The organism is Variovorax sp. YR752 (assembly GCF_943372545.1).
Genome location: NZ_CALRZC010000001.1, coordinates 1 through 56,003 on the forward strand (window position 1 = coordinate 1; position 56,003 = coordinate 56,003).

The following is a 56,003-nucleotide window of genomic DNA, read 5'->3' on the forward strand; positions in this document are numbered from 1 at the left end:
TTCGTGGTCGTGGTGGGTTTGTCGTCGGGCCTGCAGGCCGTGCAGACCATCAAGGAACTGGGCCTGACCATCTTCGGCGTCGGCGTGGTGGTCACGCTCGTGCCGATGATCCTCACGATGCTGTTCGGTCGCTACGTGCTGCGCTACGACAACACGGCCGTCTTCGCCGGTGCCCTGAGCGGCTCGCGCAGCGCCAACCCGGCCTTCGGCGAAGTGCTGGGCAAGGCCGAGAACGCGATTCCCACCGTGCCCTTTGCCATCACCTACGCGCTGGCCAACGTGTTCCTCACGCTGCTCGGCCCGCTGATCGTGGCGCTGGTCTGAGCACGGCTTCCTTTTTTCCTTTCTTCTTTTTTCTCAACCAAGGAGTACTCCATGGATTTCGGCGACGTGAAAAAACTGGGTGGGCTGAGCCCGTTCGAACTGAAGGATGCGCTGATCCAGGTCGCACGACAGAGTGACCGCCTCATGCTCAACGCCGGTCGCGGCAACCCGAACTTTTTGGCCACCACCCCGCGCCATGGCTTCTTCCAGTTCGGCCTGTTCGCCATGACCGAGGCCGAGCGCTCGTACATCTACATGGCCGACGTGGGCGGCTTTCCGCAGCGCGAGGGCATCGAGTCGCGCTTCGAGATCTTCGCCAAGTCGCACGCGGGCGAGCCGGGCGTGCGCTTCATCGAGGCCGCCGTGTCGTACGTGCGCGACCAGCTGGGCTTGTCGGCCGGCGACTTCATCTACGAGATGTGCGAGGCCATCCTGGGCTGCAACTACCCGGTGCCCGACCGCATGCTGCGCCTGTCCGAGATCATCGTGGGCCAGTACATCCACAAGGAGATGATCAACACCCATCCCTTCGTGGGCCGGTTCGACATGTACGCAGTGGAAGGCGGCACCGCCGCCATGACCTACCTGTTCAACAGCCTGCGCGAGAACCACTTGCTGTCGCCCGGCGACACCATCGCGCTGGGCATGCCGATCTTCACGCCCTACATCGAGATCCCGCACCTGAACGACTACCAGCTCATCGAGGCGCTGATCGATGCGCCGGCCGAGAACAACTGGCAGTTCACCAAGAAGGAGCTGCAGAAGCTGCTCGACCCGAAGGTCAAGGCCTTCTTCCTGTGCAACCCGAGCAACCCGCCCTCGGTGAAGATCAGCGACGAGGTGCTGGGCTACATCGCCGACATCGTGAAACAGCGGCCCGACCTCATCATCCTCACGGACGACGTGTACGGCACCTTCGCCGACAACTTCACTTCGCTGTTCGCGATGTGCCCGCACAACACCATCCTGGTGTATTCGTTCTCGAAGTACTTCGGCGCCACCGGCTGGCGCATGGGCGTGGTCGCCACGCACGAGGACAACATCCTCGACCGCAAGATCGCCGCCCTGCCCGAGGCCAAGCGCCGGGAACTCGACGCGCGCTACAGCTCCATCACCACCGAGCCGCGCCAACTGAAGTTCATCGACCGCCTGGTGGCCGACAGCCGCACCGTGGCACTGAACCACACGGCCGGCCTTTCGACGCCGGTGCAGGCGCAGATGGTGATGTTCTCGCTGTTCTGCCTCATGGACGAGGGCGAGACCTACAAGAAGTCGATGAAGCACATCGTCTCGCGGCGCAAGGAAGCGCTGTACCGCGAGCTCGGCCTGCCGCTGCCGCCCGACCCGAACTCGGTGAGCTACTACCACCTGCTCGACCTGCAGGACATCGCCACGCAGATGCACGGCGAGCGCTTCGGCAAATGGATTCTGACCAAGCTGCAGCCGAACGAGGCGCTGTTCCGCATCGCCTCCGAAACCAGCATCGTGCTGCTGCCGGGCCGCGGCTTCGGCGGCAAGCACCCCTCGGGGCGCGTGTCGCTGGCCAACCTCAACGAGTACGACTACGCGAACATCGGGCGCTCGCTGCGCAAGATGGCTTCGGAGTACTTTGCGATGTTCGAGAAGGAAACGGGGAGCGGCAAGGGGGAAAAGACGAAGACCGCTGTCGTCAAGCCCGTGAAGGCCGCGAAGAAGAAGTAGCAGACCCCGCGCCGCACCTGCTGGGCGCGCCGGCCGCCGGCGCGCTCAGCTTCTGCTGGCGCGCCCCGGCGGTTCGAGCACCACCATCCGCCACGCGCACAGCGTGCCCGCCACCGCCAGCACCGCCGCCAGCGCGAACATGACGCGGTAGCCCAGCTCCTGCGCCACCGCGCCGCCGAGCAGCACGCCCAGCACACCGCCGAAGCCGTAGCCGATCACCGTGAACAGCGCCTGTCCGCGCCCGCGCAAGTGGCCGGGGAAACGGCGCGACACCACGGCGATGCAGGCCGTGTGGTGCGCCGCGAAGCTCAGTGCATGCAGCCATTGCGCGACGACCAGCGCCGCGATGAAACCGCCCAACCCGGCCGTGAGCCCGAGCCGCGCCACGCCGGCGATGCCGCACACCAGCATCCAGCGCGGCATCGGCAACAGGCCGATGAGGCGGCCCTGCAAAAAGAACCAGACGATCTCGGCCACCACCGACAGCGCCCACAAGAGGCCGATGGTGCTCTTGCCGTAGCCGATCGAATCGAGGTACAGCGAGAAGAACGCGTACACCGAGAAGTGCGACATCACCTGGAAGAACAGCGAGGCGAAAAACCAGCGCACGGCGGGGATGCGCAGCACGGGGCCGATGGGTTCCTTCACGGCGTCGTGCGCGGCGGGCGGCTCGCGCACGTCGGGCAGCTTCATCGTGGCGATCAGCACGACGGCCAGCGTGCCGGCGGCCCAGTACGGAAAGTGCTTCATGCCGAAGCGCTCGAACCATTCGCCCGCAACGAACACGGTGACCAAAAAGCCGGCCGAGCCACACAGGCGGATGCGCCCGTAGCGCCCCCAGTCGCCCGCGACGATCTGCGCCATGGCCGCTTCGGTGAGCGACATCATCGAGCTGGTGTGCGTGAACATCACGAGCAGCACGAGCGCAAGCCACCAGGCGCCGCCGTGCCACCACAGCCCGAAGGAACTGGCCAGCGCCACGGCGGCGCTGAAGCGCAACAGCTTCACGCGCTGGCCGGTGTGATCGCTGAGCGCGCCCCAGGCATAGGGCGCAAAGACGCGCGTGATCGATTGCACCGAGGCCAGCAGGCTGATCGTGAAGATCGGCAGGCCCAGGTCCTTGAGCCACAACGGCAGATACGGATTGAAGAAACCGATGTGCGCGAAATAGCTGGCCGACAGGCCAGCAAATGCCAACAGGTGGCCGCGTCCGGCGGCCACAGGTGGCGGCGTCGACACTACAGGAAGGACGACTGCGGCGACGCAGCTTCGGTCTTCTCTGCGGGCGGGTTCACGTCGCCGCACTGCGCGCGGTTGCGCAGCACGTGTTCCATCACCACCAGCGCGAGCATCGCTTCGGCAATGGGCGTGGCGCGGATGCCGACGCAAGGGTCGTGACGGCCCTTGGTGATGACTTCGACGGGGTTGTTGTTCACGTCGATGGACTGGCGAGGGCTGATGATCGAGCTGGTGGGCTTGATCGCGATGCTCACCTCGAGGTCTTGCCCCGAGCTGATGCCACCCAGAATGCCACCGGCGTTGTTGCTGAGGAAACCGGTCGGCGTGATCGAGTCGCCGTGAGTGGTGCCGCGCTGCGTGATGCTGTCGAAGCCGGCGCCGATTTCCACGGCCTTCACGGCATTGATGCCCATCATGGCGTAGGCGATCTCGGCGTCGAGCTTGTCGAACAGCGGCTCGCCCAGGCCCACCGGCACGTTCGTGGCGGTGACGCGGATGCGCGCGCCGCACGAGTCGCCGGCTTTGCGCAGGCGGTCCATATAGTCCTCCAGCGCGCCCACGTCGGCGATGGGGGCGAAGAAGGGGTTGTTCGGGACGTGGTCCCAGCTCTCGAAGGGAATGGCGATCTCGCCGATCTGCGTCATGCAGCCGCGGAACACCATCCCGTATTTTTCGGCCAGCCACTTCTTGGCGACGGCACCGGCCGCGACCATGGGCGCGGTGAGGCGTGCCGAAGAACGCCCGCCGCCGCGCGGATCGCGGATGCCGTATTTCTTCCAGTAGGTGAAGTCGGCGTGGCCGGGGCGGAACTGCTGGGCGATCTGCCCGTAGTCCTTGCTGCGCTGGTCGGTGTTCTGGATCAGCAGCGCGATGGGCGTGCCGGTGGTCTTGCCTTCGTACACGCCGGACAGGATCTGCACCGCGTCGGGCTCGTTGCGCTGGGTGACGTGGCGGCTGGTGCCGGGGCGGCGACGGTCGAGGTCGCCCTGGATGTCGGCCTCGCTCAGGGCCATGCCCGGGGGGCAGCCGTCGATCACGCAGCCGATGGCCGGGCCGTGCGACTCGCCGAAATTGGTGACCGCGAAGAGAGTTCCGAAGGTGTTGCCGCTCATGCGGGGGATTATCCCCACAAAGCAGCAGCCGACTCAGTCGGTGGTGTTTTCCATGCGCTTGGCCAGCACCCCGAGCTGCAGCTCGATGCTGAACAGCCGCTCGTTCAGCACCGCTGTCTGCAGGCGGATCGCCTCGACGATGGCCTTGGTCTGCGGGTCGGAGGTGCTGTCGGACAGTTCCGCCAGGTCATGCAGCTTCTTGCGCAGTTCGTTGCTCATGGGGCCTCCGTTCGGTCGTGGGGATGCGTCGTGGAAGCCCCAGTATGGAGGCTCGTCAACGCTCCGGCAATGCGGCGCCGCCCGGGGGTACGGCGCCCTCCTGTGCATGCGACGCGCCCACGCCGCGCAAGCGCACCGCTACCAGCACGCCGACGAACAGCAGCACCACCGCGCACAAGCCGGCCACCAGCCGCAGGGCGCGCAGCAGCGCCTCGCGCCCGGTGTCGAGCAGTGCGGCGCCGGTGGTACCGGGCAGTTCCCCGGCCAGCGCGACCGCCCCGCCCAGCGTGCTGCGGGCGGCTTCGACCGCGGCCGCACCGGCCAGGCCGGCCGGCACGGCATCGGCCATGGCCGCGCGGTAGATCGCTGCGCCGACGCTGCCGAGAATCGCGATGCCCAGCGCGCCGCCGAACTCGGAACTCGTCTCCGAGATCGCCGAGGCCACGCCCGCGCGCTCGGGCGGCGCGCTGCCCACGACCAGGTCGGTGGCCAGCGTGAACACCGGTGCCAGGCCGAGCGAAGAGATGATCGCGCTCGTCACCATCCAGGCCAGCCCGCCCTGCGCGGGCAGCAGCACCAGCATGCCGAAGCCCAGCGCCGCCACACCCAGCCCGCCGCCCATGACATAGGCCGGGCACAGGCGCCGCGTGAGCGCGGGCACGATCATCGAACCGACGATGAAGGCGCCGGCGCTCGGCATGCTCCACAGGCCCGCCTCCAGTGGCGACAGGCCGAGCACCAGTTGCAGGTACTGGGCGTTGTAGAGAAAGAGCCCGAACATCACGAAGCAGGCCAGCATGTAGGCCCCGAGCGAGACGCTGAAAGCCGGCAGCCTGAACAAGCGCAGGTCGATCATCGGATTCGCAAGCCGCCCCTGCCGGCGCGCGAACAGCCAGCCGAGCAGCGCACCGACCGCGATGGCCAGCAGCGACACCGCGTCGGGGCCATGCTCGGCCACCTGCTTGATGCCGTAGATGGCGGCCAGCACGGCGCCCAGCGAGAGCGCCACGCTGACCAGGTCGAGCGCGCCCGCGTCGGGGTCGCGGTACTCGGGCAAGAGCCACGGGCCGAGCGCCAGCAGCAGCACCATCACCGGCACGCCGATGAGGAACACCGAGCCCCACGGAAAGAACTGCAGCAGCACGCCGCCCAGCACCGGGCCGATGACCGCGCCGGCCGAGTAGCTCGAGATCCACACGCCGATGGCCACGGTGCGCTGCGCCGGGTCGAGGAACATGTTGCGGATCAGCGAGAGCGTGGACGGCGCCAGCGTCGCCCCCGCCACGCCCAGCAGCGCGCGCGTGGCGATCAGCATGTTGGCGCTGGTCGAGAAGGCCGCGAGCACCGACGCCACGCCGAACGCCACCGCGCCGATCAGCAGCAGCCGGCGCCGCCCGATGCGGTCGCCCAGCGTGCCCATGGTGACCAGCAGGCCGGCCACGAAGAAGCCGTAGATGTCGACGATCCACAGCAGCTGCGACGCCGTGGGCTTGAGGTCTTCGCTGATCGACGGGATCGCCAGGTTCAGCACCGTGAGGTCCATCGAATAGAGCATGCACGGCAGCGCGATGACCGCGAGGCCGGTCCATTCGCGCGCCGTGGCGCGGGCGGGCGTCGCCCGGTTCGTGGCGCCGCTCATGGGCCGGCCCCCTGGTTGCCGCTGTCGCTGCTAGAGAAAGCCTTGCGCACCTCGACGCTGCTGAAGCGCGCCGAGGGAATGCCGGCCGCGAGTTGCAGCGCTTCTTCTTCGCTGTCGGCCTTGACGAGGTAGAAGCCGCCCAGCTGCTCGCTGGTTTCGGCGAACGGCCCGTCGGTGACCGAGAGTTTGTCGTTGCGCATGCGCACCGTGACCGCCGTGCCGGCCGGCTGCAAAGCCTCGGCCACGACGAGCTTGCCGAGCGCCTGCAGATGGGCGTCGTAGTCGATGTGTTCGTTGATGTAGTGGTCCATGTCCTGCGCCGAGAAGTGGCTCGTCTGCGCGTCGGTTCCGTAGATCAGGCAAAGGTATCTCATGCAACATTCCCCTTCGGGTTTTCGATCATTTCCATGGCATCGATGGGACGCACTTCGATGGCGCCGTAGCGCGCCATCGGAATGCGGCCCGCCAGCTGGATCGCGGCGTTCAGGTCGCGCGCCTCGACCAGGATGAAGCCGCACAGCTGCTCGCGCGCTTCGGCGTACGGGCCGTCGACGTGCGAGCGCTGGCCCTGGCGCACCTGCACGACCTTGGCGGCGCTCACCGAGGTCAGCGCTTCGGCGGCGATGAAATGGCCGGCGGCTTCGAGCAGGCGGTCGTAGGCCATCGAATCGGCGCTGAGCGCGCGGCGCTCGTCGGGCGACAGTGCGCGAAGCACCGCTTCGTCGCAATGAACGAGGCAGAGGTATTTCATGCGGAATCTCCTTGCAGATTTGAGTGAGGACACCACTGGTCGAACGGCGACGGCCGAAATCGACACGAGGCGTCAAAAATTTTTCGCGCCCGGCAACGACGCCAGTTGCCGTTCCAGGAACTGCCGCTCGGGTTGCTGGCGGACCAGCGACAGCGCCTGCAGATAAGCCTCACGCGCATCGTCGGTGCGGCCCAGGCGTCGGCACAGCTCGGCACGCGCGCCGTGCGCCAGGTGGTACTGAGCCAGCTCGCCGCGCGCGAGCAACGCGTCGATCAGCGCCAGCCCTGCCGTCGGCCCGTCGCGCATCGCCACGGCCGCCGCGCGGTTGAGCTCTGCCACGGGCGAAGGGTCGAGCCGCAGCAGCACGTCGTACAGGCCGACGATCTGCGGCCAGTCGGTGACGGCGGCCTCGGGTGCTTCGGCATGCACCGCGGCAATGGCGGCCTGCAAGGTGTACGGGCCGAAGCGGCGCGACAGCAGCGCGCGCTCGACCAGCGCCGCGCCCTCCCCGATCTGCCCGCGGTGCCACAGGCTGCGGTCCTGCGCGTCGAGCAGCACGAGCTCGCCCTGTGCCGAGGTGCGCGCGGTGCGGCGCGCGTCGTGCAACAGCATCAGCGCGAGCAGGCCCAGCGCCTCGGGGTCGGGCAGCAGCTCGGCCACAAGCCGCCCGAGCCGGATCGCCTCGGCTGAGAGGTCGGCGCGCGTCACGCGCTCGCCCGACGAAGCCGCATAGCCTTCGTTGAACACCAGGTACACCACGCGCAGAACGGCATCGAGCCGTTCGGGCAGCTCGGCCAGGCCCGGCACCTGGTACGGAATGCCCGCGTCGCGGATGCGCGCCTTGGCCCGCACGATGCGCTGCGCGATGGTCGGCGCAGGCACGAGAAAGGCGCGCGCGATCTCCTCGGTCGCCAGCCCGCAGACCTCGCGCAGCGTGAGCGCCACCTGGGCGTCGGGCGCGAGCGCGGGGTGGCAGCAAGTGAAGACCAGGCGCACGCGGTCGTCCTCGAGCGCGTCGGCATCGGGGTCGGCCTCGTGCCAGGCGGGCGCGGGGTCGGCCAGCGTGTCGGTGTGCGCGGTGGCCTCGTCCCACGCGGTGAAGCGCGCCTGCCGGCGGATGCCGTCGATCGACTTGAAGCGCCCCGCCGACACCAGCCAGGCGCGCGGGTTGGCCGGCACGCCTTCGTGCGGCCATTGCTCGAGCGCAGCGCGAAAGGCGTCGTGCAGGGCTTCTTCGGCCCGGTCGAAGTCGCCGAGCAGGCGCACGAGCGTGGCGAAGATGCGGCGCGACTCGGTGCGGTAGATCGCGTCCAGCGCGTCGGCAATGGCGGTAGTTTTTTCGGTCACCCGGTGTCGCCGCCGACCAGCCAACTCTCGAGCTTGACGAGCGAGCCCGTCCAGCCGTGGGTGTGGCCCTCACGCGCCGCTTCGTCGAAGAACTGCTGGTGCATGAGCACGAGCTCGCAACCGCCTGCATCGGGCTCGAGTTGCACCGTGACGCGCGACTCGCGCTCGGGCGTGCTGCGCCAGGCCCAGCTGAAGACCAGCCGGCGCTCGGGCACGACCTCCAGGTAAGTGCCGCTCACGTCGTGCGTCTCGCCGTCGGCCGCCACCATGGTCACGCGAAAGCGCCCGCCCACGCGCAGGTCGACCTCGGCCAGCGGCACGTCGACGATTTCCTCGGGGCCGAACCAGTGCTTCAGCGCTTGCGGGTCGGTCCACGCGCGCCAGACTTTGGCGGGGCTGACGCGGAAGTGCCGGCGGAGCGTGAGCGAGGGGCGATCGGGGGTGGAGCTGGTGGTGGGGCCGGGGGAAGGTTTCGCCATTCGGTGTCCTCCTGGTGATAGAGAAAGCGCGCCAGTGCGTCGAGGCGGCCGGTCCAGAACTTCTCATAGCGCGAGAGCCACACGGCAGCCTCCTGCATCGGGCCCGCCGACAGCTCGCAGCGCACGACGCGGCCCGCCTTCGTGCGCGAGATGAGGCCGGCGCCTTCGAGCACGCGCAGGTGCTTCATGAAGCCGGTCAGCGACATGCCGTGCGGTTCGGCCAGTTCAGTCACGCTGAGGCTGCCCTCGCCCAGCGCTTCGAGCACGCTGCGACGCGTCGGGTCGGACAGGGCCGCAAACACGGCGTCCAGGGCATCTGAGTGAACCATGCGGTTGAGTATCTGGAGCGGCCTGCGGGCCGTCAAGCAATGGGCCCCGCGCAGGAACGGTTTATGCATGCTGCATCGCAGCATCATCCCCCGCGAAGGAGCGCCCATGCTGGACCGAACCGCCACCCAGTTCTCTCACGTCAAGCCCGGTGACACCGACTACGTCTCGGGCGGGTTGCGAGACTTCTTCCTGTACCGCGACCTCGGCATTGCGGCCGCCACTCACGGCAAGGTGATCGCGCACCTGGTCAAGGCCAACATGGCACCCGAAACGGGCACCGGCTGGCACCGCCACGAGGCGGACTTCCAGATCGTGATCATGCTCAAGGGCTGGGCGCGCTTCATGTACGAAGATAAGGAAACCCGCGTCGAAGCCGGCGACGTGGTGCACCAGCGCCCCGGCATCCGCCACTTTCTGTTCGACTACTCGCCCGACATGGAGTACCTGGAAATCGTCTCGCCGGCCGACTTCAAGAGCATCGACGTCGAGCCGGTGTGCGAGATTCCGCCGCCCACGCCCTGGCCCTGAAACCCGCTGCCAGCGCGGCTTCGCGCGCCGATAAACTCCTCGCGTCTCACCAGAAACGACAACAACCGAGGAGAGAGAACTTGCGTATTCATACTGCCCGCCTGACGGCCGGCTTGCTGTTCGCGTGCGCCTTGACGGCCACCCATCTCAGCAACGCCGCATCACCCACCACCGCTTCCACCACCTCTGCCGCGAGCTCGCTCGAAGCCGAGCAGGAAGCCGCCTTCAAGGCCGCCAAGGCCGTCCAAAAAGCCGGCCCCGCCGACATCGCCCTGCGCGACCAGGCCCACCTGCACCTGCCCGCCGGCTACGTCTGGGTGCCGACACCCGCCGCCGCGCAGCTCATGCGCAGCATGGGCAACCGCACCGACGACACCTTCATCGGCGCGATCTTCCCCGCCGACGACGGCGACTGGATGGCGGTCGTGAAGTTCGTGAAAGAGGGCTACATCAAGGACGACGACGCCAAGGACTGGAACGCCGACGAACTGCTCACCAGCCTGAAGGAAGGCACCGAGGCCGCGAACGAGGAACGCGCCAAGCGCGGCATCCCGGCGATCGAGGTCACGGGCTGGGCGCAGAAGCCGCAGTACGAAGCCTCGACGCACCGGCTGGTGTGGTCGGCGCTGTCGAAGAAAAAGGGCAGCGACGGCGGCAACCCCGGCGTCAACTACAACACCTATGCGCTGGGCCGCGAGGGCTACGTCAGCCTGAACCTCATCACCAACGCGAACGACCTCGAGAAGTACAAGCCCGACGCCACCAAGCTGCTCGGCGCGCTGCAGTACGACGACGGCAAGAAGTACGCGGACTTCAACGCATCGACCGACAAGGTCGCGGCCTACGGCCTGGCCGCACTGGTGGCCGGTGCAGCCGCAAAGAAGCTCGGCCTCTTCGCAATCGCCCTCGCCTTCCTGGCCAAGTTCGCGAAGGTCGCCGTGGTGGCGGGCGGTGCCGCGCTCTGGGGCCTCACGAAGCTCTTCAAGAAGAAGAGCTGAGCCGTAACTCCGGACTCAGCGCCCTGCGAAGCGCGGCGCGCGCTTTGCGATGAAGGCCGCCACGCCTTCGCGCGCATCCGCGCTGCCCGATCGCTCACGCAGCAGGCGGTGCTCCATCTCGAAGTGTTCTTCGATCGGGCGCGCCGTCGCACCACCGCACAGTGCCTTGATGCCCGCGAACGATGCGGTCGCACCGTTTGCCAGCCGCGTCACCAATGCTTCCGCAGCGGCTGCTAGTTCTGCGTCCGGGTACAACGCATCGACCGCACCCGCCGCCAGGCAGCGCGCACTGTCGATCGGGTCGCTGAGCATCAGCCACTGCTGCGCGCGCACCGGCCCGATGCGACGCGACAGGAAATACGAACTCCCCGCGTCCGGCGACAGCCCGATGGCCGCGTAGCCGGTGCGCAGCTTCATCGACTCGGCCGCGAGCACGAAGTCGCCGCACAGCGCCAGCCCCACGCCCGCACCGCCGACCGTGCCGTTCACCGCCACCACCAAGGGTGCCGGGTTTTGCGCCAGCCGCAGAAGCGCGGGATGCAGCCGATCGAGGATGGCGTCGACCAGCTCGGGCAGCTTGTCGCCCGCTGCCACGAAGCTGTCGATGTCGCCGCCCGCGCAGAACACGCGCCCCTCGCCGGTCAGCAGGATGGCGCGCGGTGCTGCGTCGATCACCTCGTCGATGGCGCGCGACAGCGCATGGCTGCTCGCCAGCGACACCGAATTCGCGCGCTCGGGCCGCTTCAGCACGATGCGGCCGATGCCGTCCTGCACGCCCCAGGCGATGCCTTCCTCGAACTGCATCTCAGATCCCCGTGAGCCCGCCGGTGCACATGAGCGTCTGGCCGCTCACGTAGTCCGACTCGGGCGCGCACAGCAGGTACACCGCGCCGGCGGCTTCTTCGGGCGTGCCGCCGCGGCCCAGCGGGATCGACTGTTCCATCATCGCCAGCAGCCCGGGGTTGACGCCGACCTTGATCTCGCGCCCCTCGATGTTCGCGGTGGTGGCCTCGGCCGTGCTGGCCGTGAGCCGCGTCTGGATGAAGCCGAAGGCCACGCAGTTCACCGTGACGTTCATGCGGCCCCACTCCTTGGCCAGCGTCTGCGTCATGCCGACGATGCCGGCCTTCGCGGTCGAGTAGTTGGCCTGGCCCGCATTGCCGAAGAGCCCGGCCACCGACGAGATGTTGACCACCTTGCGCACCACGCGCCGGCCGGCTTCGGTCTCTGCCTTGCCGAGCGCGCGGATCACCGGCTGCGCGGCACGCAGGATGCGAAACGGCGCCGTCAGGTGCACGTCGATCATGGCGTACCACTGCTCGTCGGTCATCTTCTGCACCACGCTGTCCCACGTGTAGCCGGCGTTGTTGACGATGATGTCCAGGCCCTTGAATTCGCTCACCGCCGTACCGACGAAGCGCTCTGCAAAGTCCGGTGCCGACACGCTGCCGACGCAGGCCACGGCCTGCCCGCCTGCGGCGCGGATGGCCTGCACGGTTTCTTCGGCCGGTTCGGCATCGAGGTCGTTGACGACGATGCGGGCGCCTTCCGACGCGAGCTTGAGCGCGATCGCACGGCCGATGCCGCGGCCCGAGCCGGTGATGAGGGCGACCTTGCCTTCGAGTTTGGGTGTCATGTCTTCTCTCTTCTTTCGTTCAGGGGATTCAGCGCAGCGCCACGAGCGCTTCGCCCGCGATGCGGGCCTGGCCGTACTGGTTGGCGCTGAGCACTTCCACGCGCACGCAGCGCTCGCCGTTGTGCTCCAGCTTCTCGACCACGCGGCCGGTGCAGCGCACGGCATGGCCCAGGTGCGTGATGCCCTGGAAGCGCACGTCGAAACGGCGCAGCTGCGACTGCGGCGCCCACTGCGTGAGCAAGCGGCCGAGCCAGGCCATGCCCAGCATGCCCTGCGCAAACACGTCGGGCATGCCGGCCTTGCGCGCGAAGTCGGTGTCGATGTGGATCGGGTTGTGGTCTCCCGAGGCGCCCGCGAAGAGCGCGAGCGTGGTGCGGTTGACCGGCGCAAGCTGCAGCGCGGGCAGTTCGTCGCCGATCTGGATGCTGTCGTAGGTGATGGAGGTCATGGATGCAGCTTCTTTCAGTGGCGGCACACGATCACCGTGCGCAGCTCGGCCACGAGTTCGTCGCGCTGGTTGGTGGCGCGCGAGGTCTTCACGACGAATTCGAGCGCACCGTTCTTCTTGTCGTAGATGTCGCTGATGGTGGAGCGCACCGTCACCGTGTCGCCCACGCAGGCCGGCCGGTGGTATTCGAAGCTCTGCTCACCGTGCAGCAGCTTCGACAGCGGAATCTGCAGGTCGTCGAGCATCTGGCCCGACGCGCCCGAGTCCAGCTCGGCCGCGAACAGGAAGGTCGGCGGCGCGGGCAGGTCGGGGTAGCCGGCATCGCGCGCGGCGGCGGCATCGGTGTAGACCGGGTCGGTCTCGCCGATGGCCTTGGCGAAGAACTGCAGCCGGGTGCGCTCGATGGGCAGCACCGACGCAGGCAGCTCGTGGCCGATCCATTTCTTGTCGATCATGTTCTGCCTTTTCTCAGACGCGTTCGTACAACGTGACCACGCAGGCGCCGCCCAAACCCAGGTTGTGCTGCAGCGCCATGCGCGCGCCTTCGACCTGCCGTTTGTCGGCTGTGCCGCGCAGCTGCTGGACCAGCTCCGTGCATTGCGCAAGACCCGTGGCGCCCAGCGGGTGCCCCTTCGACAGCAGGCCGCCCGACGGGTTCGTCACGACCTTGCCGCCGTAGGTGTTGTCACCATCGACCACGAACTTCTCGGCGCCGCCGACCGGGCACAGGCCCAGCGCTTCGTAGCTGATGAGTTCGTTGTGCGCAAAGCAGTCGTGCAGCTCGACCACGTCGATGTCCTGCGGGCCGACACCGGCTGCGTCGTACACCTTCTGCGCGGCCTCCTGCGCCATGCTGAAGCCGACCACCTCGCGCATGTCGCGGCTCTCGAAGGTGACGGCGCGGTCGGTGGTCATGGCCTGTGCCTTGATGCGCACGCTGCGATCGAGCCCGTGCCGTTCGGCGAAACGCGGCGAACACACGATGGCGGCCGCCGCACCGCAGGTCGGCGGGCAGGCCATGAGCCGCGTCATCACACCGGGCCACATGACGGGCGCGGCCATCACTTCGTCTTCGGTGACGACGGTGCGGAACAGCGCCACCGGGTTGTTCGACGCATGGCGGCTGGCCTTGGCGCGGATCTTCGCGAAGGTCGACATCTGCGTGCCGTACTGCTGCATGTGCGCCAACCCCGCGCCGCCGAAGTAGCGCAGCGCGAGCGGCACCTGCTCGTTGCCGACCAGCTCGTCGGTGATCGACTCGAAATGATCGAACGGACTCGGGCGGTCGTTGAACACCGCACCCAGCGCGCCGGGGCTCATGTGCTCGAAGCCGAGCGCCAGCACGCAGTCGGCCGCGCCGCTGGCCACGGCCTGGCGCGCGAGGAACAGCGCGGTCGAGCCGGTGGAGCAGTTGTTGTTGACGTTGACGACCGGAATGCCGGTCATGCCCACTTCATAGAGCGCGCGCTGGCCGGCGGTCGAGTCGCCGTACACGTAGCCGACGTAGGCCTGCTGCACCAGCTCGTAGCCGATGCCGGCGTCTTTCAGCGCGGCGTTGGTGGCGTGCGCCGCCATCTGCGGGTAGGGCTGGTTCGCGCCCGGCTTGGTGAAGGGGATCATGCCGACACCGACTACATAGACATCCTGGCTCATGAGCGTCTCCTGAAATGAAGTGAATGAAGAAGAAAAAAAATGGTGGGCGGCGCTCAGGCTACGCTTCGTTGACGGTCTTGCCAAAAGGGTTCGCGCAGCCGGGTCTTGAGCACCTTGCCCGCGCCCGACAGCGGCAGCGCCTCGACCACCGCCACGCTGCGCGGGCACTTGTAGTTCGCGATCAGCGCCTTGCAATGCGCGATGAGCGCATCGGCCGCCAGCTGCTGGCCCGGCTTGAGCACGAGCACCGCATGCACGGCTTCGCCCCACTCCTCGCTCGGGATGCCGATGACGGCGCAGGCCGCCACGGCCGGATGCTGGTTGATGGCGTTCTCGACCTCGGCCGAATAGATGTTCTCTCCGCCGCTGATGATCATGTCCTTCATGCGGTCGACCACGAAGATGTAGCCGTCGTCGTCCATGTACGCGCCGTCGCCGGTGTGCATCCAGCCGCCGCGCACGGCCGCGGCCGTTTGCGCCGGCTGGTTCCAGTAGCCCTGCATCACGTTGGGGCCGCGCACCGCGATCTCGCCCACGGTGCCGCGCGGCACCTCGACGCCCCCGCCGTCGACGATGCGCACCTCGGTGCAGTAGCTCGCGCGGCCGGCCGAGCGCAGCTTGCCCCGGCGCTGGCCTTCGGCCGTGTGGTTGCGCGCCGGGTTGATGGTGGCCAGCGGCGACAGCTCGGTCATGCCGTAGGCCTGCACGAAGTCCACGCCCGGGAAGGCGGCCATCGCGCGGTTCAGCACCGCCTCCGCGATCGGCGAAGCGCCGTAGGTGATGCACTTCAGGCTGGACAGGTCGCGCGGCTCGCGCATGGCGGGATGGTCCACCAGCATCTGGATCATGGTGGGCACCAGCAGCACGTGCGTGACGCGGTCTTTCTCGATGGTGTTCAGCACCGCCTCGGGGCTGAAGGCCGGAATGATCGCGTGCGTGTTGCCCTCGAGCCAGTGCGGTGCGGAGATGCCCATGTCGGCCAGGTGGAACATCGGCGCGGCATGCAGGTAGCAGCCGTCGGGCGCGGCCAGGCCTTCGGCATGCAGGGCCAGCCCCGAGCTGCCCATGTTGGTGTGGCTCAGCATCACGCCCTTGGGAAAGCCCGTGGTGCCGCCGGTGTAGAAGATGCCGGCCAGGTCTTCGCCGCGGCGGCCCACATCGGGCACGGGCGAGGCGGCCTCCAGCAGCGCCTCGTAGCCGTGCATGCCGGGCGGCGTGGGGCCGTCGCCGCAGTAGATCACCTCGCGCAGGCTGGTCGCCTGCCCGCGCATCTGCTCGACCACCGCGCGGAAGGTGTCGTCCACCAGCAGCAGCGAGGAGCCGGAGTCTTCGAGCGAATACAAAATTTCGGCCGCCGACCAGCGGATGTTGCAGGGGTTGAGCACGCCGCCGCCCCAGGGCACGGCCATCTGGTATTCGAGGTAGCGCGCCGAGTTGAGCGCCAGCATGGCGACGCGGTCGCCCGCCTGCATGCCGAGCCCCTGCAGGGCGCCCGCGAGGCGGGCGACGCGCTCGGCATACGCGCGAAAGCTCAGGGTGCGGCCGGCGGCGCGCACGGCGATCCGGTCGGGGTGCTGCTGCACGCTGCGGTGCAGCGACTGGGTCTGGTACATGGCGGTTGTCTCCGTTCGGTTCTTGTGTGAACGCATGGTAGAAACCGCGCCGTGCCGCGGCGATTGCGCTTCGCATCGCCCGCATGGCAGAAAACCTCAATCGACACCCGCGCCGCCGTCGGGTCTGATCCGCACACGCATGCTGCAACCGCCCGTCACCATCCCGATCGTGTTCGTCCAGGGCATGCTCTCGGGCGTGCGCGCGCGCGGCGACAACGCGCCGATCTGCATCGACACCGCGCTGCAGGACGCCGGCATCGCCCCCGCGCTGCTCGACGCACCGGGCGCACGCGTCACGGCCGAGCAGTACGTCGCACTGTTCGCGCTGCTGATGGAGCGGCTGGACGACGAGGCCCTGTGCTTCCTGTCGCGCCGCCTGCGCTGCGGCAGCTTCGCGCTCATGACCCGCGCCACGATGGGCGCGCCCACGCTCGAAGTGGCGCTGCGCCGCGTGGCCCGCACCTTCAGCCTGCTGCAGGACGACCTCGAGATGGTGGTGCTGCGCGAGGGGCCGCTCGCGGGCTTCGGCCTGCGGGTGCAGGGCATGCCGAGCGCGCCGCTGAACTTTTTGCACGAGCTGATGCTGCGCGTGTACTGGCGGCTCTTCGCCTGGCTGCACGGCGGCCGGTTGACGGCCCGCCGCTTCGACTTCGGCTTCGAGCAGCCGCCCTACGCGGCGCGCTACAACAAGGTGTTTCCCGCGCCGCTGCAGTTCGGCCAGCCGCTGTCGGCCGTGTGGTTCGACGCCAGCGCGCTGGCCACGCCGATCCACCGCGACGCGCGGGCCATGCGCGACTTCCTGGCCGCCGCACCGGCCCACGTGATCCTGCCGCCGCTGGGCGAGCTGGCCGTGAGCGTGCGTGTGCGCACCGTGCTGCAGCAGCACCGCCCGGCCTGGACCGACCTGGCCACGACCGCGCGCAGCCTGCACATGTCGGTGAGCACGCTGCAGCGCCACCTGGGAACCGAGGGCACTTCGTTCCAGTCGCTCAAGGACCAGCTGCGGCGCGACGTGGCCATCGTGCGCCTGAACACCAGCACCGTGCCGCTGGCGGCGCTGGCCGAGGAGCTGGGCTTTTCGGACAGCGCGGCGTTCCAGCGCGCCTTCAAGACCTGGACTGGCGGGGCACCGGGGTCGTACCGGCGGCGCCCCGGGCCAGACCCTGAGGCCTGAAGCTACCCGCCTACCACTTCACCCGCACGCCGAGCGAGCCGTTGATCCCGCTCTTCACCTTGGCATCGCCGCCCGACGACCACAGCTTGCCGACTTCGCCATACAGGCTGGTCGTCTGGTTCAGGGCCAGCGTGAAGCCACCCGCCAGTTCGGTGCTGGTGCCGCCGGTTGGCGCCGCGATGTCGGTCGTGGTTGCGCCGTTCACGAAGCGTGCGATGTCGGTGCCGCTCGACGTCCTGTAGACGTTGACGCGACCGTACGGCTGCAACACGCCCATGCCGGTGTCGACCTGCCCCTTGACCCGTACGCCCGCGCGGGCGATCCAGCCGCTGTCGGCCTGTGGCTGCGCGATGGCACCAACGATGGCCGAGTTGCCCAGGTCCATGTGGTGCTGGATCAGCTGCAGCTGCGGCTCGACGCTCCAGCCACTGCCACCGATCGCGAAGGACTGCCCCACTTCGATCGAGCCCAGCAGGCTGTTCCCCTTGCCGCCCACACCCGCACTGAGCATCGGCTCGACCGTGTAGCGGTGGCGGCCCGACTGCACGACGGCATCGGCGTAGAAGCCGCTGTCCGCGGTGTAGGTGCCGTACACGCCGACGTACTGGCTGCGCAGGTCGTTGCGGCCCACCGCGAGGTTGCGGATGCCGCTGGCGAAGCCGCTCACGCGCGCATCGCCATCGAGCTGGCCGACGTACAGGCCGGCGCGCCAGTTCGGCGTCGCGAGCAGGTCGGTGCCCGCCTGGAAACCGGTGAGGCGGCCCTTGCTGGTGGGCGAGACGGTGCCGCCCTGCTGGATGTCGATGTCGGTGGAGAGCACGCGGGCCCAGGCGCGGCGGTCGGAGCCGGTCGGTGTGCTCGTGGTGCCCTTCACATCGTCGTCACCCACGCGCTTGCGCACATCGCCGAGCATCGCGAGGTTGCCCTGGCGCAGCTGGCTCGGCAGTGCGGCGTACAGCGCAGCTTCCGCTCGGTAGGTGACGACGGGCAGGCCGACCGGTTGGCCCGGCGCCACCGTGTCGGTGGTGGAGCGCAGGTACCAGTTCTCGCCCGCGCCCTTCGCGTCGGCGGCGTGCAGGCGGTACTCGTAGGCGCCTGCGTCGACGTGGCCGCCGGCCAGCGAGAAGGCCTCTTTGGTGGTCTGCGCGGTGGTGGTCGCGCCGTTCTGTGCGGTGATGACCTCGATGCCGTTGCCGCTGGTCAGTGCGCCCAGGCCGCCGAGGTTGCTGATCTGCACCTGGGTCTTGCCGCTGGCGATGGCCGTGGGGCCGTCGAGCACGAGGCGGTCCGAGGGGCCGGTGCCGTTGAGTGTCGTGCTCAGCTTGAGCACGCCGTTGGTGCCGACGTAGGCGCCCTTGACCGTGAGCGTCGTGCCTGCGGTCGCACCGGCCAGCGACACCGTGCCGCCGTTGGCCAATGACGCGACGGTCTGGTTGAAGCCCGCCAGGTCGAGCGTGGCGCTTGCGGCCACGCTGTGTGCCGAGGCTGCGCTCAGCGTGTTCACCGCGCCGGCCTTCAACGTGCCCTGCGCCACGTTCGTCGCACCGGTGTAGGTGTTGGCACCCGACAGCGTCAGCGTGCCCGTGCCCTGCTTGGTGATGAAGCCACCACCGCTGATCGCACCACTCAGCGTGCCGCTGAACGCACCGGTGTCGATGACCGGGTCGTTGTTGCCCGTCAGCTTGATGGTGTTGGCAATCGTCAAGCCGTTCGCGCTGAAGCCCAGCGTGGTGTCGTCGTCCATCGACAGCGTGCCGGTGCCCAGTGCCTGGTTGTGGCCCACGTTCAGGCGGCCCTGGCGCAGCGCCGTGCCGCCGGTGTGCGTGTTCTCGCCTGACAACGTGAGCGCACCCGTGCCCACCTTGATGAGCGAGCCGCCCACGCCCGAGATCTCGCCCGAGATTTCGGTGTCGGTGTTGAGCGCGCCCGTCGTCAGCGCCTTGGCCCCAAGCAGCACGCGTCCCGCACCTTCCAATGCGCCGATGCTCGTACCAGCAGCCGCGAGCCGGCCGATGCGAACCGTGCCGCCCGCCTTGTTCACCACGCGCGCCTGAGCGGCCGTCGCGTCGTTCTGCATGTCCAACGTGCCGTTGCTCTCATTGACGATCGTCGCCTGTCCGGCCGATCCGTTGTCCCACAGGTTGGTCCAGCCGCCGGCGAAGTTGGTGATGTGGGCCTTGCCCGCGCTGGCGTCGAACGAGACGGTGACTTCGCCGCCGCGGTTCTCGATGGTGGCGTTGCCGGCCGTCGCGTTGCCACGGAAGTCGATCGCGCCGGTGGCGCCTGCGACGAGCGTCGCGCTGCCGGCCGAGGCGTTGTCCTGGAACTGGACGAAGCCGCCGCTGGCCTGCGGAACATCGCCCGCCGTGATCTGCAGGCTTTCCGCCTGCGCACTGCCGCTGAAGAACAAGCCAGCGCCGCCACTCACCGACACCGGGCCGGTTCCGACCGCGCCGGTGACGCCCACGTTCAAGCTGCCGCCGTCGACCTGCGTGCCGCCCTTGTAGGTGTTGGCCGCAGTGAGCAGCAGCTCGCCGCCACCAATCTTGCGCAGGCGGCCCGAGCCGCTCATCGTGCCCGCGAAGCTGCCGCTGGCCACCTGGTCGAAGGCCACCTGGGCGTTGTTGACGATGGGGCCTCGCAGACTGGTCGTGTCGCCCTGCAGCGTGCCGGCGCGCACGAGCGTCCCGCCCATGTAGGTGTTGGCGCCCTTGAGGATCAGCGTGCCCAGGTCGTCCTTCGTGAGGCCGCCCGCGCCGCTGAGCACCGACGCGATGGTCGCGCTCATCTGCGCCCCCGAGGCCGTGCCGTCGCCGACCTTGATGACCGTGTTGGCGTTGCCCAGCGTCAGCGCGTCGCCGGTGACGACATAGCCGCTGGTGGAGAACTGCGCGCCGTCGATGCTGATGGCGCCGCCGGTGTTGTCCACCCGGACCGTGCCGGCCGCGCCGCCGAACAGCGCGAACTGGTTCTGCTTCCAGCCGGTGTTGGTTTTGCCGTTGGCGCCGGTCCAGCTGTCGGACGGATCGTTGAGGGTGGAGTTGCCGATGCGCCAGGTGCCGGAGCCGCCGCCGATCGTGCCGTCGTTGTAGGTGGAAGCGTCGCCGCCCGCGCCGTCCCAGAAACCGAGCGAGACGCCCTTGCTGTTGATCAGGTTGATCTCGCCGCGCACCGACGATTGCACGTGCAGGTCGCCGGCTGTCGTGCCCGCGGGCGCTGTGCCGATGTTCAGGCCGTTGTCGATCAGCGACCCGGTGTAGCTGATCAGGCGGTACAGGCCGGGCCCGAAGGCGCCGCCGGGTGCCTCCGCCACGTTGAGCGTGCCGTCGAGTACGAGGCCGCCGTTGACCTTCACGAGGTCGTTGAGCGGGCCGCCCACCGTGCCGGCTTGGCCCAGTTCGTAGCTCAGGAAGGCGCCCGGGTCGAAGCGCAGCATGCCCGTGTTCAGCGTGCCGAGGTTGCTGCCCGGTGCCAGCGTCGCGCCGTTGGCGATGGTGACCTGGCCCGAGAGGGTGCCGCCGCCGCTGAGCGTGGCACCGTTCTTGACCTGCACCGTGCTCGTGCCCGTGGCGCTGCCGATGGTGTTGTTCACGCGCAGCGTGCCGGCGTTGACTTCGGTTGCGCCGCTGTAGGTGCTGGCGCCCGTCAGTTCCAGCACACCCGTGCCGTTCTTGGACAGGGTGCCGGTGCCGCTGATGACGCCTGCGTAGCTCAGCTCGCCCGCACGGTCGAAGACCAGGTCGCCGTCGTTGCTGATGTTCCCCGTGATGCTGCCGGTGGTGCCGCCCGCGCCGATCTGCAGGATGTTGCCGGCCACGACGGTGGTGGTGCCGGTGAAGGTGTTGTCACCGGTCAGGGTCAGCTTGCGCGCGCCCTTCTGCAGCAGGCTGCCGGTGCCGCTGATGTTGCCGGCGAAGGTGGTGTCGGCACTGCGGTTGAACACCAGCGCGGCGTTGTTGGCGATGTTGCCGACGATGCTGCCGCTGTCGCGGATCTCCAGGGTGCCGCCGTTGAGGGTCGTGCCGCCGGTGTAGGTATTGGCAACCTCAAGGCTCAGCGTGCCCGCGCCCTCCTTGACCAGGGTTCCTCCACCCGTGATTTCCGCGCGCACCGCCAGCGTGGCGGCCTGGGCGTCGAACACGTTGTTGCCAGCACCCAGGCCGATCTTGTAGCCCGCGCCAGGCGTGAGGGTCAGCTGGCTGCCGCTCGCACCACCGCGGTAAGTGACACCGGCAACGGTGACGTTGTCGCCCAAGGTCACGGTGTAGCTGCCAGTGGCATCGCTGCCCGCCGCGAACACGGCGCTCGAGCCGTCGATCCACGCCACGGTCGGGCCCATTCCGCCCGCGTCGACGTTCCAGAAGCGTTGCGCGTTCGTACGGCCCCACACGCCCGATGGCGCGCTGCCGCCCGCGCCAGCCGATGTGCCTTCCAGGTCCCAGTGGTAGGTGCCGGCAGCCAAGGTTACCGGCGTCAGGCGCAGGGTCGTGTTGCCATCAGACGGGAGGCCACTCGAGTACCCAGCCACGTACGACGTGTAGCCCCCGAGCGCGCTCGCCAGGCTTCCGCCCCAGGCGACTTGGCCGCCTTGCCCCGCCAGGATGGCGGCCAAGCCTGCGTCATTGAGCGCCACGGTCAGCGTGCTGGAATTCGGCGTCGACGGCGACACCTCGGCCTGGCCGATGGTGAGGCCGTTTCCCAATTCGTCGAACCTCGCGAGGTCGACGCCGGGAGAGGAGAGCCCTGGAATGTCGCCCGTGTACCGATGGAATCGCAGCACCGTGCCTGTGGCCGGTATACCACCCAGGCTGAAGGCATTGAACTGAAACGCCGCAGTGATCACCTGGTCCGGCGCCAGAGACAGGTTCGGTACGTTAAAGACAAAGTACGACCGGTAATTTTTGCAGGCAGAAGGGCAATCCGAGCCCGTGGCGTAGTTGTAGTTCCCCACCAGATGAGGGTCAACATCGCTCTGCCACCCCCTGTCGGACGTGTTGAGCACGATGTCAGGCGCTGCGGCTGCGGCGCCCACCCCGGCCAGCAGTCCCGCCGCCGCCAGCACAACGCTGCCCGCGAGCTTGCCGCGTGCGCGCGTGAGTTCGGAAACAGCCACCCAGGCCCCCAACGACGAGTTCCAGAGGCTGCGATGTGCTTTGTTCATGGGGAGAAAAACCTTGAAAAGAGAGGCCGGATGCACCAGAAATGGTCAAATCGTCAGGAAACGTTTATTTTTGTAAATAAATTGTTTCCGAGCTATCACCAGAACTGGTTATTCATGCACCCCGTCGCCTTGCCGGGTTTTCGGAAACTTCCGAACGTCCAGCAATCCGGCGCGACAATCCGCCGCATGGCTTCTGCACCCGAACTCCCTCCCCTCAACCGCCAGTTCGTCGCCCACTTCGGCGAGATGGGCAGCAAGTGGGGCATCAACCGCACCGTCGGGCAGATCTACGCGCTGATCTTCTTGTCGGAGCGCGCGCTCAATGCCGACGAGATCGCCGAGCTGCTGGAGTTCTCGCGCTCCAACGTGAGCATGGGCTTGAAGGAGTTGCAGGCCTGGCGCCTCGTGCACCTGCGCCACCACGCGGGCGACCGCCGCGAATACTTCGAGGCGCCCAAGGACGTGTGGGAAATCTTCCGCGTGCTGGCCGAGGAGCGCCGCCGCCGCGAGATCGAGCCCACGCTCTCGATGCTGCGCAACGCGCTGCTCGAATCGCCCACGAGCGACGCCGAGCGCCACGCGCAGGCCCGCATGCGCGAGATGCACGACCTGATCGACCGGCTGATGAAGTGGTTCGACGACGTGCAGCGCCTGGCGCCCGAGACTGCGATGCAGCTCATGGGCATGGGCGCGACGGTGACAAAGGTACTGACGCTGAAAGACCGCCTCACGGGCGGTGCGTCGAAGAAGAGCAAGGGCCCCGCGGGCGAAGACTGAGTCGCCGCGGAGCCGAACGGAAAGCTATCCGTTCTTCACAGCCGCTCCTGCCCTTGCGGGGCTTCCGGCATGCCGAGCTTTTCCTTGCGGATGGCCTCGTCGTCCATGAGTTCATACCACATGGCGTTGAGCACGGCGAAGGCGGCTGCCAGCGGCAGGCCGAGTATCCAGGCGAAGTACCACATCTCTTTTTCCTTCCCGTTTCAGTAGGCGTGTCCGCTGTCGTCGCGGATGGCTTGCTCGTCGACCTTGCCCCACAGCACGTGATAGACCCAGGTGGTGTAGGCAATGATGATCGGGATGAAGATCACGGTGACCACCAGCATGATGAACAGCGTCAGGTGGCTCGACGACGAATCCCACACCGTGAGGCTCGCGCGCGGGTCGATCGACGAGGGCAGGATGAACGGGAACATCGAGGCGCCCACGCTGAGGATGATGCCGGCGATGCCCAGCGCCGCCGTGAGCAGCGCCAACACCGGCCGGCGCAGCACCAACCCGAGCAGCGCGCCCAGCGTGCCGACAAAGCCCGCCACCGGCGCGGCGATGGTCCAGGGGTGCGCCGCGTAGTTCCCCATCCAGGCGCCGGCATGCAGCTCGACGGTCTTGAGCATCGGGTTCGACGGACCCACGGTGTCGACCACGCTGCTGATGCGAAAGCCACCGATGCCCATCGCCAGCCACACGCCGGCCAGCGCGTAGAACACGAGCGTGAGCACCGCCGCGACCATGCCGTAGCTGCGCGCACGCTCGGCCACCGGGCCGGCGGTCTTGAGCAGCAGCCAGGCCGCGCCGTGCATCACCAGCATCGCCACCGACACCAGCCCGCAGAGGATGGCGAAGGGGTTCAGCAGGCCGAAGAAGCTGCCGTCGTAGAAGATGTGCATGTCGGTGCCGAAGCGGAACGGCACGCCCTGCAGCACGTTGCCCACCGCCACGCCGCTGATCAGCGCAGGCACGAAGCCGCTGAAGAACAGCACGCCGTCCCAGCGCGCGCGCCACTGCGGCGACTCGCGCTTGCTGCGGAACTTGAAGGCCACCGGCCGCAGGATGAGCGCCGACAGAATCACGAACATCGCCAGGTAGAAGCCCGAGAACGACACGGCGTACAGCTGCGGCCAGGCCGCGAAGACGGCGCCGCCGCCCAGGATCAGCCAGACCTGGTTGCCCTCCCACACCGGGCCCACGCTGTTGATGACCACGCGGCGCTCGATGTCGTTGCGCGCCGCAAACGGCAGCAGCATGCCTGCGCCCAGGTCGAAGCCGTCGGTCACCGCGAAGCCGACCAGCAGCACGCCGATGAGCAGCCACCAGATGAAGCGCAAGGTGTCGTAGTCGAGGAGTGTGTGGAGGATCATGCGGCGCTCCCGGTCGAGGCAGAAGAGGACGGCGTGGCGGCACGCGCCGGTGGAATGTGCGAACGGGCATCGCCTTCAGTGGGCGCATGCTCGACCTCGGGGCCCTTGCGGATGGCCTTGAGCATCAGCTTCATCTCGATGATGAGCAGCGTCGTGTAGATCGCGATGAAGCCCGCGAGCGTGATCAGCAAGGTCGTCACGCCCAGGTTCGACACGGCCACCGCGGTCGGCAGCACGCCTTCGATCACCCAGGGCTGCCGGCCGTACTCGGCCACCAGCCAGCCGGATTCAATGGCGATCCACGGCAGCGGAATCGCCCACACCGCGACCTTGAGCAACCAGCGATGGCGGTCGAGCGCGCGGCGCGCCGATAGCACGAAGAAGGTGCCGGTCAGCAGGATCAGCAGCATGCCGATGCCCACCATCACGCGGAACAGCCAGAACAGCGGCGCCACCTGCGGCACGGTGTCCCATGCGGCCTTGGCGATCTGCTCGTCGGTGGCCTGGCGCGGGTCGTCCACGTAGCGCTTGAGCAGCAGCGCGTAGCCCATGTTGATGCCGTTCTCTTCGAAGTCGCCGCGCACGCCCTGCGTGACCTTGTCGGTGCCGCCGGCCTCGCGGATCTTCTGCAGCGCGTCGTAGGCCTTCAGGCCCTCGCGGATGCGGGCCTCGGCGCGCTTCACGAGTTCGTCGATGCCGGGCATCACGGTGTTGAGCGAGCGCGTGCCGATGAGGCCCATCACCGCCGGGATGTGAATGGCGTAGTGCGTCTCGCGCGCCTTCTGGTCGGGGAAACCGATCACGGTGAAGGCGGCGGGTGCGGGTTGCGTTTCCCACATGCCTTCGATGGCGGCCAGCTTCATCTTCTGGTGTTCGCCCGAGAGGTAGCCGCTCTCGTCGCCGAGCACCGCCACCGACAGCGCGGCGGCCAGGCCGAACGATGCGGCCACGGTCATCGAACGCTTCGCCAGTTCGATGTGCCGGCCCTTGAGCAGGTACCACGCCGACACGCCGAGCACGAACACCGCGGCGCACACATAACCGGCCGACACGGTGTGCACGAACTTGGCCTGCGCCACGGGGTTGGTCAGCACGGCGGCGAAGTCGGTCACTTCCATGCGCATGGTCGCGGGGTTGAAGGCCGCGCCCACGGGGTTCTGCATCCAGCCGTTGGCAATGAGAATCCACAGTGCCGAGAAGTTGGAGCCGATGGCCACGGCCCACGTTGCCGTGAGGTGGCCCACCTTCGAGAGCTTGTCCCAGCCGAAGAAGAACAGGCCGACGAAGGTCGCTTCCATGAAGAAGGCCATGAGCCCTTCGATGGCCAGCGGCGCGCCGAAGATGTCGCCGACATAGTGGCTGTAGTAGCTCCAGTTCATGCCGAACTGGAACTCCATCACGATGCCCGTGGCCACGCCCATCGCGAAGTTGATGCCGAACAGCACACCCCAGAACTTGGTCATGTCGCGCCAGATGACGCGCCCGGTCATCACGTAGACCGTCTCCATGATGGCCAGGATGATCGACAGTCCGAGCGTCAATGGCACGAACAGGAAGTGGTACAGCGCCGTCACGGCGAACTGCAGGCGCGAGAGCGCGACGATGTCAAGGTCCATGGGGCTTCCTTTGTGTGTTCTGTGTTCGGTCGGTATCGGCTCGGGTCAATCGGGTCGCAGGCCGCGCAGCGCGGCCTCGAACGCGTCGGTGCCACGGCGCAGGTCGGCCACGATGCGGCCCCGCGCCATGCACACGAGGCGGTCGGCCAGCGCGGCTTCGCGGCGCAGGTGCGTGGCGATCAGCAGCGTGCGCGGGCCGGCCTGCTGCGCCAGGCGCTGCAGCACGTCGTGCGCGGTGGCGGCGTCGAGCGCTTCGGTCGGTTCGTCGAGCAGCCACAGCGGCACGGGCCGCAGCAGCAGACGCGCGAGCGCGAGCCGGCGCGACTGCCCGCCCGAGAGGCCGAGGCCGCCTTCGCCCAGGCGCGTGTCGAGCCCGGTGGCCAGTGCACGCACATCAGCATCGAGGCCGGCGGCGTGCAGCACGGTCCAGAGGCGCTCATCGCTGGCTTGCGGATCGGCAAGGCGGAGGTTGTCGCGCAGGCTGTCCTGGAAAAGTTCGGTGCGCTGGGTCAGCAGGCAGGCCGGTTGCGCCTGCACCTGGCCGGCGCGCGGTGTGAGGTCGCCGGCGATCACGGAGAGCAGCGTGGACTTGCCTGCGCCGCTGGCGCCAACCAGCGCGACACGCTCGCCCGCATTCAGATGCAGCGACACGCCGCTGAGCACTTCGACAAGGCTGCCGGGGTGCATGACGGTGAGTTGATCGACCTGCACCGCTGCCGTCCGCTCGGCGTGGGACGGGCACGCGCCCTCTTCCACCGACGGGTCGAGCCGCGGTGCCAGCCGGCGCACCGCCAGCCAGGTGCGCCCTGCGTCGAGCGCGCCACGCCGCAGCGCCGCAAACGGTTCGGTGGCGGTCAGTGCGATCAGCAAGGCAAGCGCTGCGCCGGGGGCGCCGATGACGCCTTCGCTCACCAACGCGCCCACGGCCAGCAACACGCCGACCAGTGTCAGGGCGCCGGCGCTGCCGTAGGCCAAACCAGCAGCAGCTTCGAGCTTGTTCAGCGCAAGGTCGGCCTGCGCGAGGTGCGCGTCGGCATTCATCAGCGCGGCGCGCTGGGCGTCGAGCCGGCCGGCCATCGCGAGGTCGGCCTGGCCTGCGACCAGATCGACGGCCCGCGCGCGCAGCGCCTCCACGGCATGCGCGCGTTGCTGCGCCGGCTGCCGCGCACGCCGCGCGATGAGGAACGCCAGCCCCCAGCCGATGGCGCAGAGCCAGAGCGCAATCGCCACGCCCATCCCCACATGCATGAAGCCGAGCACGATGCCGGCCAGCAGCGCGGCGCCCAACGCCGCAGCGGCGGGCACGAACAGGCGCAGGTACAGCGACTCGAGTGCATCGATGTCGGACGTGAGGCGGAACAGCAGCCGCGCCGGCCGCATCAGCAGGTCGCGCGCAGCCTCGGGGCGGGCCCAGCCGCGGAACAGTCGCACGCGCAGTTCGGCGAGCACGGCGAAGGTGGCGTCGTGCGTGACGAGCCGCTCGCCGTAGCGCGACCCCGTGCGCCCGAGCGCCAGCAGCCGGATGCCGGCCGACGGCATGAAGACATCGAAAGTGAAAGCCGTGGCCGCGTGCAGGCCGGCGAGTGCGGTCGCGGTGATGAACCAGCCAGAGAGGCCCAGCAGCGCCATGCCCGCCAGCACGGTGACAGCAGCCAGCAGACAGCCCAGCAGCAAGGCACGCGGCTGCGTCGCGAGGAAGGGGCGCAGCACGAGGCGAAGGTCTCGCCAACGAGGGGAATGGGTCGCGCTGCTGCTCATGCGGCCTTCTCCACCAGCGATTGCGGCCCGAGGCTCACGGTGCGGTCCATGCGCGCGGCCAGCACCGGGTCGTGGGTCGAGACGATCAATGTCCGGCCACGGGCGAGCGTCATCAGCGCATCCGCCACGCGCGCGGCGGTGGCGGTGTCGAGGTGGGCCGTGGGCTCATCGGCCAGGATCAGGTCGGCGTGCGGATGCACCGCGACGCGCGCCAGCGCCAGCCGCACGGCCTCGCCGCCCGACAGGCCGCTGCCGCCCTCGCCCAGCGCGGTGCCGGGATGGGCCTGCGCCACGTCGTCGAGCGCCGCGAAGCGCATCGCCTCGGCCACTTCGGACGCACCGATGTCGGCACGGCCCAGTGCCACGTTGGCTTCGACCGAGCCGGCGAAGACGTGCGGCTTCTGCCCCATCCACGCCGTGCGCTGGCGCAGCGCGGCGGCCGTGTGCTCGGTGAGCGGCACGCCGCCGATGGCGATCTCGCCATGCGTGGCCGGCATCAGTCCCGCGAGCAGTGAGAGCAGCGCGGTCTTGCCTGATCCGCTGGGGCCGGTCAGCGCGACATGCTCGCCCGCGCCGATGCGCAGTTCGTAGCCGTCGAAGAGCGCGGTCGACTCGCCGGGCCAGGAGAAATGCAGCGCGTGGACCGTCACCGCAGGCGCGGCGCCCGCACCGGCGGCACCGGTGGCTGCGCGCGTGACCGCGACGCCCGCGCCGGGTAACGGCAGCGCGCCGCGTTGCAGGTCGTCGAGCGCCTTCAGCGCCGCCTCACCCGCTGCGCGGTCGTGCCAGACCGCCGACAGCTCGCGCAGCGGTTCGAAGAACGCCGGCGCCAGCAGCAACACGAACAGGCCTTCGCCCAGGCTGAGCTGCTGGCCCCACGCGCCGAAGCCGAGCGAACCCAGCAGATGGAAGCCGATGTAGACCGCGACCAGCGCCACGCCCAGCGCGGAGAACAGCTCGAGCACCGCGGATGACAGGAACGCGATGCGCAACACCGCCATCGTGCGCTGGCGCAGCGACTGCGCGGACGCACCGAGCCGGTCGACCGTGGCATCGACCGCGTCGAGCGCGCGCAGCGTGGCCAGGCCGCGCAGGCGGTCGAGCAGGAAGGCGTTCATGCCGCCCATCTCGACCATCTGCGCCTCGCTGGCCGCCTTGGCGCGCCAGCCGACGATGGCCATGAAGATCGGGATCAGCGGCGCCGCCACCAGCAGCACCAGCGCGGCGGCCCACGAGAACCAGGCCACGGCCGCAAGCAGGAAGAGCGGCACCACCGTCGCACGCCAGCGCGCGGGCTGGTAGCGCACGAGGTACGGCACCAGCGCCTCGGCCTGTTCGGCAAGCACGCTGGCCGCGAGGCCGGAGGGCGCACGTTCGCGGTCGAGCGGCGAGCCGGCCGCCAGCGCCGCCGCGGTCTGCGCGCGCAAGGTGGTCAGTTGCGCCCGCGCGCGCCCGAAGGTGCGGCGCACGCCCCAGGCTTCGCAGCCCGCGCGCAGCAGGCCCCACAACAGGATGCCCAGCGCCGGCCACAGCACGGCCGCCATGCCCTCACCGCTTGCCAGCCCCTGGACCGCCATCGCCAGCAACGCCGCCTGCGGCAACCACGCAAGCGCGGCGGCGCCTTGCACCACGCTGCCGATGTCGGGCGAAGTGAAAGCCTTCAGCGGCGATCGTGGCGGCGTTTGTTCTGTCATTCCTTGAGTTTGTGTATTTTCAGTATTTACTGAAATATTCACAATCATACACATAGGTGACGAAACACGGAGACTGCCCGCTCGGAAGCCCCGAGGCAACAGATTTGCAAAGAATCGGGGAGAAAAAGGTCCGCGCCCGAGCGGGCGCGGCGCGCTTCAGTACGACACGATGAGGCCGCTGACGAGCAATGCGGCAAAAAGTGTGCATACGCTGCGCACCGAGGCCGGCCGGGCTTCGACCCCGCGGTACAGCAGCACCGCGGCGCCCACCGACAGGCCGAAGGTCGCGACCATGCCGAGCAGATCGACCCACGGGTCGTGCGGCCCCAGGCCCGCCACCAGCGCATTCACGGCGAGCAGCACCGGGAAGTGGATCAGGAATAGCGAATACGAAATGCGCCCCAGCTGCTGCAGCGGCACGGCGACTGCAGGCCAGTGTGCGGGCGACAGCCACTGTCGGCGTTGCGCCACCGCGATGAGCAGCGCGGTGACCAAGGCGATGGCGATGCGACTGCGCCAGTCGATCATGAGCGCGCCCACTCCGACCAGCGCCAACAGCGCGATGGCGCCGTGCCAGGTGCTGGCGCGCGTGACGCGGCCGACCCAGAACGCCAGCATGCCGAGCCCGTAGGCGCCGAAGAAATAGAACGCCGTTTCGTCCAGCCGCGCCTGCCGGTTGAACAACGCGAGCGAGGCCACGGCCACGATGAACACCAGCGCCACCGGCGCCCAACGCGCGGCCGAGGTGGGCTGCCGCAGCACGGCGGGCAGCCCGACCAACGCGAGCGCGAGCGCAAACAGCTGGAAGTCGATGGCCACGTACCAGACCCCGGTCGACAGCGACTCGTAGTTCAGCAGGTCCTGCAGCAGCAGGCCGTGCGCCAGCATCTGGCCGAGGCTCGGCTCGGCCGGCACGACCTCTTCACCCAGCCAGGGCCGCGCCACCTCGGCCACCAGCACGCACACCGTGAGCGCCGCGAGGTACGGCATGACCAGCCGGCCATAGCGCTGGAAGATTCGCAAGAACGGCCGGTCCACGCGCAGCACGCCATCAGGCGCGAGGCTCGCCGTCGCAAGAAAGCCGGCGATCACGAGGAACACCTGCACCGCGAGCCGGCCGTCGTCCGCCAGCCAGCCGAAGAAATCGGGCGCGAGCACCTGCGCGCCGGCCGGCATCGGGCCGTAGCGCGCGAGGTGGTGCCCGACGATCAACGCACAGGCCAAGCCCTTGACCACGTCCAGCAGCGGCATGCGCCCCTGCCGCGTGGGCACAGCCGCTCCGACGCCGCTTGTTGCGACGGTCGCGGCCGGTGCGTGCGAACTGTTCAAAGTGCCAATCGCTGTCGTGCTTCCTGGTACTCGCGCTTGAGCTTCTCGATGAAGGCGCCCGCGCTCGCCACTTCGGTGATCGCGCCGATGCCCTGGCCCGAGCCCCAGATGTCTTTCCAGGCCTTGGCCTTGCTGCCGTCGCCGCCGCCGAAGTTCATGGTCGTCACGTCGCCTTCGGGCAGGTTGGCCGGGTCCATGCCGGCCTTGACGATGCTGGGCGCCAGGTAGTTGCCGTGCACGCCGGTGAACAGGCTCGAATAGACGATGTCGTCCGAGTTGCCGTCCACGATGGCCTGCTTGTAGTCGTCGCTCGCGCGCGCTTCTTCGGTCGCGATGAAGGCGGTGCCGATGTAGGCGAAGTCGGCGCCCATGGCCTGCGCTGCGAGCACCGCGCCGCCGGAGGCGATGGAGCCCGACAGCGCGATCGGGCCGTCGAACCACTGGCGGATTTCCTGCACCAGCGCGAACGGGCTCTTCACGCCCGCGTGGCCGCCGGCACCGGCTGCCACGGCGATGATGCCGTCGGCGCCCTTCTCGATCGCCTTCTGCGCGAACTTGTTGTTGATGATGTCGTGCAGCGTCACGCCGCCGTAGCTGTGCACCGCGTCGTTCACGTCGGTGCGCGCGCCCAGCGAGGTGATCACGATCGGCACCTTGTACTTCACGACCATCTCCATGTCGTGCTCGAGGCGGTCGTTGCTCTTGTGCACGATCTGGTTGATGGCGAAGGGCGCGGCCGGCTTGTCGGGGTTGGCCTTGTTGTAGGCCGCGAGCTCTTCGGTGATCTCGATCAGCCACTCTTCGAGTTGCGCGGCCGGGCGGGCGTTGAGCGCCGGCATCGAGCCGACCACACCGGCCTTGCATTGCGCGATCACGAGCTTGGGGTTGCTGATGATGAACAGCGGCGAGCCGATGATCGGCAGCGGGAGGTTCGCGAGAACAGAAGGCAGCTTGGACATGTCGTCTCCGGGAAGGGGTTCGGTTTTATAAGAGCAAGGGGCCGCTGCCGCCCGTCAGATGGGCGACAGCGGCGGTGCATCAGAACGCTTCGAGCGCCAGCGCCGTGACGCTGTCGGCGCCTTCGACGATGCTGTCGCGAATGCCCGGCACCTTGTTCAGGATGTGCTCGGCGTAGAAGCGCGCGGTGGCGATCTTGGCCTGCATGAAGGCGACGTCGACGTTGTGCGAAGCCTGGTCCTGCGCCACGATGAGCGAGCGCGCGAGCTGCCAGCCGGCCACGAGGTTGCCCGCGAGCATGAGGTACGGCACGCTGCCCGAGAACACGGCGTTCGGCGAAGCCTTGGTCTGGCCGGCAACGAAATCGACCACGTCGATGAACGCCAGGCGCGCGGCGGTCAGGCGCTTGAGCACGGCTGCGGCTACAACGCTGTCGCTCTTGGCGAGCTCGGCCTCGGTCTTCTCGATCTGCGCGGCAATCGCCTTGGCCGTCTGGCCGCCGTCGCGCGCGGTCTTGCGGCCCACGAGGTCGTTGGCCTGGATCGCGGTGGTGCCTTCGTAGATCGTGAGGATCTTTGCGTCGCGGTAGTACTGCGCCGCCCCCGTCTCTTCGATGAAGCCCATGCCGCCGTGCACCTGCACGCCCAGCGAGGTCACTTCGAGGCTCATCTCGGTGCTGTAGCCCTTCACGAGCGGCACCATGAATTCGTAGAAGGCCTGGTTCTGCTTGCGCGCGTCGGCATCGGGATGGTGGTGCGCGGCGTCGTAGGCGGCGGCGGCCACCGAGGCCATCGCGCGGCAGCCTTCGGTGTAGGCGCGCATCGTCATCAGCATGCGCTTCACATCCGGGTGATGAATGATGGGTGCGCTGGCGTTGATCGAGCCATCGACCGGGCGGCTCTGCACGCGGTCCTTGGCGTAGGCCACGGCGTGCTGGTAGGCGCGCTCGGCAATCGCGATGCCCTGCATGCCCACGGCGTAGCGGGCCGAGTTCATCATGATGAACATGTACTCGAGGCCGCGGTTCTCCTGGCCCACGAGGTAACCCACGGCGCCGCCATGGTCGCCGTACTGCAGCACAGCGGTCGGCGAGGCCTTGATGCCCATCTTGTGCTCGATGCTCACGCAGTGCACGTCGTTGCGCGCACCGAGCGAGCCGTCGGCGTTGACCATGAACTTCGGCACCACGAACAGGCTGATGCCCTTCACGCCTTCGGGCGCACCGGTCACGCGGGCCAGCACGAGGTGCACGATGTTCTCGGCCATGTCGTGCTCACCGTAGGTGATGAAGATCTTGGTGCCGAACACCTTGTAGGTGCCGTCGGGCTGCGGCTCGGCGCGGCTGCGCACCATGGCGAGGTCGCTGCCGGCCTGCGGCTCGGTGAGGTTCATCGTGCCGGTCCACTGGCCGCTCACGAGCTTCTCGAGGTAGATGGCCTTGAGCTCGTCGGAGCCGGCGGTGAGCAGTGCCTCGATGGCGCCGTCGCTCAAGAGCGGGCACAGCGCGAAGCTCATGTTGGCCGAGTTGAGCATTTCGCCACAGGCCGCGCCGATGGTCTTCGGGAGGCCCTGGCCGCCGAAATCCGCCGGATGCTGCAAACCCTGCCAACCGCCCGACACGTACTGCGCGAAGGCGTCCTTGAAGCCCTTGCTGGTGGTGACTTCGCCGTCCTTGAAGGACGAGGGGTTGCGGTCGCCTTCGACGTTCAGCGGCGCCACAACGTCCTGATTGAAGCGCGCGCACTCTTCGAGCACGGCCTGCGCGGTTTCGAGGCCGGCGTCTTCAAAGCCGGGCAGCTTGGCGATCTCGCCGATGTTGGCCAGGTGCTCGATGTCGAACAGCATGTCCTTGAGGGGGGTGGTGTAGCTCATGTCTCTTCTCTCCAGAGGCCGCGGCGGATGCGGCAGATGTAAAAAAGGCATCGCGAACGATGCCTTCTGGCTCAATGCGCTGAAGCGATCAGAGCGCCTTCACGAGTTCCGGCACAGCCGTGAACAGGTCGGCCACGAGGCCGTAGTCGGCCACCGAGAAGATCGGGGCTTCTTCGTCCTTGTTGATCGCGACGATGACCTTCGAGTCCTTCATGCCGGCCAAGTGCTGGATGGCGCCCGAGATGCCTGCGGCGATGTACAGCTGCGGCGCGACGATCTTGCCGGTCTGGCCCACTTGCCAGTCATTCGGGGCGTAGCCTGCGTCGACGGCTGCGCGGCTGGCGCCCAGGCCGGCGTTCAGCTTGTCGGCCAGCGGCGCCATCACTTCGGTGAACTTCTCGGCGCTGCCCAGCGCACGGCCGCCCGAGACGATGATCTTGGCGGCGGTCAGCTCGGGGCGTTCGCTCTTCGTGACTTCGCGGCCGACGAAGCTGCTCTTGCCGCTGTCTGCAACGCCTTCAGCGGTTTCGATCGCTGCGCTGCCACCGGTGGCAGCTGCGGCATCGAAGCCGGTCGTGCGAACCGTGATCACCTTGATCGCGTCGGTGCTCTGCACGGTGGCAATCGCGTTGCCGGCGTAGATCGGGCGCTCGAACGTGTCGGGGCTGTCGACCTTGGTGATGTCGCTGATCTGCGCCACATCGAGCTTGGCAGCCACGCGCGGTGCGACGTTCTTGCCGTTGGCGGTCGAGGGGAACAGGATGTGGCTGTAGTTGCCGGCGATCGCCAGCACTTGAGCTGCAACGTTTTCAGCGAGGTTTTCTGCCAGCGATGCGCTGTCGGCAGCGATCACCTTGGACACGCCGGCGATCTGCGCGGCGGCCTTGGCGGCTTCAGCAGCGTTGGCACCGGCCACGAGGATGTGGACGTCGCCACCGCAAGCCAGGGCTGCGGTCACGGTGTTGAGGGTGGCCGGCTTGATGCTGGCGTGGTCGTGTTCGGCAATAACAAGTGCGGTCATGTTCAGATCACCTTCGCTTCGTTCTTCAGTTTGTCCACCAGCGTTGCAACGTCAGGCACCTTGATGCCGGCGCCGCGCTTCGGCGGCTCGCTGACCTTGAGGGTCTTGAGGCGAGGCTTCACGTCCACGCCCAGGTCTTCGGGCTTGAAGATGTCGAGTTGCTTCTTCTTGGCCTTCATGATGTTGGGCAGCGTCACATAACGCGGCTCGTTCAGGCGCAGATCGGTCGTGATGACTGCGGGCAGCGTGAGCGTCAGCGTTTCCATGCCGCCGTCGACTTCGCGCGCGACGGTGACCTTGTCGGCCGCTAGGTCGACCTTCGAGGCGAAGGTGGCTTGGGGCAGGTCGGCGAGTGCAGCCAGCATCTGGCCGGTCTGGTTGGCGTCGTCATCGATGGCTTGCTTGCCGAGGATGATCAGCTGGGGCTGTTCCTTGTCGACCAGTGCCTTGAGCAGCTTGGCCACGGCCAGCGGCTGCAGCTCTTCGGTGGTCTCGACCAGGATGCCGCGGTCGGCGCCGATGGCCATCGCGGTGCGCAGGGTTTCCTGGCACTTGGCATCGCCGCAGGAGACGGCGATGACTTCGGTCACGATGCCCTTTTCCTTCAGGCGAACCGCTTCTTCGACAGCGATCTCGTCGAAGGGGTTCATGCTCATCTTGACGTTGGCAATGTCCACCCCGGTGCCGTCGCTCTTGACGCGCACCTTCACGTTGTAATCGACGACCCGTTTGACAGGCACAAGAACCTTCATTGACTTGACTCCATTGGATTGCAAAAAGGGGGGCTTCGAGAGCAGCCTGCCATTTTAGGACGCCGGCCTTGGCTGCTACTCCATTCTTCTTGTCGGCCTCGAGGGCTCAAAAAAAGAACGATCGTGCTTTTCCGTGATTATAAAACAGCGGGAGGCGCTGCGGCCACACCCGCCGGCAAAGATTCCACTCGCAGCACCCGCTGCGGATAGGGAATGTCAATGCGGGCGGCCCGCAGTCCTTCGAGGATGGCGATGTTGATGGCCGAGCGCACGTTGTCCTTGCCCTTGTCAGGGTCGGCGACCCAGAAGTTCAGGCTGAACTCCAGTCCGTCGGGCGCAAAGGTGACGAGATAGGCCACGGGCGCCGGGTCGGTCATGACGCGCGGCTGGGCCTTGGCGGCGTCGCACAAAATGCCCTGCACCTGCGCCACATCGCTCTCGTAGCCGACCACGATGTTGGTGGTGATGTTGAACTTGCGATCGGCCAGCGACAGGTTCTCGACCCGGCTGGTGATGAGCGATTCGTTCGGCACGATGGCTTCGCGCCCGTTGCCCGCGCGAATGAGCGTGTAGCGCGTCTTGATGTCGGTGATGCGACCCTCGAAGGTGTCGACCTTCACGTTGTCGCCGATGCGGATCGAGCGCTCCAGCAGGATCACGAAACCGCTCACATAGTTGGCCGCCAGCTTCTGCAGGCCGAAGCCCAGGCCCACGCCGAGCGCGCCGCCCAGCACCGACAGCGCCGTGAGGTCGACCCCCACCGCCGACAGCGCGAACAGCAGGCCGATCAGCAGCAAAAAGGCGCGCACCGCGTTCGACGCCACCTTGCGCATCGACAGGTCGCTCACGGCCTCGCGCAGGATGCGCTTCTCGATGGTGCTGGCGATCCACAGCGCGATCATCAGCACCAGCCCGGCGGACAGCGCGCCCTGGATGATGGTCTGCAGGCTCACGCGGGTCTTGCCGAAGGCCAGTGTGATGTCGTCGAGCTCGGCCAGCACCGGCGGCAGCAGGCCGACGATCCACAGCACGGCGGCGATCCAGGCCAGCCACGAGATGGTGCGTTCGATCAGCCGCACCAGGCTGGAGGTCGGGAACACGGCCCGCAGCACGCGGGCGAACAGCCGGATGACCGCCAGCGACAGGAACACCGGCACGGCGATGCGCAGCACCAGCACCACGGGCAGAAGATCGAGCGCCACGCGGCGCGCGATGCCGGTGAGCACCAGCGCGAGCAACGGGAACAGCAGGCCGTCGAAGGTGCGCTCGCCAAACCAGATCGAATCCTTGGGCTGATCGCGGCCGAACCATTTGCACACGGCCCATGCCACGGCCACGCAGGTCACGAGCACGGCCAGTTCGATGCCCAGGCCGTGCGCGTCCACTTGCTTCAGGCGCTGGAGGAAGTCGTCGAAATTGAAATTCATCGATGAAAGAAACATGGCGCCCCGCGGGCGCCGTCTGCGTTAGAGGTCTGCCAGCACGCGGATGTGCGCTTCCACGCTGCGCGCCAGGGCGTCGAGGTGATAGCCGCCTTCGAGCAGGGAGACGATGCGCCCGCGCGCATGGCGCTTGGCGACATCGCGCACGCGCCCGGTGATCCAGGCGAAGTCGTTTTCGTTCAGGCCGAGCTGGCCCAGCTCGTCTTCGCGGTGGGCGTCGAAACCGGCGCTGATGAAGACCATCTGCGGCTTGAAGGCATCAAGCCGCGGCATCCAGATCGCCTCAACCAGCTCGCGCACGTCCATGCCCTTGGTGTAGGCCGGGATCGGCAGGTTGAGCATGTTCGAGGCCGGGTGCTCGGTGCCGCTGTACGGATAGAACGGGTGCTGGAAGAACCCGACCATCAGCACGCGCGGATCGTTCGACAGGATGTTCTCGGTGCCGTTGCCGTGGTGCACGTCGAAATCGACGATGGCCACGCGGTCCAGGCCGTGCACCTCGAGCGCGTGCCGCGCGGCAATGGCCACGTTGTTGAAGAAGCAGAAGCCCATCGCCTGCTCGCGGCAGGCATGGTGGCCCGGCGGGCGCACGGGGCAAAAAGCGTTCTCGATCTCGCCGGCCATCACGGCATCGGTCGCCGCGACGGCGGCGCCAGCGGCGCGGCGCGCGGCCAGCAGGGTGAAGCGGGTGAGCACGGTGTCGGGGTCGACCTGCGCGTGGTCGGGGCCGCCGGCGGGCGCGTCGGCCACAAGGCGCTGCTGCAGCTCCTCGAGGTGTTCAACGTGCGCGTGGCTGTGGGCCCGGGTGATCTGTTCCAGCGTGGCCAGGGGCACCTCGCCGCGCGCCAGCGCGTCGCCGACGCCGGTCAAAAGCAACCGGTCTTCGATGGCATCCAGCCGCTCGGGGCACTCGGGATGCCCGTTGCCCATGTCGTGCTTCCAGAAGTCGCGATGCGTGAAGTAGCCTGTCTTGCCCATCTCTCGCCGTGTCTCGTGTCGTCGCGTCTAGACCTCACACGGCATGGGGCCGCAAGGTCTTACGGTATCGTTTGCATATGGATACAAATATGGACGTAGCCGCGAAGCTAGCCTCTTTGCTGAGTCAGCTTAACACGGTGATTGTTGGCAAAGATGCCCAAGTGCGCGACTGCGTGGCCTGCCTGCTGGCGGGCGGCCACCTGTTGATCGAGGACGTGCCGGGGGTCGGCAAGACCACCCTGGCCCATGCGCTCTCGCACACTTTCGGCCTGCAGTTCTCCCGCGTGCAGTTCACGGCCGACCTGATGCCGGGCGACCTGTCGGGCGTGGCGATCTACGACCGGGGCCAGCAGGCCTTCGTCTTCCACCCCGGGCCGATCTTTGCGCAGGTGCTGCTGGCGGACGAAATCAACCGCGCCAGCCCCAAGACCCAGAGCGCGCTGCTCGAGGCGATGGAAGAAAAGCAGGTCACGGTCGAGGGCGAGACCCGCCCCCTGCCCACCCCCTTCTTCGTGATCGCCACGCAGAACCCGCAGGACCAGCTCGGCACCTTCGCGCTGCCCGAGTCGCAGCTCGACCGCTTCCTGATGCGCATCTCGCTGGGCTACCCCGACCGCGCCGCCGAGCGCCAGCTGCTCGCGGGTGCCGACCGCCGCGAGATGCTCGCCGGCCTGCCCGCCCTGCTGACCGCCGGCGAACTCACCGCCCTGCAGCAGCGCGTGCAGCAGGTGCATGTGGCCGAGCCGCTGCTGAACTACCTGCAGGACCTGATCGCCGCGACCCGCTCGGGCCGCTGGTTTTTGCAGGGCCTGTCGCCGCGCGCGGGCATCGCCGTGCTGCGCGCCGCCAAGGCGCAGGCGCTGCTGGCCAACCGCAGCTACGTGGCGCCCGACGACATCCAGGCCGTGCTGCCGCAGACCATCGCGCACCGCCTCACGCCCGTCGGCGACGCGGGCCGCGGTGCCGTCGAACAGGTGCGCGCCATGATCGCCGCGGTGCCGCTGCCGTGAACCCTGTCGGCGTCCTGCGTTCGCGCCTCGACGGCTGGTTTCTTTCGCGTCGGCTGCCGTCGGACACGCTCGAACTCACCCAGCGCAACGTCTACATCCTGCCGACGCGCGCCGGCTGGACGCTGGCGGCCACGCTGCTGGTGTTGCTGGTGGCGTCGATCAACTACCAGCTCAACCTGGGCTACCTGCTGACCTTCCTGCTGGCCGGCAGCGTCGCGGTGGGCATGCATGTGTGCCACGCCACCTTGCGCGGGCTGGCGCTGCGCATGGTGCCGCCCGAGGCGCAGTTCGCGGGTGCCGCCGCGGTGTTCCGCGTGGTGCTGCACAACACGCGGCGCAGCGTGCGCTACGGCATCGGCATGGCGGTGCGCGGCAGCGGCCAGTGGGCCTGGACCGACGTGCCGGCCGAAGGCACGTCGACCGTGGAGATCGCCTTCCAGCCCGAGCGGCGCGGCCTGCACCCGGTGCCGCCGCTGACCGCCGAGACGCGTTTTCCGCTCGGCACCTTCCGCGTGTGGACGGTCTGGCGGCCGGCCGCGCAGATGCTCGTGTACCCGACGCCCGAAGCCCATCCGCCGCCGCTGCCACCGGGTGAACCGCTCTCCGGGCCCGCCGCCGCGTCGGCCGCGATGCGGGCGCAGAACGCCGGCGAATACGACGGCGTGCGCGCCTACCGCCGCGGCGATCCACTGAAGCTCGTGGTGTGGAAAAAGGCCGCGCGCGCACAGGCCAACGGCTCCGAAGACCTCGTGAGCCGCGACACGCAGCACACGCAGCGCGAAGAACTCTGGCTCGACGCGCAGGCTGCCGCGCTGCCCGACGCCGAAGCCCGCCTGTCGCGCCTGTGCGCCTGGGTGCTCATGGCCGACCGGCTCGGCGTGGACTACGGCGTGCGCGTCGCCGGGCGCACCGTGAACCCCTCGCAGGGCGAAGCCCACCGGCGCGCCTGCCTCGAAGCGCTGGCGCTGTGCGCATGAACGAGGTCGCCGCATGAACCGGGTCGCACGCGAACTCACCGCACTGCCGAGAGACGCACGGGACACGCTGTTCCTGCTCTGCGTCATCGGCCTCATCCTGCTGCCGCAGGTGAACGAACTGCCGTGGTGGTGCTCGGCCATCACCGCCATGGTGCTGCTGTGGCGCGCCTCGCTGGCGGTGCAGGCGCGCCCGCTGCCCAGCAAGTGGTGGCGCATCGCGCTGCTGGCGCTGGCGCTGGCCGGCACCTACGCCACCCACCGCACGCTGCTGGGCCGCGACGCAGGCGTGACGCTGGTCGTCTGCCTGCTGGCGCTCAAGACGCTGGAGCTGCGCGCGCGGCGCGACGCCTTCGTCGTCTTCTTCCTGGGCTTCTTCGCGATGCTCACGAACTTCTTCTATTCGCAGTCGCTGCTCACCGCCTTCACCATGCTGCTGGCGCTGCTGGGCCTGCTGACGGCGCTGGTCAACGCCCACATGCCGGTGGGCCGGCCGCCGCTGATGCAGGCCGCGCGCATGGCCGGCTGGATGGCGCTGGCGGGCGCGCCGGTGATGCTCGCGCTGTTCCTGCTGTTCCCGCGCTTCGCGCCGCTGTGGGGCACGCCCAGCGACGCCATGGCCGGGCGCAGCGGCCTGTCGAACACGATGCGGGTCGGCACCATCGCCGAGCTGGCGCTCGACGGAAGCATCGCCGCGCGCATCAAGTTCGACGACAACCGCGCGCCGCCGCAGAGCCAGCTGTACTTTCGCGGCCCCGTGCTCGCGCAGTTCGACGGCCGCGAATGGACGGCGCTGCCGACGTGGGCGCGCAGCGGGCAGTCGGTGTCGAACCTGCGCACGCGCGGCGAGCCGGTGCGCTACGAGGTCACGCTCGAAGCCAGCCAGCGCCCGTGGCTGCTCACGCTCGACGCTGCGCCGCGTGCGCCCGAGCTGCCCGGCTACGAGGTCACCGGCACGCCCGACCTGCAGTGGTTCGTGAACCGGCCAATCACCGACCTCGTGCGCTACCGCGCCGAAAGCCACCCGCAGTTCCAGAGCGGCCCGATCGTGCGCACGGGCAGCCGGCTCCAGCCCTACCTGGCGCTGCCGCCCGGCAGCAACCCGCGCACCGCCGCGCTCGCCGCCCAGATGCGCGCCGACCCCACGCTGGCCGGCGCCGATGCACAGGCCTTCGTGCAGGCCGCGCTGCAACGCCTGCGCACCGGCGGCTACACCTACACGCTGGAGCCCGGCGTGTACGGCAACGAGACCGCCGACGAGTTCTGGTTCGATCGCAAGGAAGGCTTCTGCGAGCACATCGCCTCGGCCTTCGTCGTACTGATGCGCAACCTGCAGATTCCGGCGCGCATCGTCACGGGCTACCAGGGCGGCGAACTCAACAACGTCGACAACTACTGGGTGGTGCGCCAGAGCGACGCGCACGCCTGGGCCGAGGTCTGGCAAGAGGGCGCGGGCTGGGTGCGCGTCGACCCGACCGGCTCGGTCGCGCCGGGGCGCATCGGGCAGTTCCAGCGCCTCTCGCCGCAGCCCGGCCTGTTCGCAGGCGCCATCGGCGTCATGAGCCCGACGCTGGTGCAGAACCTGCGCGCCGCCTGGGAGGCCGTGAACAACGGCTGGAACCAGTGGGTACTCAACTACACGCAGAGCCGCCAGCTCGACCTGCTCAAGACCCTCGGCTTCAACGCCCCGAGCCTGGAAGACCTGGCCTACGTGCTGCTGTACCTGCTGGTGGCCGCAAGCCTGGCCGGCGCCGGCTGGACGCTGTGGGAGCGCAGCCAGCACGACCCGTGGCTGCGGCTGCTGGGCCGCGCGCGCGCGCGCCTCGCGAAGGCCGGCCTGCCGCTGCCCGAGACCGCGCCACCGCGGCAGATGGCCCAGGCGGCCGACGCCCGCTTCGGGCCCGCCGCGCAGGCCGTGCGCGACTGGCTGCTGAAGCTCGAAGCCCAGCGCTACGCCCCCACCACCCCGGCCTCGCTCGCCGCGCTGCGCGCCGAGTTCCGCCGGCTGCCCTGGCCGCCCACACCACCGCGCGCCTGACACACAGGACACGCGGCTGCAACCACATGTGTCGCCCGAAAGTGCGCATGCGCACGGGCGGCACAATCATGTCCATGTCACACGCCTTCCCCACGCCCTTGCGCGCCGCAGTGGCCGCCACCGCCCTCCTCGCCGCCTGCGCCGCCTGGCCCACGGGCGCCCTGGCCCAGAAGCCCCAGGCCAACGGCCGCCCCGCCGTCACGCCGGTGCGTGGCAGCACCCCGTACGCCACGCGCGACGACGCCATGCAGTTTGCCGACGACGTCGCCAAGCGCCGCAACCTCGACCGCGAATGGGTGCGCGCCACCATCGGCGCTGCGCGCTTCCTGCCCAACGTGCCGCGCCTGATGCTGCCGGGCCCCGTCGGCACGGTGAAGAACTGGCAGACCTACCGCAGCCGCTTCATCGACCCGGTGCGCATCGCGGCCGGCGTGCGCTTCTGGCGCGCCAACGCCGACACGCTCGCGCGCGCCGAGGCCACCTACGGCGTGCCGCCGGAAATCATCGTCGGCATCGTCGGCGTGGAAACCATCTACGGCCGTAACATGGGCAACTTCCGCGTGATCGATGCGCTGGCCACGCTGTCCTTCGACTTTCCGCAAGGTCACCCGCGCGCCGCCGAGCGCGTCGCCTTCTTCCGCGGCGAACTCGAAAGCTTTTTGAGCACCGAAAGCCGCACCGCCGACGACCCGCTCACGCCCGTGGGCAGCTACGCCGGCGCCATGGGCATGCCGCAGTTCATGCCCAGCAGCATCGCCAAGTACGCGGTCGACTTCGACGGCGACGGCCGCATCGACCTCGTGAACAACCCGGTCGACGTGATCGGTTCGGTCGCGAGCTACTTCAAGGGCTTCGGCTGGACGCCGGGCATGCCGTCGATCTACCCCGTGCATTTCGAGGAAGCGCGCCTGAAGAAGGCGCTGCTGCTGGCACCCGACATCCTGCCGACCTTCAGCGCCGACAGCTTCGTCGCCGCAGGCGCCGTGCCCGAAGGCGAAGGCCTGAAGCACAAGGGCCTGCTCGCGCTCATCGAGCTGCAGAACGGCCTCGACGCACCGCCCACCTACGTCGCGGGCACGCGCAACTTCTACGTGATCACGCGCTACAACTGGAGCAGCTACTACGCGATGTCGGTGCTCGACCTCGGCCAGGAGGTCAAGGCCGCGATGGAGCAATAACCGCGATGACACCGCAGGCGCTGCACGCGAACTGGACAGAGGCCTGGCGCGCGCTCGGGGTGACCGCGCCCGACGACACGCTGCAGCAGGAGCTGCAGCACCGCTACAGCGAGCCGCAGCGGCAGTACCACACGATGCAGCACCTCGGCGAATGCCTCGCGTGGTTCGACCAGGAACAGGCACTGGCCGAACGCCCCGGCGAGGTCGCGCTGGCGCTGTGGTTCCACGACGCGATCTACGACGTGCATGCGCATGACAACGAGGCACGCAGCGCCGACTGGGCGCGGCAGGCGTTGCAAGCCGCCGGCGCAGACGCAGCGGCGGCCGACCGCGTCCACGCGCTCGTCATGGCGACGCGCCACGACGCCGTGCCCGAGGGCCGCGATGCTGAATTGCTGATCGACATCGACCTGTCGATCCTCGGCGCCGAACGCGCGCGCTTCGACGAGTACGAGTGCCAGGTGCATGCGGAATACGGTTTCGTTCCCGAGGAGATTCGCCTGCCGCGTCGGCGCGCGATCCTCCAGCGCTTCCTCGACCGTCCGGCGATCTACGCCACGCCGCGCCTGCATGCGCTGCTCGAAGCGCGGGCGCGCGAGAACCTTCAGCGCTCGATCGCGGGCTGATCGGTCGGCACCAGCCGCCACCACTCGGAGCGCGGCGGCGCGTCGCCGTAGGCTTCTTCCACCACCCCGAACAGCAGGCCGTCGCGCCCCGCACCGAGCTGCGACAGCGCCAGCGGACGCGCGAGATCGCGGCACAGCATGAAGCTCGCATCGCCCTGCCAGTCGAGGCAGCGGCCGACCTCGGCCAGCATCAGCGCAGGCTGGCTCTGCATGAAGGTGAACGGCATCGGCAAGCCCGCGTCGAGTTGCGCCAGCCCCGTGCGCGTGGCCTCCCACGCGCCGCGCTGGCTGGTCACGCGCAGGCGCGCGCCGGCAGGCAACGCGGCTTCACCGGCCGCGTCGAGACAGGCGCGCGCGCCGTACATCGCCAGCTCGGTCCATAGGCCGACACGGCGCGGCCGGCGGCCTAGCCGCGTCGCGAGCGCATCACGCCAGTCGTCGGGTGGCGGATGCGCCACGACATGGGCGACCGTGCGCCAAGTCGGTGTACTCATGCGGCGCTGCAATCCGTCAGCACCAGCGACGCATGCCCGCCGCCGAAGCCCACCACGTTGAGCAGGATGTGCCGCAGCCGCGCCGGCGGCCCGTCGCTCAGCGCGACGCCGAGCGTCTCGTCCAGCGCATAGCCGACCGACGGCCAGGCGCCGCCTTCGATGCAGCCGACCAGCAAGGCCAGCTCCGCCGCCCCGGCCGCGCCGAGCGTGTGGCCGATCAGCGACTTGAGCGACACCAGCGGCGGCAGCGGGTCGAACACCTGCCGCAGCGCCTCGACCTCGATCGCGTCGTTGACCGGACTGCCGGCGGCCTGCACCTTGATGAGGTCGATGTCCGCGGGCTGCAGGCCGCTGCGTGCCAGCGTCTCGCGGCACATCGCCCGCACCGCGCTCGCCTCGGTGCCCGAGGGGTTGCGCCCATCGACCACGTTGGCGCCGCCGCCCAGCGCCCAGCGGGCGGGTTGCGACCCGAGCCGCAGCGCCGCCACGGCCTCACCCAGCACCAGCCCCTGGCGCCCCGCGCCGAAGGGCCGCGCGCTGTCGGGCGCCAGCAGCTGCATCGCGCCGAAGCCGGCCACGGTGAAGCGGTTGTCGAGCTCGGCGCCGATCACCAGCGCCTCGCGGGCCTCGCCCGCACGCACCATGTCGGCCGCCGCCAGCATCGCATTGAGCGCCGAGGTGCAGGCGGTCGAGACGGTGAAGACGGGGCCTTGCCAGTCGAGCGCGGCGGCGGCGATGTCGGCGAAATCCTGCAGGTCGCCGCTCAGCCGCGCGTCGTGCTGCGCGTGTTCCATGGCACCGATGTCGAGCGACGACGAGGCCACGAACAGCGGCCCCTGCCGGTCCAACCCGTCGCCGGTCTGCGCGACCACGCGGCGCACCGTGTGCTGCACGCGCTGTGCCCAGTCACCGGGCGGCAGGGGCAGCGTATAGACAGGCCACTGCAGGCCATCGGCCACCGTCACCGGCGTGGGCGGCACGCCGCCGCGCCGCAATGCCGCGAGCGCGGACGGCACATCGTCGCCAAGCACGCAAGCCAGGCCCATGCCGGCCAGGTACACCGGACGCACCAGGCTCATGCCTTGCCCGCTTGCACCAGGTGTTCCGCCAGGTGCGCGATGGACGTCATGGCGCGGCGCGTGTCCTTGCTGTCGGGCATGCGCAGGCCGAAGTGTTGCTGGATCGCCATCGACACCTGCAGCGCGTCGAGCGAGTCGAGGTCGAGCCGCGCCTCGGGGCCGAACAGCGGCTCGTCGTCGCCGAGGCCGCCGGGCGGCGCGTCTTTTTCGACGGCCTCGAGCACGAGGGCCTTGAGGCGGGCGATGAATTCAGGAGAAGAAACGGTGCTCGTCACGGTGCGCGCCTGCGAAACAGAAAGACAGCCACGAAAAACATGAGGGCCGCGAATGCCACCAGCCGGCCGACCTGCGGCAGCACCTCGGCCGCGCCGCCGCCGCGCAGCAGCACGGTGAGCAGCGCTTCGAGCCCCCAGTTCATGGGAGAGATTTCGACCATGCGCTGCATGAAGCCCGGCATGACGAACTTGGGCACCATGATGCCGCCCGCCGCCGCCATCAGCACATTCACCATCGGCCCGAGCGTGGCGGCCTGTGCATGGCTTTTGACGAGGCAGGCCACCGCGAGCGACAGGCTCACCGCCGCCAGACTCACGGCCGCGAGCGACAGCAGCAGGCCGCCCCAGTGGATGCCCGACAGCGACAGCGCGTCACCGCCGATCATCGGCATGAGCCAGATCCCCGCCGCCAGCATCAGCAGCGCCTGCAGCGCGTTCACGCCGAGGTAAGGCAAGGCCTTGGAGGCCAGCAGCATCGAGCGCGACACGCCCAGGCTCTGCAGCCGGCCGAGCGCGCCCGAGCCGCGCTCCTGCACGAACAGGCTGGACAGCGAGGCGACCACGAAGAACATGCCGAACACCAGCCAGGCCGGCACGTTCTGCTGCACCGACGTGGGCCGCGGGCCGGCCGTGGCAAAGCGCTCGGCCTGCACCATCGCCTGGATGGACGCGTCGGGCGCGGGGCTGGCCGTGCCGGGCACCGCCAGTGCGAGCCGCGCCTTGAGCTCGCCGGACGCACCGATGAGTTCGGCGCGCAGCGCGTTGAACAGGTTGGCGTCGATGCCGGGCTCGGCCAGCAGGCGGATGTGGGCACGCGTGGAAAGCGCGGCCGATTCCAGTTCTTCCGACAGGCCGGGCTCCAGCACGATCACGTACTTGAGCGTGCCGCTGCGCAGCCGCGCCTGCCAGTCGGCGCCCAGCGGTTGCGGCGCGCCGTGGCTGCGCTGCCAGATCTGCAGCAGCCACTTGGCGGGCGTGTCGCTGTCGCGCACGTCGACCGCGTAGCTCAGCTCGGCCAGCGGCGGGCGGTAGATGTCTTTCAGCGTGAGCGACATCAGCACGATGAACACCATCGGCATCACGAACAGCACGGCCAGTCCGTGCATGTCGCGCACGAGGGCCAGCAGTTCTTTCTTGATGAGTGCGAAGAGCATGGCGTTCGATCAGTCGCGCAGCGAACGGTGCGTGAGCGCCATGAAGAGCTGCTCGAGGTCGTGCCGGCCGAACTCGGCCTGGCGCACCTCGATGCCCTCCGCTTCGAGCGCGGCCAGCACGGGGCCGGGGCCGCTGCCCGCGTTCAGGTGAATGCGCCAGTGCGCCGCGCCCTGCTCTACCGTGCCGAAGCGCGACAGCATCTGCGCGTCGAGCCCGTCGGCGGCCAGCGTCAGCAGCATCGCGCTTTGCGACAGCAGCGCATCGAGCGGGCCTTCGCGCAGCACGCGGCCCTGGTCGAGGATGGCCACGCGGTCGGCGATGGCCTCGATCTCTTCCATGTAGTGCGAGGCGTAGATCACCGCCGCACCGGCTTGCGCGAGGCTCTTGATCGCATCGAGGATGAAGGCGCGCGACTGCGGATCGACGCCCACGGTCGGCTCGTCGAACAGCATCAGCTCGGGCTCGGGCAGCAAGGCGATCGCGAGGTTGAGCCGGCGCTTGAGGCCGCCCGAGAGCCGCTCGGCGCGCACGCCCGAGAACTGCTCCAGCTGCGCGAACTGCGTGCAGGTGTCGATGCGCGACTTCTTGCGCGCACCCGAAAGTTTGCCGGCCGCGGCGAAGCAGGCCAGGTTCTCGGCCACGGTGAGCATCGGATAGAAGGCCTGGTCCTGCGGTGCCACGGCGATGCGCGTGGGCGCCTTGGCGCGCACCTGCTGCAACGGCTGGCCATCGATGCGGATGTCGCCCGACTGCACCGCGAGCGCACCCGACAGGTGCGAGATCAGCGTGGTCTTGCCGGCGCCATTAGGGCCCAGCAGGCCCAGCACGCAACCGCGCGGCACGGCGAGCGACACGTCGGCCAGCGCGGCCTTGTCAGCGTGCGGGTAGCGGTAGCCGAGCTGGTGCAACTCGAGCATCGGCCCACCGCCGGGCCGCCCCAAGGCGGGCCGAGCCTCCCCCTCGGGGGGTGGCGAAGCACACGCAGTGGCAAGCCGGGGGGCTCCCATCTCAGGCGACGGCGGCCTTGAGGTCGCGGAAGAAGGTTTCCTCTTGCTGCGCCTGCTCGCGCAGCTTGCCCGCGAGCGCCACCGGATCGACGGGCTCGCGCCCCTTCACCATGCGCGCGGCCTTGAGCGCGAACGCACGCCAGCCGTCGCCGATGGCGATCAGGCGTTCGGACATCTGCGTCAGCTGCGGTTTGTCGAGCAGCTGCGCCGCCTCTTGCAGAAAGCCCGCGTAGATGAAGCGGAAGCCCGCCCCGCCCGTGCCGATTTCTTCCTGCATGCGCACCAGGTGGCCGATGAAGTCGACGCTGCGCGGATCACCCGGCGACAGCTTCTGCATGCGCTTGGCCAGCGTGCGCATGCCGCGCACGCCCACGATGGGCACGGGCGCGAGCATGTTGCGCACGGTCTTGCGGATCGCCTTGGTCACCGAGGCGGCGTCGACCGCCTTGCGCTCGATGGCCTGCGGGTAGTACATGAGCCCCTTGGGCGCCAGCACGCCCTTGGCGAAGCGCGCGCGCGACAGGTCTTCGCTCGCGCAGCGCACGGGTTCCTCGAACACGGGGTCGCTGATCAGGTAGTCGTCGCCGTCCTTGCCGTAGACCAGCAGGTTGTGCGCGTTGAAGTGAAAGCGCATGTTCGGCGGAAAGTACGGCAGCCAGTAGACCGAGGTCTGCAGGCCCACGAGCTGGCCGTCGGCCAGCAGCGCGTCGAGCCGCTGCTGCCCTGCTTGCGGGCTGCGGAAGGTCTCGAAGCGAAAGCGCGCGGCCATCGGTGCCAAGAGGCCCTTGATGATGGCCTTGGGCGGCATGCGGTACGAGATGAGCGGCAGGCCCGACAGCTTGATGAACGGCAGGTAGGCGAACGACAGCGCCGACGACAACCCCAGCGCCATCGCCTCGCTCATCGGCGCGCCGTGGTGGCGCATGAGGCTGGAGATGACGCCGCTTTCGCAGTGCGCCGCCTGTTGGTGTTGGAAGTTCACGGCAGGCCTTGCAGGGTGGAAACGGGCAGCCCCAGCGCCTGGCCGTAGCGGGTGAGCTGGGCCGGCGACAGCGCGGCGAAATGGCGCGGCTGCAGGTGGCGGCGCACGCGCCACTGCCAGAAGCCGCTGGTCTGCGAGAGCAGCGCCACGTCCATGCGGCGCTCGTACATCCAGTATTCGAGCGGCGAAGCCAGCCCGGCCTTCACGCGCGTCTTGGCCTCCTGTGCCTGCTCGACCAGCACGTCGACCGCGTGGCTGGTGACGATCTCTTCCGCCTCCCAGCCCTTCGACGTCGTGGTGACGACGCGGCCTTGCGCGTCGCGGGCGTACATCAGCTTGGAATGGCCCGCGAGGGTCGCGTTGCCCTCCTGTGGCACGGCATCGAGGTCCATGGCTACACCGCCTCCAGGTAGATGAAGCCGCTCGAAAAGCGACCGCTTTCCGGCACGAACATCAAGAGCTTCTGACCGGGCTGGATGCGGCCCGAGCGGAACAGCTCGTCGAGCATGATGTACGGCGAGGCCGAGCCGGTGTTGCCCTTGGTCGCGAGGTTGCTGAACCAGCGCTCGCGCGGAATCGGCAGGCCCAGCGAGGCCAGGCTCGCGGCCACGGGTTCGACGAAATAGTGCGACGACAGGTGCGGCAGAAACCAGTCGATGTCGTCGGTCTTCAGCCCGCGGCGCTCGATGATGGCTGCAAGCGGCTCGGTCAGCGTGGCGCGCACGATGTTGTCGTTGAGCAGGCGCACGTCCTGCTTGACGGCGAAGGTCGAGTCGCGCTGCCAGTCGGCGGGCGAGGTGCGGGCCCAGCCGTCGAGGCCGCCCTGTGCATTCTTGTCGGCACCGGCATACATGCACACCGGCAGCTCGTGCGCCGCCGACGACAGTTCGATCCACTCGACGCGCAGCGACAGCGGCCCGCGCGGTTCGCGCTCGAGCAGCACCGCGCCGGCGCCGTCGGACAGCATCCAGCGCAGGAAGTCTTTCTCGAAGGCGATCTCGGGGCGCGCTTCGAGCGCTTCGATCTTGTGTTCGAACTCGGCCTCGAAGTTGATGCCGCGCATCACGGCCGAAGCCAGCTCGGAGCCCGTGGCGACCGCGCGGCGCGCATCGCCCGCACGCACCGACAGCCACGCATGCTTGAGCGCCGCCGCGCCGGCCAGGCAGATGCCGGCGCAGGCCACCACCTCGAGCCGGGGCCAGCCGAGTTCACCGTGCACCATCACCGCGTGGTTGGGCATGAGCTGGTCGGGCAGCGAGGTGCCGGTGGCCAGGCAGTCGACCGGGCCGATGTCGTCGCCCAGCGCGCGGATGGCCGCCGCGGTGAGCTGTGCATTGGTCATGGCCAGCTGGCCGGTGGCACGGTCGATGGCGTAGTGGCGCGACTGGATGCCGTTGCTGCGCAGGATGAGGCGTCGCGCACGCGACACCTTGCCACCGATGCGACCCAGCACTTCTTCGATGTCTTCGTTGCTGACCGGAGAAAAAGGCAGGAAGGCGGCGGTGCGGGTCAGGAAAACATCAGTCGTCATAAAGAGGGAGCCGGTCCGTGGCAGAGCCCGACGGGCGCTCGAATTGAGCGGTCATTTTAGTCAGCCACCCTCGGAACAAAGGACGCAGCAGCGCCTGCAGGGTCAGGCTCACCGGCACGACGGTAACGATCAGCGCCAGCAGAAACAACACGTACAGCAGCAGCAGCGGTTTGCGCACCGCCGCACCCGGCCCGCCGGCCGCCATGATCAGCTTGCCCCAGAGGTAGAAGCTGCGCGTGCCGGCCTTCTCGCTGACCAGCAGGCGCGCGTCGGCGCGCACCGCACCCAGCCCGGCCAGCAAGGGCGCATCGCCCTGCTCTTTACCTGCGTGCAGCGCGTCGCGCAGGGCGCGGCCGAAGCGGCTGCAGCCGCGAATCTGTTCCTCGCTCAGGCCGGCGTCGGGCATGCCCCAGAAGCCGCGCTTGCGGCCCCAGATCAGCCAGGCCGGGGTGGTGAAGAAGGTGGCCAGCGTGGGACCGGGGTCGGTCAGCACCACGTTGTCGATCAGGCGCCCGCCAGTGGCGGCGAGCAGTCCCTTGAGCTTTTCGTGGGCCAGCAGCCACATGTTGCGGCAGGCAATGACCGTGACCACGGGTTTTCCCTTGAGCAGCCGCGCCGCCACGGGGTGCTGCAGGAAGGCCGCAATCGGCTGCGCGGGCGCCAGGAACCAGACCTGGTACGGCAGGATGACGAGGTCGAAGTCTTCATCGCCCGTGAGCGCGAGCGGTGCCAGCGGGCCCGGCTTCATGTGGGCCGACTCGGGGAACGCGTCGAAAAAAGTCAGGAACGGCCAGGGCCAGGGAAAGCTCTGCAGCGGCCGCAGCGTTTCCACATGCAGTTCGATGCCCGGGTCGGCGCGCAGCGGCGCGGCGATCTGCCCGGCCACGCGGTCGAGCTGCCCGGTCTGCGAGTACTGGATCAGCAGGACGCGTTTGGCACGCGCGCTCGGGGTGGCAAGAGGGCTGGCGGAGGGGCTGGAAGAACTTGGATTCACTGGCAGGGCGTGGCGGGGGCCGTCGAATGTAAGCGAAGCTTTTCAAAGGTGCATCTGCCATAGGTCATGGCGTCGCGCGAATCCGACGAACGAAACGGCCAGAACGCGAAAAAGGGCCGCACCTTGCGGCACGACCCTTCCATCCTCCCTGTGGCGCGGGGCGCCTCAGCGCACCTTGCCGTCCTTCCAGGCGCTCAGCAGCTTGTTGTAGTCGATGGTCTCGCCCTTGGGCTTCTCGTTGGCCAGCTTCTTCCACGGGGCGTTCTTGTCGCTGAGCCACTTGTTCGGGTCGCCCTTCGGATTGAGCTTGGGCGCGCAGTGGGCCATGCCGGCGCGTTGCAGGCGGCCCATCACGTTGTCCATCTCGTCGGCCAGGTTGTCCATGGCTTTTTGCGGGGTCTTCTCGCCCGTGACGGCCTCGGCCACGTTCTTCCACCACAGCTGCGCCAGCTTCGGGTAGTCGGGCACGTTGGTGCCGGTGGGCGTCCATGCCACGCGGGCCGGGCTGCGGTAGAACTCGACCAGGCCGCCCAGCTTGGGCGCCATGTCGGTCATGGCCTTGCTCTGGATGTCCGATTCGCGGATCGGGGTCAGGCCCACGATGGTCTTCTTGAGCGAGACGCTCTTGGAGGTCACGAACTGGGCGTAGAGCCAGGCAGCAGCCGTCTTGTTGGCGTCATGGCCGTTGAAGAACGACCACGAACCCACGTCCTGGTAGCCGTTCTGCATGCCCTGCTTCCAGTACGGGCCGTTCGGGCCGGGCGCCATGCGCCACTTGGGCGTGCCGTCCTCGTTCACCACGGGCAGGCCCTTCTTGGTCATGTCGGCGGTGAAGGCCGTGTACCAGAAGATCTGCTGGGCGATCTGGCCCTGCGCCGGCACCGGACCGGCTTCGCCGAAGGTCATGCCCATGGCTTCCTTGGGCGCGTACTTCTTCATCCAGTCGATGTACTTGGTGAGCGCGTACACGGCGGCCGGCGAGTTGGTCGCGCCACCGCGCGACACGGCGGCGCCCACGGGCGTGCACTTGTCGTCGGCCACGCGGATGCCCCACTCGTCGATCGGCATGCCGTTCGGGGTGCCGATGTCGGCGGTGCCGGCCATCGAGAGCCACGCGTCGGTGAAGCGCCAGCCCAGCGACGGGTCTTTCTTGCCGTAGTCCATGTGGCCGTAGATCGGCTTGCCGTCGATGGTCTTCACGTCGACGCTGAAGAACTCGGCGATGTCTTCGTAGGCGCTCCAGTTCAGCGGCACGCCCAGGTCGTAGCCGTACTTGGCCTTGAACTTGTCCTGCAGGTCCTTGCGCGCGAACAGGTCGGCGCGGAACCAGTACAGGTTGGCGAACTGCTGGTCGGGCAGCTGGTACAGCTTGCCGTCGGGCGCGGTGGTGAACTTGGTGCCGATGAAGTCCTTGATGTCGAGCCCGGGGTTGGTGTACTCCTTGCCCGCACCGGCCATGTAGTCGGTGAGGTTCATCATCTTGCCGTAGCGGTAGTGCGTGCCGATGAGGTCGGAGTCGGAAATCCAGCCGTCGTAGATCGACTTGCCCGACTGCATCGAGGTCTGCAGCTTCTCGACCACGTCGCCTTCCTGGATCAGGTCGTGCTTCACCTTGATGCCGGTGATTTCCTCGAAGGCCTTGGCCAGCGTCTTCGATTCGTATTCATGCGTGGTGATGGTCTCCGACACCACCGAGATTTCCTTGACGCCCTTGGCCTGCAGCTTCTTGGCCGCGTCGATGAACCACTTCATCTCGGCCGCCTGCTGGTCCTTGCTCAGGGTCGACGGCTGGAACTCGCTGTCGATCCATTTCTTGGCTTCGGGCTCTGCGGCCCATGCGCCGTGCGCAGCGACCATCGCCGCCGCCATTGCCAATGCCGTGTAGCGCATCTTCATGAATATGTCTCCTCGGTTGTGCTTCCCCGGTTTTTTCATCGCGGCTCCGGGGAGGCGGAGAGCCGGACGCGTTGGCGAAATTAAGGTTGCGGTCGCCGCCGGGCCGCCCCAAGGCGAGCCGCGCCTCCCCCTTGGGGGGTGGAGAAGTACACGAAGTGACAAGCCGGGGGGCACATTTTTCTAGCCTTTGCGCATGACCAGGGCAAGAACCAGCATCGACAGCACGAAGCCGATCCAGATCGAGGGCTCGGCCTCCAGGCTCAGCCACTCCTGCACCTTGCCGGCCACGCCGACGAAGACCAGGTTCACGTAGGCGGCGGACAGCAGGCCGATGAACAGCCGGTCGCCGCGCGTGGTGGCAATGGGCAGCCAGCCGCGTCGCATGACGGTGGGCGACTTGATCTCCCACACGGTCATGCCGACCAGCATGAGGGCGATGCAGGTGAAGAAAACGGCCACGGGGGTGGTCCAGACCATCCAGTCGAACATGTCTTGGTCTCCTTAGACGCGACCCATCGCAAAGCCTTTTGCGATGTAGTGACGGACAAACCAGATCACGATCGCGCCCGGCACGATGGTGAGCACACCCGCCGCAGCCAGCGTGGCCCAGTCCATGCCCGAGGCGCTCACCGTGCGCGTCATGGTCGCCACGATCGGCTTGGCGTTCACGCTCGTGAGCGTGCGCGCCAGCAGCAGTTCGACCCAGCTGAACATGAAGCAGAAGAACGCCGCCACGCCCACGCCGGCCTTGATGAGCGGCAGGAAAATCGTGAGGAAGAAGCGCGGGAACGAGTAGCCGTCGATGTACGCCGTCTCGTCGATTTCACGCGGAATTCCGCTCATGAAGCCTTCGAGAATCCACACCGCCAGCGGCACGTTGAACAGCAAATGTGCGAGCGCCACGCCCAGGTGCGTGTCCATGAGGCCCACGGTGCTGTACAGCTGAAAGAACGGCAGCAGGAACACCGCGGGCGGCGTCATGCGGTTCGTGAGCAGCCAGAAGAACACGTGCTTGTCGCCCAGGAACGAATAGCGCGAGAACGCATACGCTGCCGGCAGCGCCACGGTGAGCGAGATCACCGTGTTGATCGCCACGTAGATCAGGCTGTTGATGTAGCCCGAGTACCACGACTCGTCAGTGAAGATGCGCGCGTAGTTGGCCCAGGTGAGCTGCTGCGGAAAGAACGAGAAGCTCGACACGATCTCCTCGTTCGTCTTGAAGCTCATGTTGATCATCCAGTAGATGGGCAACAGCGCGAACAGGATGTACAGCAGCAAAAAGATGCTGCGCTTGTGGAAGCGTTTTTCAGACATGTTGACCCCCTTGGCGCTGCGCGCCGTCCCCCCGAGGGGGAGCATCCGCCTTGAGGCGGCTCGGCGACGGATTCATTGTTCTTTCTCCACTTCTTGCGTGCCCACCCGCTGCATCCAGTTGTAGAGCACGAAGCAGAACAACAGAATGATCAGGAAATAGATCAGCGAGAACGCCGCAGCCGGCCCGAGGTCGAACTGCCCCACGGCCTTCTGCGTGAGGTACTGGCTCAGGAAGGTGGTCGCGTTGCCCGGTCCGCCGCCCGTCAGCACGAAGGGCTCGGTGTAGATCATGAAGCTGTCCATGAAGCGCAGCAGCACGGCAATCATCAGCACGCCGCGCATCTTGGGCAGCTGGATGTAGCGGAACACCGCGAACTTGCTCGCGCCGTCGATGCGCGCGGCCTGGTAGTAGGCGTCGGGAATCGAGCGCAGGCCGGCATAGCAGAGCAAGGCGACCAGCGGCGTCCAGTGCCACACGTCCATCACCAGCACCGTGAGCCACGCGTCGGTCGCGCTGCCGGTGTAGTTGTATTCGATGCCCATCGTCTGCAGCGCGTGGCCCAGCAGGCCGATGTCGGCACGGCCGTAGATCTGCCAGATGGTGCCCACCACGTTCCACGGAATGAGCAGGGACAGCGCCACCACCACCAGCACCGCCGACGACTTCCAGCCTGTGGCCGGCATCGACAGCGCGAGCGCGATGCCCAGCGGAATCTCCACCAGCAGCACCGAGAGCGAGAAGCCCAGCTGGCGCCACAGCGCCTGGTGCAGCTCGTCGTCGCGCATCACGGCAGCGAACCATTCGGTGCCGACGAACACGCGCCGGTCGGGCGAGATGATGTCCTGCACCGAGTAGTTGACCACCGTCATCAGCGGCACGATGGCCGAGAAGGCGACGCAGATCAGCACGGGCAGCACGAGCCACCACGCCTTCTGGTTGATCGGCTTGTTGGTTGGGTTCATGCCACCAGTTCCTCGTCCTTGTAGTAGCAGGTGTGGGTGTCGAGCACCCGCAGCCACACCGTGTCGCCCACCGAAGGCGGCTGTTCGTCCGAGTGCATGCGCACCTTGACCACGCCGCCGCCGACTTCCGCGCTCAGCATCGCGTGCGTGCCGACGTCCTGCACCTGCTTCACCACCGCAGGCACGGCGCCGGCCGCACCGGCATTCGACAGGCGCAGGTACTCGGGCCGGATGCCGATCTTGAGCGCGCCGGGCGGCAGCTCGCGCGTCGGCACCAGCGGCGTGCCCGCCACTTCGAGTGCACCGTTGGCGCTGTGCGCCGACAAGAAGTTCATGCCCGGCGAGCCGATGAAGTGCCCGACGAAGGTGTGGGCCGGCCGTTCGAACAGCGCCTCGGCGCTGCCCACCTGCACAGCCTTGCCGCGCGTCATGACCACCACCTCTTCGGCAAAGGTGAGCGCCTCGACCTGGTCGTGCGTCACATAGATCAGCGTGAGCTTGAGCTCGCGGTGGATCTGCTTGAGCTTGCGGCGCAGCTGCCACTTCAGGTGCGGGTCGATCACGGTGAGCGGTTCGTCGAA

At 68.3% G+C, this 56,003-nt stretch carries 51 protein-coding genes and 2 pseudogenes (1 of these 53 running past the window's edge); 11 read left to right on the forward strand and 42 right to left on the reverse strand.

From position 1 onward, the window contains the following. Positions 1-324: pseudogene (locus AAG801_RS00005) on the forward strand (aspartate-alanine antiporter); the annotation flags it as partial. A 51-nt stretch (positions 325-375) separates the two neighbouring features. Beyond that, on the forward strand, positions 376-2,025 hold the full coding sequence (locus tag AAG801_RS00010) for a bifunctional aspartate transaminase/aspartate 4-decarboxylase (RefSeq protein ID WP_341886584.1): 1,650 nt from the start codon (positions 376-378) through the stop codon (positions 2,023-2,025). Positions 2,026-2,070: 45 nt separating this feature from the next. On the opposite strand, the gene AAG801_RS00015 is transcribed toward AAG801_RS00010, so the two are convergent. From AAG801_RS00015 to AAG801_RS00055, 9 genes and pseudogenes are all read right to left on the reverse strand, one after another. Next, positions 2,071-3,264: an MFS transporter gene (locus AAG801_RS00015; protein WP_341886585.1), complete on the reverse strand. Its 1,194-nt coding sequence runs from the start codon at positions 3,262-3,264 to the stop codon at positions 2,071-2,073. After that, positions 3,264-4,376, reverse strand: coding sequence for a chorismate synthase (gene aroC, locus AAG801_RS00020; RefSeq protein ID WP_341886586.1), 1,113 nt, complete (start codon positions 4,374-4,376; stop codon positions 3,264-3,266). The genes AAG801_RS00015 and aroC overlap by 1 nt, the downstream gene beginning before the upstream one ends. A 33-nt stretch (positions 4,377-4,409) precedes the next feature. After that, a complete protein-coding gene (locus AAG801_RS00025; protein WP_056583411.1) occupies positions 4,410-4,595 on the reverse strand; it encodes a hypothetical protein in 186 nt (61 codons plus the stop codon). A 55-nt stretch (positions 4,596-4,650) separates the two neighbouring features. Beyond that, entirely contained in the window at positions 4,651-6,234 is a 1,584-nt protein-coding gene (locus AAG801_RS00030) for an MFS transporter (RefSeq protein ID WP_341886587.1), read from the reverse strand. After that, on the reverse strand, positions 6,231-6,608 hold the full coding sequence (locus AAG801_RS00035; RefSeq protein ID WP_341886588.1) for a YciI family protein: 378 nt from the start codon (positions 6,606-6,608) through the stop codon (positions 6,231-6,233). The genes AAG801_RS00030 and AAG801_RS00035 overlap by 4 nt, the downstream gene beginning before the upstream one ends. Continuing rightward, complete coding sequence (locus tag AAG801_RS00040; protein WP_341886589.1) at positions 6,605-6,985, reverse strand: YciI family protein; 381 nt, start codon at positions 6,983-6,985, stop codon at positions 6,605-6,607. Before AAG801_RS00040 ends, AAG801_RS00035 begins: the two co-directional genes overlap by 4 nt. 72 nt (positions 6,986-7,057) lie before the next feature. Next, positions 7,058-8,332, reverse strand: coding sequence for an RNA polymerase sigma factor (locus tag AAG801_RS00045; RefSeq protein ID WP_341886590.1), 1,275 nt, complete (start codon positions 8,330-8,332; stop codon positions 7,058-7,060). Beyond that, the gene (locus AAG801_RS00050; protein WP_341886591.1) at positions 8,329-8,811 is read right to left on the reverse strand and encodes an SRPBCC domain-containing protein; all 483 of its coding nucleotides are present in this window, start codon (positions 8,809-8,811) and stop codon (positions 8,329-8,331) included. The genes AAG801_RS00045 and AAG801_RS00050 overlap by 4 nt, the downstream gene beginning before the upstream one ends. A gap of 101 nt (positions 8,812-8,912) precedes the next feature. Then, positions 8,913-9,248: pseudogene (locus AAG801_RS00055) on the reverse strand (metalloregulator ArsR/SmtB family transcription factor); the annotation flags it as partial. Between AAG801_RS00055 and AAG801_RS00060 the strand changes: the two are divergent. After that, positions 9,247-9,669: a cupin domain-containing protein gene (locus AAG801_RS00060; protein ID WP_159277439.1), complete on the forward strand. Its 423-nt coding sequence runs from the start codon at positions 9,247-9,249 to the stop codon at positions 9,667-9,669. The pseudogene AAG801_RS00055 and the gene AAG801_RS00060 sit on opposite strands and share 2 nt — an antisense overlap. 80 nt (positions 9,670-9,749) lie before the next feature. Next, positions 9,750-10,667, forward strand: coding sequence for a DUF2167 domain-containing protein (locus AAG801_RS00065; RefSeq protein ID WP_341886592.1), 918 nt, complete (start codon positions 9,750-9,752; stop codon positions 10,665-10,667). Between the two features lie 15 nt (positions 10,668-10,682). Here the strand turns inward: AAG801_RS00065 and AAG801_RS00070 are convergent, their stop codons facing one another. From AAG801_RS00070 to AAG801_RS00095, 6 genes are read right to left on the reverse strand one after another with little or no spacing between them, the layout of a single operon-like run. Next, complete coding sequence (locus tag AAG801_RS00070) at positions 10,683-11,471, reverse strand: enoyl-CoA hydratase-related protein (RefSeq protein WP_341886593.1); 789 nt, start codon at positions 11,469-11,471, stop codon at positions 10,683-10,685. A gap of 1 nt (position 11,472) precedes the next feature. Then, positions 11,473-12,303: an SDR family NAD(P)-dependent oxidoreductase gene (locus AAG801_RS00075; RefSeq protein ID WP_099796383.1), complete on the reverse strand. Its 831-nt coding sequence runs from the start codon at positions 12,301-12,303 to the stop codon at positions 11,473-11,475. A 28-nt stretch (positions 12,304-12,331) separates the two neighbouring features. Beyond that, positions 12,332-12,751, reverse strand: coding sequence for a MaoC family dehydratase (locus AAG801_RS00080; RefSeq protein ID WP_341886594.1), 420 nt, complete (start codon positions 12,749-12,751; stop codon positions 12,332-12,334). Positions 12,752-12,765: 14 nt separating this feature from the next. Then, positions 12,766-13,206, reverse strand: a complete 441-nt coding sequence (locus AAG801_RS00085; protein ID WP_101493760.1) for a MaoC family dehydratase N-terminal domain-containing protein — start codon at positions 13,204-13,206, stop codon at positions 12,766-12,768. Positions 13,207-13,219: 13 nt separating this feature from the next. Next, the gene (locus tag AAG801_RS00090) at positions 13,220-14,404 is read right to left on the reverse strand and encodes a lipid-transfer protein (RefSeq protein ID WP_192196191.1); all 1,185 of its coding nucleotides are present in this window, start codon (positions 14,402-14,404) and stop codon (positions 13,220-13,222) included. Between the two features lie 53 nt (positions 14,405-14,457). Further along, positions 14,458-16,017: a long-chain-fatty-acid--CoA ligase gene (locus AAG801_RS00095; RefSeq protein WP_341886595.1), complete on the reverse strand. Its 1,560-nt coding sequence runs from the start codon at positions 16,015-16,017 to the stop codon at positions 14,458-14,460. A 139-nt stretch (positions 16,018-16,156) separates the two neighbouring features. Between AAG801_RS00095 and AAG801_RS00100 the strand changes: the two genes are divergently transcribed. Beyond that, on the forward strand, positions 16,157-17,191 hold the full coding sequence (locus tag AAG801_RS00100) for an AraC family transcriptional regulator (RefSeq protein WP_341886596.1): 1,035 nt from the start codon (positions 16,157-16,159) through the stop codon (positions 17,189-17,191). A 10-nt stretch (positions 17,192-17,201) separates the two neighbouring features. Here AAG801_RS00100 and AAG801_RS00105 read toward each other — a convergent pair whose 3' ends face one another. Then, the gene (locus AAG801_RS00105; RefSeq protein WP_341886597.1) at positions 17,202-22,352 is read right to left on the reverse strand and encodes an autotransporter outer membrane beta-barrel domain-containing protein; all 5,151 of its coding nucleotides are present in this window, start codon (positions 22,350-22,352) and stop codon (positions 17,202-17,204) included. 186 nt (positions 22,353-22,538) lie between these two features. On the opposite strand from AAG801_RS00105, the gene AAG801_RS00110 reads away from it, so the two are divergent. Then, a complete protein-coding gene (locus AAG801_RS00110) occupies positions 22,539-23,129 on the forward strand; it encodes a GbsR/MarR family transcriptional regulator (protein WP_099796376.1) in 591 nt (196 codons plus the stop codon). Between the two features lie 35 nt (positions 23,130-23,164). Here the strand turns inward: AAG801_RS00110 and cydX are convergent, their stop codons facing one another. From cydX to AAG801_RS00170, 12 genes are all read right to left on the reverse strand, one after another. Next, on the reverse strand, positions 23,165-23,314 hold the full coding sequence (cydX, locus tag AAG801_RS00115; RefSeq protein WP_056583381.1) for a cytochrome bd-I oxidase subunit CydX: 150 nt from the start codon (positions 23,312-23,314) through the stop codon (positions 23,165-23,167). Positions 23,315-23,332: 18 nt separating this feature from the next. Beyond that, a complete protein-coding gene (cydB, locus tag AAG801_RS00120) occupies positions 23,333-24,487 on the reverse strand; it encodes a cytochrome d ubiquinol oxidase subunit II (RefSeq protein ID WP_341886598.1) in 1,155 nt (384 codons plus the stop codon). Then, positions 24,484-26,103 (reverse strand): cytochrome ubiquinol oxidase subunit I, encoded by a 1,620-nt coding sequence (locus AAG801_RS00125; RefSeq protein WP_341886599.1) that lies wholly within the window; start codon positions 26,101-26,103, stop codon positions 24,484-24,486. Before AAG801_RS00125 ends, cydB begins: the two co-directional genes overlap by 4 nt. A gap of 45 nt (positions 26,104-26,148) precedes the next feature. Then, entirely contained in the window at positions 26,149-27,861 is a 1,713-nt protein-coding gene (cydC, locus tag AAG801_RS00130; protein ID WP_341886600.1) for a thiol reductant ABC exporter subunit CydC, read from the reverse strand. Next, a complete protein-coding gene (gene cydD / locus AAG801_RS00135) occupies positions 27,858-29,555 on the reverse strand; it encodes a thiol reductant ABC exporter subunit CydD (RefSeq protein WP_341886601.1) in 1,698 nt (565 codons plus the stop codon). Before cydD ends, cydC begins: the two co-directional genes overlap by 4 nt. Positions 29,556-29,711: 156 nt before the next feature. Beyond that, positions 29,712-30,806: an acyltransferase gene (locus AAG801_RS00140; protein ID WP_341886602.1), complete on the reverse strand. Its 1,095-nt coding sequence runs from the start codon at positions 30,804-30,806 to the stop codon at positions 29,712-29,714. 74 nt (positions 30,807-30,880) lie between these two features. Further along, on the reverse strand, positions 30,881-31,843 hold the full coding sequence (locus AAG801_RS00145) for a nitronate monooxygenase family protein (protein ID WP_192196181.1): 963 nt from the start codon (positions 31,841-31,843) through the stop codon (positions 30,881-30,883). Between the two features lie 79 nt (positions 31,844-31,922). After that, complete coding sequence (locus AAG801_RS00150) at positions 31,923-33,713, reverse strand: acyl-CoA dehydrogenase (protein ID WP_341886603.1); 1,791 nt, start codon at positions 33,711-33,713, stop codon at positions 31,923-31,925. A gap of 88 nt (positions 33,714-33,801) precedes the next feature. After that, positions 33,802-34,734, reverse strand: a complete 933-nt coding sequence (locus tag AAG801_RS00155) for an FAD-binding protein (RefSeq protein WP_341886604.1) — start codon at positions 34,732-34,734, stop codon at positions 33,802-33,804. A 2-nt stretch (positions 34,735-34,736) separates the two neighbouring features. Next, the gene (locus AAG801_RS00160) at positions 34,737-35,486 is read right to left on the reverse strand and encodes an electron transfer flavoprotein subunit beta/FixA family protein (protein WP_341886605.1); all 750 of its coding nucleotides are present in this window, start codon (positions 35,484-35,486) and stop codon (positions 34,737-34,739) included. A 137-nt stretch (positions 35,487-35,623) separates the two neighbouring features. Then, the gene (locus AAG801_RS00165; protein WP_341886606.1) at positions 35,624-36,913 is read right to left on the reverse strand and encodes a mechanosensitive ion channel domain-containing protein; all 1,290 of its coding nucleotides are present in this window, start codon (positions 36,911-36,913) and stop codon (positions 35,624-35,626) included. Positions 36,914-36,952: 39 nt separating this feature from the next. Beyond that, entirely contained in the window at positions 36,953-37,906 is a 954-nt protein-coding gene (locus tag AAG801_RS00170) for a histone deacetylase family protein (protein WP_099796365.1), read from the reverse strand. Positions 37,907-37,995: 89 nt separating this feature from the next. Between AAG801_RS00170 and AAG801_RS00175 the strand changes: the two genes are divergently transcribed. The 5 genes from AAG801_RS00175 to AAG801_RS00195 all read left to right on the forward strand — a co-directional run bounded on the left by AAG801_RS00175 (position 37,996) and on the right by AAG801_RS00195 (position 43,732). Next, a complete protein-coding gene (locus AAG801_RS00175) occupies positions 37,996-38,916 on the forward strand; it encodes a MoxR family ATPase (RefSeq protein WP_341886607.1) in 921 nt (306 codons plus the stop codon). After that, on the forward strand, positions 38,913-39,893 hold the full coding sequence (locus AAG801_RS00180; protein WP_101492381.1) for a DUF58 domain-containing protein: 981 nt from the start codon (positions 38,913-38,915) through the stop codon (positions 39,891-39,893). The genes AAG801_RS00175 and AAG801_RS00180 overlap by 4 nt, the downstream gene beginning before the upstream one ends. A 13-nt stretch (positions 39,894-39,906) precedes the next feature. Beyond that, complete coding sequence (locus AAG801_RS00185) at positions 39,907-41,928, forward strand: DUF3488 and transglutaminase-like domain-containing protein (protein WP_341886608.1); 2,022 nt, start codon at positions 39,907-39,909, stop codon at positions 41,926-41,928. A gap of 74 nt (positions 41,929-42,002) precedes the next feature. Next, complete coding sequence (gene mltB, locus AAG801_RS00190; protein WP_341886609.1) at positions 42,003-43,106, forward strand: lytic murein transglycosylase B; 1,104 nt, start codon at positions 42,003-42,005, stop codon at positions 43,104-43,106. Positions 43,107-43,111: 5 nt separating this feature from the next. After that, entirely contained in the window at positions 43,112-43,732 is a 621-nt protein-coding gene (locus AAG801_RS00195; RefSeq protein WP_341886610.1) for an N-methyl-D-aspartate receptor NMDAR2C subunit, read from the forward strand. Here AAG801_RS00195 and AAG801_RS00200 read toward each other — a convergent pair. The 14 genes from AAG801_RS00200 to AAG801_RS00265 all read right to left on the reverse strand — a co-directional run. After that, positions 43,711-44,226, reverse strand: coding sequence for a hypothetical protein (locus tag AAG801_RS00200; RefSeq protein WP_341886611.1), 516 nt, complete (start codon positions 44,224-44,226; stop codon positions 43,711-43,713). The two genes, AAG801_RS00195 and AAG801_RS00200, sit on opposite strands and share 22 nt — an antisense overlap. Then, positions 44,223-45,305: a beta-ketoacyl synthase N-terminal-like domain-containing protein gene (locus tag AAG801_RS00205; protein WP_341886612.1), complete on the reverse strand. Its 1,083-nt coding sequence runs from the start codon at positions 45,303-45,305 to the stop codon at positions 44,223-44,225. Before AAG801_RS00205 ends, AAG801_RS00200 begins: the two co-directional genes overlap by 4 nt. Next, positions 45,302-45,580 carry a phosphopantetheine-binding protein gene (locus tag AAG801_RS00210; protein ID WP_139706326.1) on the reverse strand — a complete coding sequence of 93 codons (279 nt, stop codon included), beginning with the start codon at positions 45,578-45,580 and terminating at the stop codon, positions 45,302-45,304. The genes AAG801_RS00205 and AAG801_RS00210 overlap by 4 nt, the downstream gene beginning before the upstream one ends. Beyond that, the gene (locus AAG801_RS00215; protein ID WP_341886613.1) at positions 45,577-46,734 is read right to left on the reverse strand and encodes an ABC transporter permease; all 1,158 of its coding nucleotides are present in this window, start codon (positions 46,732-46,734) and stop codon (positions 45,577-45,579) included. Before AAG801_RS00215 ends, AAG801_RS00210 begins: the two co-directional genes overlap by 4 nt. Positions 46,735-46,743: 9 nt before the next feature. Then, the gene (locus tag AAG801_RS00220; RefSeq protein WP_341886614.1) at positions 46,744-47,652 is read right to left on the reverse strand and encodes an ABC transporter ATP-binding protein; all 909 of its coding nucleotides are present in this window, start codon (positions 47,650-47,652) and stop codon (positions 46,744-46,746) included. Positions 47,653-47,743: 91 nt separating this feature from the next. Next, positions 47,744-48,724: a BtrH N-terminal domain-containing protein gene (locus tag AAG801_RS00225; protein ID WP_341886615.1), complete on the reverse strand. Its 981-nt coding sequence runs from the start codon at positions 48,722-48,724 to the stop codon at positions 47,744-47,746. Beyond that, positions 48,721-49,116 carry a hypothetical protein gene (locus tag AAG801_RS00230; RefSeq protein ID WP_341886616.1) on the reverse strand — a complete coding sequence of 132 codons (396 nt, stop codon included), beginning with the start codon at positions 49,114-49,116 and terminating at the stop codon, positions 48,721-48,723. Before AAG801_RS00230 ends, AAG801_RS00225 begins: the two co-directional genes overlap by 4 nt. 2 nt (positions 49,117-49,118) lie before the next feature. Beyond that, positions 49,119-50,255, reverse strand: a complete 1,137-nt coding sequence (locus tag AAG801_RS00235; RefSeq protein ID WP_341886617.1) for a beta-ketoacyl-ACP synthase III — start codon at positions 50,253-50,255, stop codon at positions 49,119-49,121. Further along, positions 50,245-51,249 carry a dialkylrecorsinol condensing enzyme gene (locus tag AAG801_RS00240; protein WP_341886618.1) on the reverse strand — a complete coding sequence of 335 codons (1,005 nt, stop codon included), beginning with the start codon at positions 51,247-51,249 and terminating at the stop codon, positions 50,245-50,247. Before AAG801_RS00240 ends, AAG801_RS00235 begins: the two co-directional genes overlap by 11 nt. A 165-nt stretch (positions 51,250-51,414) precedes the next feature. Next, positions 51,415-53,145, reverse strand: a complete 1,731-nt coding sequence (locus AAG801_RS00245; RefSeq protein WP_101492371.1) for an ABC transporter substrate-binding protein — start codon at positions 53,143-53,145, stop codon at positions 51,415-51,417. Positions 53,146-53,325: 180 nt separating this feature from the next. After that, positions 53,326-53,634 (reverse strand): DUF2160 domain-containing protein, encoded by a 309-nt coding sequence (locus AAG801_RS00250; protein ID WP_341886619.1) that lies wholly within the window; start codon positions 53,632-53,634, stop codon positions 53,326-53,328. Between the two features lie 12 nt (positions 53,635-53,646). After that, entirely contained in the window at positions 53,647-54,459 is an 813-nt protein-coding gene (locus AAG801_RS00255) for a carbohydrate ABC transporter permease (RefSeq protein ID WP_341886620.1), read from the reverse strand. A 72-nt stretch (positions 54,460-54,531) separates the two neighbouring features. After that, the gene (locus AAG801_RS00260; protein ID WP_341886621.1) at positions 54,532-55,422 is read right to left on the reverse strand and encodes a sugar ABC transporter permease; all 891 of its coding nucleotides are present in this window, start codon (positions 55,420-55,422) and stop codon (positions 54,532-54,534) included. Further along, positions 55,419-56,003, reverse strand: partial view of an ABC transporter ATP-binding protein gene (locus AAG801_RS00265; protein WP_341886622.1) — the 3' portion only. 486 nt of this gene lie beyond the right edge of the window; only the last 585 of its 1,071 coding nucleotides appear in the window; its start codon lies off the right edge, out of view; its stop codon occupies positions 55,419-55,421. The genes AAG801_RS00260 and AAG801_RS00265 overlap by 4 nt, the downstream gene beginning before the upstream one ends.

Excerpts from the sequence above, each read along its gene's own strand:
- AAG801_RS00010 (WP_341886584.1), top strand. The coding sequence starts at position 376 with ATGGATTTCGGCGACGTGAAAAAACTGGGTGGGCTGAGCCCGTTCGAA.
- aroC (WP_341886586.1), bottom strand. The coding sequence starts at position 4,376 with ATGAGCGGCAACACCTTCGGAACTCTCTTCGCGGTCACCAATTTCGGC.
- AAG801_RS00025 (WP_056583411.1), bottom strand. The coding sequence starts at position 4,595 with ATGAGCAACGAACTGCGCAAGAAGCTGCATGACCTGGCGGAACTGTCC.
- AAG801_RS00030 (WP_341886587.1), bottom strand. The coding sequence starts at position 6,234 with ATGAGCGGCGCCACGAACCGGGCGACGCCCGCCCGCGCCACGGCGCGC.
- AAG801_RS00035 (WP_341886588.1), bottom strand. The coding sequence starts at position 6,608 with ATGAGATACCTTTGCCTGATCTACGGAACCGACGCGCAGACGAGCCAC.
- AAG801_RS00040 (WP_341886589.1), bottom strand. The coding sequence starts at position 6,985 with ATGAAATACCTCTGCCTCGTTCATTGCGACGAAGCGGTGCTTCGCGCA.
- AAG801_RS00050 (WP_341886591.1), bottom strand. The coding sequence starts at position 8,811 with ATGGCGAAACCTTCCCCCGGCCCCACCACCAGCTCCACCCCCGATCGC.
- AAG801_RS00060 (WP_159277439.1), top strand. The coding sequence starts at position 9,247 with ATGCTGGACCGAACCGCCACCCAGTTCTCTCACGTCAAGCCCGGTGAC.
- AAG801_RS00070 (WP_341886593.1), bottom strand. The coding sequence starts at position 11,471 with ATGCAGTTCGAGGAAGGCATCGCCTGGGGCGTGCAGGACGGCATCGGC.
- AAG801_RS00075 (WP_099796383.1), bottom strand. The coding sequence starts at position 12,303 with ATGACACCCAAACTCGAAGGCAAGGTCGCCCTCATCACCGGCTCGGGC.
- AAG801_RS00080 (WP_341886594.1), bottom strand. The coding sequence starts at position 12,751 with ATGACCTCCATCACCTACGACAGCATCCAGATCGGCGACGAACTGCCC.
- AAG801_RS00085 (WP_101493760.1), bottom strand. The coding sequence starts at position 13,206 with ATGATCGACAAGAAATGGATCGGCCACGAGCTGCCTGCGTCGGTGCTG.
- AAG801_RS00090 (WP_192196191.1), bottom strand. The coding sequence starts at position 14,404 with ATGAGCCAGGATGTCTATGTAGTCGGTGTCGGCATGATCCCCTTCACC.
- AAG801_RS00095 (WP_341886595.1), bottom strand. The coding sequence starts at position 16,017 with ATGTACCAGACCCAGTCGCTGCACCGCAGCGTGCAGCAGCACCCCGAC.
- AAG801_RS00100 (WP_341886596.1), top strand. The coding sequence starts at position 16,157 with ATGCTGCAACCGCCCGTCACCATCCCGATCGTGTTCGTCCAGGGCATG.
- AAG801_RS00105 (WP_341886597.1), bottom strand. The coding sequence starts at position 22,352 with ATGAACAAAGCACATCGCAGCCTCTGGAACTCGTCGTTGGGGGCCTGG.
- AAG801_RS00110 (WP_099796376.1), top strand. The coding sequence starts at position 22,539 with ATGGCTTCTGCACCCGAACTCCCTCCCCTCAACCGCCAGTTCGTCGCC.
- cydX (WP_056583381.1), bottom strand. The coding sequence starts at position 23,314 with ATGTGGTACTTCGCCTGGATACTCGGCCTGCCGCTGGCAGCCGCCTTC.
- cydB (WP_341886598.1), bottom strand. The coding sequence starts at position 24,487 with ATGATCCTCCACACACTCCTCGACTACGACACCTTGCGCTTCATCTGG.
- AAG801_RS00125 (WP_341886599.1), bottom strand. The coding sequence starts at position 26,103 with ATGGACCTTGACATCGTCGCGCTCTCGCGCCTGCAGTTCGCCGTGACG.
- cydC (WP_341886600.1), bottom strand. The coding sequence starts at position 27,861 with ATGAGCAGCAGCGCGACCCATTCCCCTCGTTGGCGAGACCTTCGCCTC.
- cydD (WP_341886601.1), bottom strand. The coding sequence starts at position 29,555 with ATGACAGAACAAACGCCGCCACGATCGCCGCTGAAGGCTTTCACTTCG.
- AAG801_RS00140 (WP_341886602.1), bottom strand. The coding sequence starts at position 30,806 with ATGCCGCTGCTGGACGTGGTCAAGGGCTTGGCCTGTGCGTTGATCGTC.
- AAG801_RS00145 (WP_192196181.1), bottom strand. The coding sequence starts at position 31,843 with ATGTCCAAGCTGCCTTCTGTTCTCGCGAACCTCCCGCTGCCGATCATC.
- AAG801_RS00150 (WP_341886603.1), bottom strand. The coding sequence starts at position 33,713 with ATGAGCTACACCACCCCCCTCAAGGACATGCTGTTCGACATCGAGCAC.
- AAG801_RS00155 (WP_341886604.1), bottom strand. The coding sequence starts at position 34,734 with ATGACCGCACTTGTTATTGCCGAACACGACCACGCCAGCATCAAGCCG.
- AAG801_RS00160 (WP_341886605.1), bottom strand. The coding sequence starts at position 35,486 with ATGAAGGTTCTTGTGCCTGTCAAACGGGTCGTCGATTACAACGTGAAG.
- AAG801_RS00165 (WP_341886606.1), bottom strand. The coding sequence starts at position 36,913 with ATGAATTTCAATTTCGACGACTTCCTCCAGCGCCTGAAGCAAGTGGAC.
- AAG801_RS00170 (WP_099796365.1), bottom strand. The coding sequence starts at position 37,906 with ATGGGCAAGACAGGCTACTTCACGCATCGCGACTTCTGGAAGCACGAC.
- AAG801_RS00175 (WP_341886607.1), top strand. The coding sequence starts at position 37,996 with ATGGACGTAGCCGCGAAGCTAGCCTCTTTGCTGAGTCAGCTTAACACG.
- AAG801_RS00185 (WP_341886608.1), top strand. The coding sequence starts at position 39,907 with ATGAACCGGGTCGCACGCGAACTCACCGCACTGCCGAGAGACGCACGG.
- mltB (WP_341886609.1), top strand. The coding sequence starts at position 42,003 with ATGTCACACGCCTTCCCCACGCCCTTGCGCGCCGCAGTGGCCGCCACC.
- AAG801_RS00195 (WP_341886610.1), top strand. The coding sequence starts at position 43,112 with ATGACACCGCAGGCGCTGCACGCGAACTGGACAGAGGCCTGGCGCGCG.
- AAG801_RS00200 (WP_341886611.1), bottom strand. The coding sequence starts at position 44,226 with ATGAGTACACCGACTTGGCGCACGGTCGCCCATGTCGTGGCGCATCCG.
- AAG801_RS00205 (WP_341886612.1), bottom strand. The coding sequence starts at position 45,305 with ATGAGCCTGGTGCGTCCGGTGTACCTGGCCGGCATGGGCCTGGCTTGC.
- AAG801_RS00215 (WP_341886613.1), bottom strand. The coding sequence starts at position 46,734 with ATGCTCTTCGCACTCATCAAGAAAGAACTGCTGGCCCTCGTGCGCGAC.
- AAG801_RS00220 (WP_341886614.1), bottom strand. The coding sequence starts at position 47,652 with ATGCTCGAGTTGCACCAGCTCGGCTACCGCTACCCGCACGCTGACAAG.
- AAG801_RS00230 (WP_341886616.1), bottom strand. The coding sequence starts at position 49,116 with ATGGACCTCGATGCCGTGCCACAGGAGGGCAACGCGACCCTCGCGGGC.
- AAG801_RS00235 (WP_341886617.1), bottom strand. The coding sequence starts at position 50,255 with ATGACGACTGATGTTTTCCTGACCCGCACCGCCGCCTTCCTGCCTTTT.
- AAG801_RS00245 (WP_101492371.1), bottom strand. The coding sequence starts at position 53,145 with ATGAAGATGCGCTACACGGCATTGGCAATGGCGGCGGCGATGGTCGCT.
- AAG801_RS00250 (WP_341886619.1), bottom strand. The coding sequence starts at position 53,634 with ATGTTCGACTGGATGGTCTGGACCACCCCCGTGGCCGTTTTCTTCACC.
- AAG801_RS00255 (WP_341886620.1), bottom strand. The coding sequence starts at position 54,459 with ATGTCTGAAAAACGCTTCCACAAGCGCAGCATCTTTTTGCTGCTGTAC.
- AAG801_RS00260 (WP_341886621.1), bottom strand. The coding sequence starts at position 55,422 with ATGAACCCAACCAACAAGCCGATCAACCAGAAGGCGTGGTGGCTCGTG.